Raw genomic sequence first — 56,354 nt, 5'->3', positions numbered from 1 at the left:
CGAGGGGTTCACGGTCGGCGTGCTTGCGTTGCGGACGGATCTGGAGAGAGTTCTTCCGGATGCTGATAACGTGGGCGGGTCGTCGAGTTCTCGGCGGCTGGTAGGGCGTCTGGTGATTGTGCGTCGAAATCGCCTGTCCTACAGGGACTGTGGGGTGACCGCAGTCGGCTGTGGTTGCCTCGCCATGGTTCGAGTTCTCGACGCGGACCTCATGGCCGGGGTCACATACGGTCGGCGTCGCGAGGAGGGCTGAACTGAGTGCTGTGGCCGCTGGCTGTGTTATCGCCGCGGTGCTTCCATTGATCCTGGCCACCTTGCTGATCCAACGTCTGGAGTCACGCCTTTGACCACGTCATCGTCCACCCACGCCACCGCGACCGGAGTCTGCCCCGCCCTGCACGGCTCACCCCTCGATGCCGCCGAACCCCGAGTGCTGTTGCATACTCCGGAGTTCGCGGCCGATCCGCATCGGGCCTATCGGGAGGCTCGCAGCCAGTACGGATCGCTGGTGCCGATGGAGTTGGCGCCGGGCGTGCCCGCCACCCTGGTGGTCGGGTATCAGACCGCGGTGCGAATCCTCAATGATCCGGAACACTTTCCGGCGGATCCGCGGCATTGGGAGCAGACGGTTCCCGACGACTCACCCGTCAAGCCGATGATGATGTGGTACCCGAACGCCCTACGCAATGCCGGTGCGGCCCATGCCCGCTACCGGCAGGCGTATACCGGCAGCATCGACGGAATCGACCTGCACGAACTGCATTCGACGGTCGAGAAGATCGCCATCCCGGTGATCAACTCCTTCTGCGAGGCGGGCGAGGTCGACCTGGTCACCCAGTACGCGCTGCCGGTCGTCTTCGAGGTCATCAACCAGCTGGTCGGCTGCTCAGCGGAATTGGGGCAGCGGGTCGCGACCGGTATGGCGATGCTCTTCGACACCGTCGAGGCCGCCGCCGGTATGGCGATGCTCAGCGAGGCGTTGCTGGAGTTGGTGCAGCTACGCAGGGCCGAGCCCGGTGACGATGTCACCTCGCGCATGGCCCACCACCCCTCCAAGCTCGACGATACCGAAATGCTGTGTCAGCTCATCAGTTTCTACGGCGCGGGCATCGAGCCGATGCAGAATCTGATCACGAACACGCTGCTGTTGATGCTCACCGACGACCGGTTCGGTGGCGAAATGCTCGGCGGTAGCCTCTCCACCCGCGACGCGCTCGACGAGGTGTTGTTCAACGACCCGCCGATGGCCAACTTCAGCATCACCTACCCGCGCCAGCCGATCCTGATCGACAACACCTGGTTGCCCGCCCATCAGCCGGTCGTGGTCAGCCTTTCGGGCTGCAATAACGATCCGGCGATCCGCGGCGGCGATCGCACCGGCAACCGCTCGCATCTGGCCTGGGGTGCCGGGCCGCACGCCTGCCCCGCGAAATCCGTTGCCTACCTGGTTGTTCAGGACGCCATCGATCAGCTGCTCGACGCACTGCCCGAGATGGAACTCGCCGTGCCCGCGGACGAATTGACTTGGCGGCCCGGCCCGTTCCACCGGGCACTGGCGGCACTGCCGGTCGTCTTCCCCAAGTCCCCTCCACTGCCCGTCTTCTGAAGGAGATAACGATGGAGCATGAACCGCTGGTCCTGGATCTGACCGGCGCCGATATCCAAGGCGAGAACGAGCGGATCCGGGAGCGCGGGCCGGTCGCGCTGGTCGCCCTGCCCGGTGGCGTGCCCGCATGGTCGGTGACCGATGCCGCCGTGCTCAAGAGTCTGCTCGCCGATCCGCGGGTATCGAAAGACGCACGGCAGCACTGGACTTCGTTCATCAACGGCGAGATCACCGAGGAGTGGCCGCTGCTTCCTTGGGTCGCGGTCGACAACATGTTCACCGCGTACGGCACCGACCACCGCCGCCTGCGCAAGCTGGTCTCGCCCGCATTCACCCACCGTCGCACCACGGCGCTGCGTCCGCGCATCGAGGCGATCACCGAGGGGCTGCTGAACGCGCTCGCGGCCACCCCGAAGGGCGAGGTGGCCGATTTGCGCGAGGGTTACGCCTATCCGGTGCCGATCGAGATCATCACCGAAATGATGGGTGTGCCCGAACATCTCGGACCCGGTCTGCGCACATGCGTCGACGGCTTCTTCGACACCTCGTTCGGCCCGGAGGAAGCACAGGCCAACTACCTCGAGATGTACCGCCTGGTCAGCGAACTCGTCGCCTACCGGCGCGAGACCCCTGGCGACGATGTCACCAGTGTCCTCATCGCCACCCGCGACGAGGACGACGGCTCGCAGCTGAGCGAGAAGGAACTCGTCGACACCCTGATGCTGGTCATCAATGCCGGTCACGAGACCACGGTCAACCTGCTCGACCAGGCGATCTTCATTCTGCTCACCCATCAGGAACAGCGCGCGGATCTGGTCGAGGGCCGGGTGCCGTGGTCGGATCTTGTGGAGGAGACGCTGCGCTACGAGGCACCGGTCGCGCACCTGCCGCTGCGCTACGCGGTCGAGGATATCGAGCTCGGTGAGATCCGAATTCCCAAGGGGGAGGCCATTCTCGCGTCCTACGCCGCCGCGGGCCGCGATCCGAATCTGCACGGCGCCACCGCAGCGACGTTCGACCTGCACCGGGTCAATAAGGAACATCTGTCCTTCGGGCACGGCGCGCACCACTGCATCGGCGCCCCGCTCGCCCGGCTGGAGGCGACCATCGCTCTCCCGGCCATCTTCGAGCGGTTCCCGAATATGCGGTTGGCCGTGGATCCGGCGGAATTGGCGCCGGTCGGCAGTTTCATTTCGAACGGACACCGCACACTGCCGGTTTTCCTGGACTAGATCGTTGTCGGGGTGCCGCACAGCGGCACCCCGCCCGCAACGTGCGTTTATGGGGTTGTCAGTTGTTCCTGTGGCGGTATCGGGGAGACGGCGCCGTCGATCGCGCCGACCGCTGCACCAACTGCCGCGCCAGCCGCGGCGAACGGTGCGGCGATCACCGCGTAGCCGATGGCCGCGCCGATGACGGGTACGACCACCAGCCCCGCGGGGGCGAAGACGAGTCCGGCGACGAGACCCGAGACCGCGCCGACGACCGCACTGGTGGCCGCGAGCGGAGTCGACACGGTGGCGCCCACCGCCGCGCCGACGATCGCGTCACCGACCACGGCATCGGCGATATGGTCGGAACGAGCGCGTTCGACGCCGACCGACTGAAGGCCTTGGGACAGTGCGGCTTCGGTACCGGCGGACGCGTCGTTGATCTGGGTGGCCTGTTCGGGCGAGATCCAGTCCGGGCGATCGATCTGGATATTGCCGACGCTGATCCGGTTGGTAGGGGCGGCGGATGGCTGTGGGACCAGATCCGGCTGCGCCGCGTTATCGGCGGGCGCTGCGGGGTCCGGGTCGGCCACGAATGCGGTGGCGCTCCACAGTGGTAAGGGTGCGTCGATCGGAGCCGATGGCTCGGCAACGAATCCGTATGGAGTCGGATTGCCGTGTGTTTGTGGTTCAGCGGTCGCGGGTGCGGTGCCGATGAGGATGACGGACAATGGAACCGCACTGGCCAAGGCGAGTGCGGCGGTACGTTGACAGATGGGGCGAAGCCGAGCGGCGGGCTTAGGTGTGCCCATGAATAACCTCATTCCGAACGTCGATGTCTACTTACCTACATTCGGAACAATCGACCTTTCGGATGAAAACGCGCGATGGCAATTTGCCGAGCCCGCTGCCGGGTATACGGCGAGCATGACCGGACGAAAGATCGATCCGCGGACAACCGAGAACGCCGAGGGTGACTTCGCGGACGAGCACAGCAAACCGACGCATGCCGACGAACATCCGCAGGATGAGCAGTTGGAGACCGACGAATCGACGCCCGAGTCCTACGGCGGCTCCGACATCTGACGCCGGACGGCGCGCGGTACGAATCCGTACCGCGCGCCGGGGGAGTCAGGTGACGGCGACCAACCGCGCTGCGTTGGCCGACTCGTCGTCGGCGGCCTGGTTGGCGGCCAACTCCGCCTGCACCCGCTCGCGGTAGCGGGTGATTTCGCGATCGGTGGTCGCGGCATCCCAGCCGAGTCGGGCGCCCATGAGGTAGGCCACCGCGGGGGCGGCGGTCAAGCCGCGGTCGGCGGTCTCGATCGAGATGCGGGTGCGGCGGGTCAGGACATCGTCGAGATGCAGTGCGCCCTCATGGGTCACCGCGTAGACGACCTCGGCGCCGAGGTACGCACCGGCACCGGGCAGCGGCTCGGCCAATTCCGGTTCGGCGGCGACCACCTCGAACACCTCGGATACGCCCGACCCATAGCGACCGAGCAGGTGCTCGACGGTCGCGACGGACAGACCGGCCCGCTGCGCGACGCTGTCCACATCGGCCGCCAGCTCCTGGTATCCGACGGCGCCGAGCAGCGGCAGATGTTCGGTCACCGACGGTGCGGCCGCGCGACCGAGCCCCTTGACGGCCGCGTCCACCACATCGGCGGCCATCACACGGTAGGTGGTGTACTTGCCGCCCGCGATCACGAACAGGCCCGGAACCGGTTCCGCCACCGCATGTTCGCGCGAGAGCGTCGCGGTATCGGCGGACGCGCCCGACAGCAGCGGACGCAGACCGGCATAGGTGCCGACAATATCGTTGCGGGACAAAGGCTCTCGCAGCACGGCGTTCATATGATCGAGGATGTACTGCACATCGGCATCGCTGGCCACCGGATGGCTCTTGTCCAGCGCCCAATCGGTATCGGTGGTGCCGATGATCCAGTGCCGTGCCCACGGGATCACGAACAGCACACTCTTCTCGGTGCGCATGATCAGACCGGTATCCAGGTCGAGCCGCTCGCGCGGGACCAGAATGTGCACGCCCTTCGACATGCGTACGTGGAACGGGAAATCCACGCCGGTCATCTTGTTCATCTCGTCGGTCCAGACGCCGGTCGCGCTGATCACCCGGCGGGCGCGCACGGTGTATTCGCGACCGCTTTCCATATCGGTGACTTGTGCGCCGATCACCCGCTCGCCGTCGCGCAGCAGTCCGGTGACCTTGGTGCGGGTGAGTACGGTCGCGCCGTGCTGGGCGGCGGTGCGGGCGATGGTCATGGTGTGCCGGGCATCGTCGACCTGTGCGTCGAAGTAGCGGATCGCGCCGATCATCACGTCATCGCGCAGTGCGGGCGCCAATTCCATTGCGCGCGTGTGCGAAAGGTGTCGGTGCATGGGCAGCGCCCTGGCCCCGCCGATGGTGTCGTACAGTGCGACACCCGCGCCGATGTAGGCGCGCTCCCAGACCCGGTGCTGCAGTGGCAGCAGGAACGAGACCGGGCGCACCAGATGTGGGGCGAGCCGGTGCAGCAGCAGGCCGCGCTCCTTCAAAGCCTCACGCACCAGCCAGAAGTCGAGTTGTTCCAGATAGCGCAGGCCGCCGTGGATGAGCTTGCTGGATCGGCTCGAGGTGCCCGCCGCGAAATCCCGTGCCTCGACCAGGGTGACGGTAAGGCCACGGGCGGCGGCATCGAGGGCGGCACCTGCTCCGACCACACCGCCGCCGATAACAAGTACGTCGATTTCGTTGTCGCCCAATGTGTTCAAGGCATTGATGCGGTAATTCGAGTCCAAACGCGCGGACACGGTATGTCTCCTTGTTTCAGCACTACTAGGTCTTCGAGATTCGGGCCGAGGGGTTAGTCGTCCACGTCGATCCAGTCGAGGGTGCGCGAGACCGCCTTCTTCCAACGGGCATAGCCGCGTTCGCGCTGCTCCTGGGTCGAGGTGGGGGTCCAGCGCTTGTCCTCGTGCCAGTTCTGTACGAGTTCGTCGGTGTCGCTCCAGAATCCGACGGCCAATCCGGCGGCATAGGCCGCGCCGAGTGCGGTGGTCTCGGCGACCACCGGCCGCGAGACCGGCACATCGAGGAAGTCGGCCTGCAACTGCATGCACAATTCGTTCGCGGTGACGCCGCCGTCCACGCGCAAAGTGTCCAGGCGAACACCGGAATCGGCCTCCATGGCCTCGACGACATCGCGGGTTTGATAGCAGATCGACTCCAGCGTGGCCCGCGCGAGATGGGCATTGGTGCTGTAGCGGGACAGGCCGACGATGACGCCGCGCGCGTCCGAACGCCAATACGGTGCGAACAGTCCGGAGAACGCGGGTACGAAATACACCCCACCGTTGTCCTCGGCCTGCCTGGCCAGCGATTCGCTTTGTGCCGCACCGGAAATGACGCCGAGCTGATCGCGCAGCCATTGCACGGCCGAACCGGTGACCGCGATCGAACCCTCCAGCGCATACACCGGCTTGTTGTCCCCGAGCTGGTAGGCGACGGTGGTGAGCAGACCGTGCTGTGAGCGCACGATCTCGGTTCCGGTATTGAGCAGCAGAAAGTTTCCGGTGCCGTAGGTGTTCTTGGCCTCGCCCGGACGGAAACACACCTGACCGACGGTGGCGGCCTGCTGATCGCCGAGCACACCGGCCAGCGGCACCTCGCCCCCGAACGGGCCGTCGGACCTGGTCTTGCCGAACAGTTCCGGATTGGACGAGGGGGCGATGGTCGGCAGCATCGCGCGCGGGATCCCGAACAGGGATAGCAGTTCGTCGTCCCAGTCGCAGGTTTCCAGATCCATCAGCATGGTGCGACTGGCGTTGGTCGGATCGGTGACATGCGCGCCGCCGTCGATACCGCCGGTCAGGTTCCACAGCAGCCAGGTGTCGGTGGTGCCGAAGATCGCCTCGCCCTGCTCGGCATCGGCGGCGACGCCGGGAACGTTGTCCAGGATCCAGCGCAACTTGCCGCCGGAGAAATAGGTGGCGGGCGGCAATCCGGCTTTGCGGCGGATGATGTCGCCGTGACCCGCGCGTTCGAGTTCGGCGGCGATCTTGTCGGTGCGGGTGTCCTGCCAGACGATGGCATTGCAATACGGCCGCCCGGTCCGGCGATTCCACACCACGGTGGTTTCGCGCTGATTGGTCACACCGACCGCGGCCAGATCGCTCGCGACGAGATTCGCCTTGTTCAGGGTGGACACGATGACCGAACGGGTGCGCTCCCAGATCTCGGTCGGATTGTGCTCCACCCACCCCGCGCGCGGCAGGATCTGCTCGTGCTCGAGCTGGTGCCGGGCGATCTCATTGCCGCCGTGGTCGAACACCATGAAGCGCGTGCTCGTGGTGCCCTGATCGATGGCGCCGACATACTGGCTCATCGCTATCCTTTCGAAAACGCATGGGGGAAGAAGATTCAGAACAGGAATTGCGAGGCGATTCCGGCGAGCACACCACCAGCCAGCGGGCCGAGTACGGGAACCCAGGCATAGGACCAGTCGGAGTTCTTGCGACGGGGTTCGATGGGGCGTTCGGGCAGATCTTCGGCATATCCCGCACCCGCCGCGACCGGGACTCGTGCGGGCTGCACCGGCGCGGGCTTGCCGATCGGCAGCAGCGCGTGCGCAATGCGTGGCCCGAGGTCACGGGCCGGATTGATGGCGTAACCGGTCGGGCCACCGAGCGAGGCGCCGATGCCGACGACCAGCAGTGCCGCGGCGACCGGCCCCAATCCGGTCGGGGTGTGGCCGAACGCGATGATCACCAGAACGAGGACGAATGTGCCGATCACCTCGGTGGCGAGGTTCCACCGCAGGGCACGGATGGCGGGCCCGGTGGCGAAGACCGCCAGCTTCTTGTCCTCATCGGTCTCGGCGTCGAAGTGCCGTTTATAGGCCAGATAGGCCAGATTCGCGCCGAGGAAGGCGCCGGCCATCTGCCCGCCCAGATAGGCGATCGTGCTGATGACCGAGATACCGATACCGGGCGCGTACTCGTCCGCGCCGCTGAAGAGAATGCCGATGGTGACCGCGGGATTGAGGTGGGCGCCCGATTTGTAGGCGACATACACCCCGGCCATGACGCCGAGACCCCATCCCATATTGATCAGCAGCCAGCCGCCGTCGTACCCCTTTGATTTGGTCAGCAACACATTCGCGACCACGCCGACACCGAGCAGCACCAGGGTCCCTGTGCCGAGTGCCTCGCTTACGAATACCGAGCCGAAGTTCACCGTTGAGCCTCCGTCTGAAATACCAGCCGCGGTTGCGGCAACTGGCGCAGACGCTACGACGGGTTTGCCGAACCGGACATAGCTCGCGTTCGACAATGCCGAATGGCTGTGGTGGCCGTCGCCCTGCGCCACCACTACTGTCCAGCGACCATGGAGGTCACCATGACGCAGGTCACACCGCGTAGCGCGAGTGTTGCTCGCGGGTTCCTGCGTATTCGACATTGTCGAACTGGCAGGTTCCGGATATGTTTCGGCGTATGCCGGGCCCGATCCAATCGATCGAACGAGCGGCGGCTGTCCTACAGCTGCTCGCTCGGGGTTCCGGCCGCCTCGGGGTCGGTGAGATCGCGGGTGCGCTCAATCTGGCCAAGCCGACCGCGCACGGTATCCTGCGCACGCTGCAGAGCGTCGGATTCGTCGAACAGGATCAGGCCAGCGGCAAATACCAGCTCGGTGCGGCCGTTCTGCATCTCGGGACCAGCTATCTCGATAACAACGAGCTACGCTCGCGGGCGATCAACTGGGCCGATGCCTTGGCCGCGCGCACGGGTGAGTCGGTGCGAATCGCAGCGGCGGCGGAAGGAGACGTGGCGATCGTGCACCATGTCTTCCGCCCGGACAATACCGAACAGACGCTCGAGGTCGGGGAACTGCTGCCGTCGCACGCGACCGCGCTGGGTAAGGTGCTGCTCGCATATGACGCCGAGTTGGCCGCCGTGGTCCGTGCCGGTGAGTTGGCACGGCTGACCCGGCGCACGATCGTCGACCGGGCGGCGCTCACCCGGGCGCTCGCGGCGGTTCGGCAGTCCGGTTGGTCGGGGGAGATCGAGGAGTTCCGATCCGGCGTGGCCGGTATCGCGGCGCCGATCCGCACGCACGGCGGGCTGGTGGTCGGCGCGGTCGGGATCAGCGGGCGGGTCGACCGGCTCTGTGATCCGCAGCTGCGGCATCGGCCGAGACTGGTCGATCAGGTGCGCGACGCCGCGCACGCGATATCCCGCGATCTCGTTGCCGGGCACTGAGTTCGCCGAACTCGGCCCGAATCACCCTTCACCGAACCGAATTTCCATCCGATAGAAGGCAGGCGATGTCGCAACGCTATGTGCTGGCGATCGACCAGGGCACCACCTCGACCAGGTGCATCCTGTTCGATCAGCGTGCGCGCCTGGCCGGTGTCGCCCAGCGCGAACATCAGCAGCACTATCCGCGCCCGGGCTGGGTCGAACAGGATGCGATGGAGATCTGGCGCAATGTCGAGCGGATCGTCCCGCAGGCATTGCGGGATTCCGGTATCGCGGCCGAACAGGTTGTGGCCATCGGCATCGCCAACCAACGCGAGACCACGGTGGTATGGGATCGCCGGACCGGTGTGCCGATCCGGCGGGCGATCGTCTGGCAGGACGTGCGCACCGATGACATCGTGCGCGAATTCGACAGCAAGCCGGGTGCGGAACGAATCCGTGAATTGTGCGGCCTGCCACTGGCGGGTTATTTCGCCGCGCCGCGGCTGCGTTGGCTGCTGGACAGCATTCCGGGACTGCGGGATCGGGCCGAGCGCGGCGAGGTGCTGTTCGGCACCATGGAGACCTGGCTGATCTGGAATCTGACCGGCGGTGCGGACGGCGGTGTGCATCGCACTGATGTCACCAATGCCAGCCGTACGCTGCTGATGAATCTCACCACCCTCGCTTGGGATCGGGAATTGCTCGACTTCTTCGGAATTCCCGCCGCGATGTTGCCGAGCATTCAGCCATCGACCGCGTCCTACGGGACGACCAGCCGTGTTGTGCCCGGCATCAGGATCGCCGCCGCACTCGGCGACCAGCACGCCGCGCTATTCGGCCAAACCTGTTTCGCCCGTGGGGAAACCAAATGCACGTACGGCACCGGCGGTTTTCTGATGATGAACACCGGGCGTGAACTGGTGCAGTCTTCACACGGTCTGCTCACCACGATCGGCTATCAGATCGAGGCCGAACCCGTGTACGCGCTGGAGGGCCCGATCGCGGTCGCCGGATCGCTGGTGCAGTGGGTACGCGACAATATCGGCTTGGTGTCGAGTGCGCCTGAAATCGAAACCCTCGCTCGCACAGTCGAAGACAACGGCGGCTGCTATATCGTGCCAGCCTTCTCCGGTCTCTACGCACCGCATTGGCGCAGTGACGCACGGGGGCTCGTCATCGGCCTGACCTCCTACATCAACAAGGGCCACCTCGCCCGCGCCGTCCTCGAGGCGACCGCCTGGCAGACCCGCGAAGTCGTCGACGCCATGAACGCCGACTCCGGCCTGCACGCCCGCACCTTGCGCGTCGACGGAGGCATGACATCCGACAACCTGCTCATGCAGATAGTCGCCGACGTCCTCGATGTCCCCGTCATGCGCCCCTTCGTAGCCGAAACCGTCTCCCTCGGAGCCGCTTACGCCGCCGGACTTGCCGTCGGATACTGGCCCGACCTCGAAGGCCTGCGGAGCAATTGGCGCCTCGCCGGACAATGGATCCCCCAAATGGACCCCACCCACCGCGAAGACGAATACGACAACTGGAAGCGCGCCGTAGCCTTGACCTTCGGCTGGTCGCGCTCGAAGCCCGCGCCGGGTGTCGCCCATTGAATTGTGGGTCTCATAGCGCACCGCCGTCATACGAAATGAACGGCATGGAGGGGAATTCGAAACAGGCAGCGCCCAAGATGCTGGGTGGCAAGCGGCAGCAGGCGACCCATGAGTGTACGCGCGAATTCCATTTCGCCTGTGTCGATGCCGCCGATCTGCGCCGCATCGAGCGCGCTTAGACTTCGGCGGTGCGAGCTTCCTTGCGAACGGCCGTCCTCGGGTTGATCACCACGATAGCCGCGATGTCGGCCGGATTGACGCCGATGGCCGTCGCGCAGCCGGTTGATCCGGGGTTCTGCGGCACCCCGCTATCGGCGGATGAACTCGACACCATCGCGCAACTCTCCGATACCAGCACATTGACCGGAGATGCGTTGCAGCGCTTGGAGACCGCGGTCGCGCGCCATCATGAGATAACCGAGATCCTGGTCGCGCACCGGGATCGGCGCGGGCTGTTTCCGCTCGGTCTCGACGGTGTCGAGCAGGTGGCGGTAATGCCATTGCAGCGTGATCCCGGCGCGTTCCAGGATCCGGAGTACGCGCATGCGATCAGCCTGGAATTGCTGCGGCGGTTCCTGGTCAATGTGCACGCGGCCTTCACCGGCGCGCCGGTCGAGCCGCAGTGGGCGCGGTATTTCGAGCTCGCTCGCCGGTGCGAGGTATCGCCCGCCCGCATCGCCATGGCGGGCTACAACGCGCATTTGAACGTGGATCTCGCGTATTCCGTCGCGACGGTTGCGAGTAGGCCGGAGAACGCGCCCGACTACTTCGAGATCGTCGACGCGATCGCCGCCTCCGGTCAGGTGATCATCGATCGGACCAAGGAGATCTACAACGGCGATCTCGGTCCGCTGTGGCGGTTCTATTTCGTCGGCGAGGGTCTGGATCTGCTGCTCGGCGCGGGCGTGGCGACCGGTCCACTGCTGCGGGCCGCTGATCTCGGATACAACGTGGTGATCTACGGCAATGGTCTGGCCCTGGAGGATCCCGGACTGCACGACCCGACCGCCGCGGAGATCCGACTGCTCAGCGATTCCGTCGAAACGGCATTGGATGTGTTGACACTGCTCAGGGGTCTGTGAGACGCGTACTCTGTACGGTTCGATCAGGGTACGGCAAGGAGTCGCGGTGGGCATCTCACTCGTCAAGGGCCAAAATGGTGCGCTCGCGGCATCGAATGTCGTTGTCTCGGTGCGGTCTATCGCCCCCGCCGATGTTTCGGCACTATTGGTGACCGAAGCGGGCCGCGTTCGCACCGACGCCGATTTCGTCTTCTTCAATCAGCCGCAGGCCCCCGGCGTCGCGCTGCGGTCGGGAACGCCTGCGGCGCTGGCCGTTGCCCCGGCTCATGTCCCGGCCGACATTGCCCAAATCCGGGTGGTGATCACATTGGGCGAATCCGGGGCAACCTTCGGACAATTCGCGGCACCGGTTGCCACCGTCGCCGACGCGTCCGGGAATGCGCTCTACGAGTACGTGATCGACGGACTCGACAGCGAATCCGTCGTTATCGCACTGGAACTGTATCGGCGCAATTCCGAGTGGAAGGTCCGCGCGGTCGGGCAGGGCTATGCGGGGGGATTCGCCGCGCTTGTCACCGACCATGGGGTCAGCGTGGACGACGAGCCCGCGCCCACCGCCACGCCGGAGGTCCGCACCGTACCCGGCGAAGCCAAACTTTCCTTCGAGAAGCGCGCCAAGCTCGACCTGCGCAAACGCGAAGTAGCCAAGGTGCTGATCAACAAGAACGCCTTCGGAATTCGCGCACGCGTCATCCTGGTCATCGACAAAACCCTCAGCATGAGCAGGCAATACAGCAAACAGGTCGTGCATCGCGTTGTGCAGCGGATGATCCCGGTGGCCACCCAGCTCGACGAGGACGGCACGCTGGAGGCCTACCTCTACGCGCTGTCCTTCGCGAAACTGCCCGATATCACCGTCGAGCACGGCGAGGCGTGGGCCCAGACCTTCCTGCACCTCACCGGCACTCACCAGGGCATCGACTACGCCAGGATCGGTGGCCGCAATGACGAACTGCCGATCATGCGCGACATCATCGCCTCGCTGCGCCCCGGCGATGCGCCGACCCTGGTGCTGTTCTTCACCGACGGCGGCTTCGCGAAGAAGCGTGAAATCGCCGCACTCATGCGCGAAGCGTCCCGGCTGCCCGCCTTCTGGCAGTTCGTCGGGCTCGGCAGGGCCAACTACGGTCTGCTGCGCACCCTCGACGAGATGTCGGATCGGGTCGTGGATAACGCGGGCTTCTTCGCCCTCGACGACATAGACCAGGTGGACGACGCGCAGTTGTATGCCCGACTGCTCGGCGAATTCCCGGACTGGCTACGGGCGGCCGGGCAGGCGGGCATCCTGCGCTGAATCGTGCCGGTACGCAGTCGAAGTCGCGGATTCAGCCGATGACGGCGTTCATGATGGTGCCCGCACTGGTGGCCACCACGCCGCCGATCATGGCTCCCGCCACCATCTTCGGCGATTCCAGACCGCCGCCGGTCCACTTCTCCCAGGCGAAGCGGCCACCCGCGTAGATGATCGCGACTATGCCCGCGAGCAGCACGAACCAGGTGAAGTAGCGGACCAGTTGAAGAATCTTGTCCGACACCGGAGGGGCTTCAGGGGTGGGATTACCGATCTGCGCCCAAGTGTCGTAAACGGTGGCCAGGATCATCTCGTGTTGCTCATTCTGGATGCGGGACAAGGGGGTTAACTCGCTCTCCGAGATGGTATCGGTTTCTCGGCGACCATGCAGTCACGATCTCCGCGACCTTGCGAGACCACTCGTTGTGCGGATCATGGAGAGGGCGTGATAGTCGAGGAGTAGACGATGAACATCTATCTGATGTCGATCGGCGATGCCTATGCGACGTTGGCGCAGATCCAGAATCCGACGCCGCAAGCTCCGCCGCTATCGGACAAGCTGCTGCAGATGGTGCGCTATCTGACCTGGTTTGCCCTGCTGTCCGGGATAATCAGCATCATTTATGCGGGCGGCCGGTTCGCCTGGGAGAAATGGAGCGGCGGCGCGATGCAGTCGCCGAAGATGGTGGCCGGAGCCATGATCGGCGGTGTCGTCGCCACCAGTGCGGGCACGATTATGAATTCGATTCTCGGCACCGGCTGATCGGCGAAAACCCGGCCGCATCGCCGCTTGCCCGGTTTATGGCAAATATGTGGCTATACTCCGGCTGATCTCTCTCGAAGTTGTCCGACCTGATCGGGAAAGTAGGGAGAAGGCATGAGTATGTCGCGGCGATCAGTGCTGCTGGCCGGTGCCGTTACGGGCGCGGGCCTGGTCGCGTGCGGCAAATCGACGGATTCCGGTAGCGCGGAGAGTTCCGGCAGCGTGCCCCCGAGTGATCCGCGTTCGGTCGCGACCGACGCCTATATCTATGGATTTCCGCTGGTGTTGATGGATGTCACGCTGCGGACGAATACCACCGCCGTACCCGCCAATCGGATGGCGGCCATCGGTGCGGTAAATCCGAGGATGACCGCCGTTGTCATGCCGAATATCGACACCCTTTATGCCACAGCCTGGCTCGACCTCGGTGCCGAACCGGTGGTGCTGCAGGTTCCGGCAATGGACGGTGACCGGTACTGGATCATGCAGATCCTGGACGCCTGGACCAACACCACGCACAGTCCGAGCAGTGTCGCACCGCAGTTGCCCCCCGGTCAGGACCCGCCGTACGGGTACGTGATCACGGGCCCCAATTGGTCTGGCGCGCTGCCGGATAACCTGACCAGACTCGCGATGCCCACCGACACCGCATGGCTGATCGGTCGCATCGAACTGCGCAATCAGACCGATCTCGCCGCCGCCCAGAGTGTGCAGCAGCAGGTGCGGCTCGCACCGCTGAGCGCCTGGCTACGCGGTGAGCGACCGACCCCGGTGATCGATCCCGATATGTCCACGCCGATCTCGCCTCCGCAGCAGGTGGCCCGGATGGATGGGCGCACCTTCTTCGAGCGGCTGTGCGCCCTCATGCTCACCAACCCGCCTGCCCCCGACGATGCCCCAGCGCTGCAGCGGTTTTCGAAGATCGGCATCCGGCCGGGCGGCACGATCGACGGTACGCCGGTCGCCGATCTCGACGCGGCGGTGGCGGCGGGTCAGATGCGCATACCGGACTACGCCAATCCGAAGGCCAGACGTGAGAACGGCTGGGGTTTCGCGACGAATCTCGGCGCCTATGGCACCGACTACTCATTGCGTGCCTCGACCGCGTGGACCGCGCTCGGCGCGAATCTTCCCAAAGACGCCGTCTATCCGGAGATCAGCGCGAATGCGGGGGAGCAGGGTGCGCCGCGCAACTACCGGCTGCATTTTCCCCCGGGCGAGACTCCGCCCGCGCGGGCGTTCTGGTCGCTGACCGCGTATACCGCCGAACGCTATCTGGTGCCGAACCCGGCGGGCATCTACTCGGTCGGTCATCAGCGTCCGGTCGTACCGCTGCCGGACGGCTCGGTGGAACTCGCCATCCAGGCCGCTGACCCGGGAAGTGATGTGCCAGACGGCAATTGGCTGCCCATCCCGGAAACCGGCACCTTCCGGCTTGCGCTTCGCCTGTACGTGCCCGAGGAACGCGCGCTCGATGGGCGCTGGCGACCCCCGAGTCTGAACCGAGTCGGGTGAAGGTGATTCGACGGGATCGGCATCCGCCCGTCCTGACCGCAGTGCCGTAGGAGGGCGAGAAACTATGGGCCGCTTGACTTTCCCGATCGCGGTCGCTGCGACGGCGGTGCTGGTATTCGCCGCGCCGGTTGCCGCGGCCGAGGTGGGTGGTGAGGACGCCGTGCCGTCGCGAACCGCGTTCTCCTTCCGTTCGGTGCTGCCCGGCGTCCAGTGGGGCACCAGCAACGAATACGAGATGCGCACCGGGTTGTCGCTGGTCAAGCTCTATATGGTCGACTACGCGCTGCATCGGGGCGACGGGTCGGCGACGGATCTGGCCTTGGCGGAGCGGATGATTCGCTATTCCGACGACTCCGCCGCCGACGCACTCGGTGCGAAGTATCCGGAGGCGATCGACGCCATCGCGGCGGAGTACCGCCTGACCGCTACCAAATCGGGCCCGGCCTGGGGCATGTCGTACACCAGCACCGCGGATGTGGCCACTTTCCTGGCCACCAAGAAGCGCACCGAACCTGGTTCGCCGATCTTCGGCTGGATGGCAGCGGCGGGTGAGCAGGCGGCCGACGGCACCGCACAGGATTGGGGGACCGCACGGCTGCCGGGCGTAAAGGGCAGCAAATGGGGCTGGTCCGACAGTGGACCGCTGGAGGTGGCCTCGGCGTCGTTCGGCGACAGTTTCGCGGTCGCGGCGCATACCCGCGGCACACCCGAGGATCAGACGGCCGATGTCTCGGCCACCGTGCCGTTTCTGATATTGGCTCTGGTGGCGCGCGTGACGGGATAGGCGGCGATCAGTCGTCGCCGTCCCAGGTCCAGTGCGGCACCGCGCGGATCGGGTGCAGTTCGTCGTCGGACTTGGCATGCGAATTCTGCTGTGCCACTTGGGCGCCGAATTCGGCATGCTCGCGCACCGCGTCCCGGAAGGCGGGATCGTCGAATAGCCCAGCCTCCTCGAACGCCGCCAGATACAGCTCGGCGAAGCGCTCGCGCTGCTCGTCGGTGATTTCGAGGCCGCGGTGCACGGCGATGATGTAGTCGAAGCCGAGGTTGCGGGTGAAATGATCTGGGCCGCCGAAGGATTCGGCGGTGAACCAGGTGAGATGGTCGACATGCGTCGGGCGGCGTTCGGTGAACTGGGTTTTCAGCACCGGATCGGCGAGCACCTTGTCGTAGAAGGCTTCTTCGACACGATGCAATGCCTCGTCGCCACCGGCGTGCTCGTACAGGCTGGGCATGGGGACCTCCGAACTGTTGCGTCCCCATTACAGGCCGGTCCGCTCGGTCGCGTCCACAGTTTCGCGATAAGCGATCAATAAAGGCACTCATAGCTAATAGCTATTTCTCGCGAGCGGCCGCACCGCTGTCGAAAACTTGAGTTAACGGGGTTTACTAAACACTATTCACAAACTGCCGAATGTGTGGTTTTATCTGCTTCGGAACGTGTCCACACAACGTCGTGAGGTCTGCCCGCCCGAGTCAGACCGGTAGGAGATAGCCGTGACCGTGACCACGCCATCGATTCCCGCGGGATTCGACTTCACCGACCCAGATCTGCTGTCCACCCGCCTGCCCATCCAGGAATTCGCCGAGCTGCGCCGGACCGCCCCGGTCTGGTGGTGCGCGCAGTCCGGGCGGGCCAGCGGCTTCGATGACGGCGGCTACTGGGTCATCTCCAAGCTCGACCACATCAAGGAGATCTCGAAGAATCCGGAGGTGTTCTCCTCGCACGAGAACACCGCGATCATCCGGTTCAACGAGGAAACCACCCGCGAGCAGATCGACATGCTCGGCAATATGCTGATGCTGAACCAGGATCCGCCGCAGCACACCAAGACCCGCCGCATCATCTCCAAGGGCTTCACACCGCGCGCGGTGGAGAGCCTGCGCGCGGCGCTCACCGAGCGTGCGGCCCGAATCGTGCACGAGGCCAAGCGGACCGGTCGTGGCGACTTCGTCGAACAGGTCGCCTGCGAACTGCCGCTGCAGGCCATCGCCGAACTGATCGGGGTGCCGCAGGACGACCGCAAGAAGCTGTTCGACTGGACCAACCAGATGATCTCCTACGACGATCCGGAGTTCGACGGCAATCACCACGCTGCCACCGCCGAGGTCATGGGCTACGCCTGGAATATGGCCGAACAGCGGCGCAAATGCCCGGCCGACGACATCGTCACCCAGCTGATCAATGCCGATATCAACGGTGAGAACCTGGGCTCGGACGAGTTCGCGTTCTTCGTGATCCTGCTGTCGGTCGCGGGCAATGAGACCACCCGCAATTCGATCACCCACGGCATGAAGGCCTTCGTCGACAACCCGGACCAGTGGGAGCTCTACAAGCAGCAACGGCCACGCACCGCGCCCGATGAGATCGTGCGCTGGGCCACCCCGGTGACCGCATTCCAGCGCACCGCCACCCAGGACACCGAGGTCGGCGGCCAGGAGATCAAGAAGGGACAGCGCCTCGGGCTGTTCTACAGTTCGGCCAATTTCGACGAAGACGGATTCGAGGATCCGTTCACCTTCAATGTGCTGCGCAACCCCAACCCGCACGTCGGCTTCGGCGGCACCGGCACGCACTACTGCGTCGGCGCCAACCTGGCCCGGCTGCAGATCGATCTGATGTTCAACGCCATCGCCGATGTGATGCCGAACCTGCGCCAGGTCTCCGATCCGGTGCGGCTGCGCTCGGGTTGGTTGAACGGCATCAAGCGCTGGGAAGTCGAATACGCTTGAATTCCTTCATGAACAGGTCCAAGCCGCGCGGGCGGGCACCGGTGGTTTCGGATGCGGATATCCGCCGGGTGGCGCGCGCACTGCTGGTCGAGCACGGTCCCGACGCGGTCACGCTGCGGGCGATCGCGCGTGAACTCGGCATCACCGCGCCCGCCCTGTATCGGTATTACAACTCGCGCGAGGACCTGTTGGAGAGTCTGCGCCTGGAGTTCTGCGAGGACCTCGCCGCCGAGCTGTCCACGCAGATCGCCACGCTGCCCGATGACGGCGCGGTGCAGTTCTTCGCCATCTGCAAGGGATTTCGGCGCTGGGCGCTGGCGCACACCAGGGAATTCACCCTGGTGTTCGCCTCGCCGGGCGCGGGCCGCGCACGCATGCTGCGCCGATTCGACGAACCGTTCGGACGGATCTTCCTCGCGGCCGCCGGTCGGCTGCTGGCCACCTACGATGTCGTTACCCCGCCGACCGATGTGATTCCGGCGGAGTTGCGCGATGACCTCGTACTGTTCCAAACCGAGCTGCTGGCAGCGCTTTCGGACTCCGGGCAGAAATTTCCGGCCGAAAAGCTCGACCTCGGCGTGACGTATCTGATGATCCAGATCTGGGCCAGGCTCTACGGGCACGTCACGCTCGAGGTGTTCGGGAATTATCCGATCCCGCTGTCGAATCCGGAGATTCTGTTCGATGCGATGCTGGCCGATCTGGGTCGCACGGCCGGGTTGGTCAGCGAGTGAGTCGGTGGGACAGCCATTCGGCGTAACCGGCGCCGATCGCGTCGCCGTTTCCGTCCACGCAGAGCGCACCCGATCGTAGGGCGCGTCCGGCGCGACCCGGAATGGGTACTGGCAGCGGCAGCAGTTTGCGGCCGGTGTGCGCGCGGTAGATATCGGCGAGTTCGGTGAGGGTGTGTACGGTCGGTCCGGCGATATCCGGGATGCGTCCAGCCGGGCCGTTGTCCACCGCGTCGGCGAGTCTTGTCGCGACGGCGTCGACATCGATCGGCTGTAGCTTCGCCGACGAGCGCGGTGCGAGCCGCCAGCGTGCCGATGCGGCGAGGATTTCGGTCACGAGTTCGTGGAATTGACTGGCGCGCAAGAGCGTCCACGGGATCTCGCCGGTGGTGACCACCTGTTCCTGTTCCACCTTCGCGCGGTAATAGCCGAAGGGAACGAGATCGCAACCGACGATGGAGATTTCGACGTGATGGCCGACACCCGCCTGCTTTTCGGCCGCCAGTAGTCGGCGCACGCCGTCCACCATGACCGACCGGGTCCGGCTGCGGGCACTGACCGCGTCGACGACGGTGTCGCAGCCGTCGAGTGCGGATTCCAGCCCCGCGCCGGTCGCGAGGTCCGCGGACCGGTGCTCCAGAGTCCGATCCGCCGGAGCCGTTCGGCTCACCACGCGGACCTGATGTCCGCGTGCGTTCAGCTCCCGTACCACCGAGGCCCCCAGAACCCCGGTTCCGCCGATTACCGCTACCTGCATTGATCCTCCCAAACGGCGCTGTTCGGTATTGGACGCTACGGTGACATGCCGGACCGCTCAACGTGCTTCATCGCATATGCAGTGTTCGCCACATCGGTGTTCCGGTGCGCGATCGTATGCGGTATCCGCCTCAGATCCGCGCGCCCTTGGCGCGGTTGCAGGCGCGGCAGAGGATCTGCAGATTGGTCGCACTCGTCGCACCACCTCGGCTCAGCGGAATGATGTGGTCGAATTCGAGATAGTGGCCGTCGCCGCATTCGACACACTTGCCACCGTCACGTTGCCACACCTCGGCCTTGACCTCCTGCGGGATGCTGCGCGTGTCGCGCTGGCCGGGCGTGAGGACCAGGCGTTTGGCGACCCGCAGCGCACCTTCCAGCGCGGCGGCGACATAATCCGGATCCTCGACATCGAAGGTGGCCCCACCACGGGACGAGGTCGCCGCGACGACCACCGAACGCTGCTCGGCATGCACCGAAACCACTCTGTTCCAAGGCAATTCGGTGCCGATATCGGTACCGACGAACCGCAGCTTCTTATTGCTGGCGATGAGCCTGCCGTCGGTGAGCTTAGGCCCCCTGGCGAGCTGGCGGACGTGCACGGCGGGCAGATCGACGTGCACCTTCTCCTCCGGATCCAGGTGCAGGCCGGGCGTTCGCACCACCGGCAGATCCCCGCCGCGCAACCGCGACAGGGTGCGGCCGCGATACATCCGCCTGCGCAGATCCTCGACCAGCGGTCCGCTGAGCGCCAATTCTTCGATCGCGTACTCGAACGCCTCGAACTCGGTCTGCTCGATTTCGCCATCGGCGAATGCGAAGGCCACCAGCCGTTCCACATAGGTGAGCGCCACATCCCGCAGCGCTGCCCGGCCCAGACCCTCATCGATCCGCTGATACCGCAGCGACGCCCACAGCGCATCCCACTCCGCACCACGCGGCCCGGCGGCGGTCAGCACGCGCCAGGCCTGGGTATGCCAGTGCGTCAGGAATTCCTCGATCTCGTGCGCGCAGCTCTGGCACGGCGCGAGACCACCGAACAGCTTGCGGCGCCGGGGATTTCCGCACCGTTCACAGCTGCGTGGGCCGGGCGGTCGCTGTTCGTACGTGGCACTGGTCCATTCGGCCCCATCCCACCACCGCATCCGTGCGGTGTTCTCGGGATCCGAATGCCAGTCCGCGCGTTCGGGATTCGGCGGTGCCGGTATCACCGGTTCGACATCGTGCCGCTGGCGCTGAAGGTCCACCGGCCTGCCGGGCCGCGGCCGAGCAGGTCGTTCGTCGGCCGAGTCCGGGCGATGGGCGGCTCGGTCACGGGGGCCTGTCGCGGCGGTGTGGTGCCAAGCCTGATCCGCGCGGTTCGTGCCGAGGGTCCGTGGTCGGCCCGGTGCATCGAGCCGGTCGTGCTGTTCGGTCGGGTCTGTGCGGGTGCCGTCCTGGCTCCGGGACGCATTGTCGAGCTGCCTGGGACCGGCCAGCGCCGTGCCGGTCGAGACACGTTGCTGCACTGGGTAAATGGTTGTCCGCTCCACGTGCGAGCGATCGGGCGTCGGTTCGGCGTGATCCTCGATGGCGACACCGAATTCGGTGACGAGGCCGGGGAGCCCACTGGCCCAACCCTGGCCGATCGCGCGGAAGCGCCACTGGCCGTCACGGCGATAGAACTCGCCGAACATCATTGCCGACACCGCATCGGGATCGGTGATCTCGAACTGGGCGATCGGCCCGTGCGCGGCCTCGATGGTGAGGGTCAGATCCGCGATATCGCCGAAGGTGCCGTCGTCGACCGATCCGGCCACCACGATCCGCGCCACATCAGGTTCGGTGCGCGGTAGCGACACGCTCAGTCGCGCCGTGCCGGGCGCCGGTTCTTGATCGAGCGTCACCGCCTGCGACATGTGGCGGGGTGCATTGAAGAACACCAGATCCCGATCGGTGCGCACCGTCCCGGCCTGCGCCAGCAATAACGCATGCGCATCCACCGCATGCCCCGACCGCCATGAAACAACCACGGCAAGAAGGGAAGTCGGCACCGCCGCATTGGCCCCTTTACTGAGTTTCATCGTGCTCGAACTATGCCACGAACCACCGACACGCCGACTGCCGCGGTCCATACCTTCGGCGGTGTGAGCGAGTGGTCGCGGACGCGACACAAACCGATCGGTCGGGGATATCCGGCCTCGCGGGCTATGGGTGCGGCAGAGTGAAGGGATGACTACCCCGAAGGGAGGGGGCCGGAAGGCCTCGACTCCGAAGGTGCCGGGTGGGCGAGTGCCGAGTCCCGGCGATGTTCTGGCGGCTGCGCAATCGGCGGTCGAGGCGGCACAGTCGGCGGCTAGTCAAGTATTGGATGCCGCACAGCTTACCGCTGGTCAGGCCTTCGATGCGGCGGTGCGGCTGCCACCGGCCTCGGCGCAGCTGGCGGCCCAGCTCCCGGATCTGATCGAGAGCCTCGCGATCGCCATCGACCGGCTCAACTCCACCATCGATCGCTTGGACCGCACCCTCGCGCTGGCGGATCCGGCTTTCGCCGCCTACGACCGATTACTGCCCCGCCTGGAGGCGATGATCGGCTTGGGTGAAGACCTCTTCAACGCCCTCGCCAAACTCCCTGGCGTCTCTCTCCTCGGCCGATTTACCGGCAAACCCGCCGAACCTCCGCCGCCACCACCCGAGCCCCCGAAGCGCACCCGCCGACGCAAATAGCGGCACCTTGTGCGGGGCTCCCGACGGGTGCGAATTCGAGCGGTTGGGCGGCCGCTCAGTGTGGTGCGGCGCGGAGGGTGGCGGCGGCCTTGAGCAGGGTTTCGTGGTACTCGTCCTCGGGGTCGGAGTCGAGCACGATGGCACCGCCCGCGCCGATGCGCCAGCGTCCGTCGTGGCGGACCGCGGTGCGGATGACGATATTGAGGTCCGCGGTGCCCGCCAGCCCCAGGAAGCCGATGGTGCCCGAATAGATGCCGCGCGCTTGGGTTTCCAGTTCGTCGATGATCTCCATGGTCCGCAACTTGGGTGCTCCGGTCATCGAGCCGCCCGGGAAACACGCACGCACACAATCGATCACATCGAAATTCGGCCGCAGCGTTCCGCGCACCGTGGAAACCAATTGGTGCATGGTCGAATACGTCTCGGTGGCCATCAACTTCGGCACGTGCACGCTGCCGACCTGACAGACTCGGCCCAGGTCATTGCGCAACAGGTCGACGATCATCAGATTCTCGGCCCTGGTCTTGGGACTGTCGGCCAGTTCGCGCCGCAGCCGTTCGTCCTCGGCGGCGGTGGACCCGCGCGGCGCGGTGCCCTTGATCGGCTTGCTCTCCACGGTGCGTGCACGGTCCACCTTGAGGAAGCGTTCCGGTGACGAGCAGGCGATTTCGAGATCGTCGAAGCGCAGATACGCCGCGTACGGTGCGGGATTGCAGCGGCGCAATGTGCGGTAGAAATCGAGCCCGTCCGATTCGGCGGCCTGCATGGACGCGGTGTCGGTAATGCAGATTTCGTAGGACTCGCCCGCATGCAGGCGCTCCTGGCAGACGGCGATATCGGCGAGATACCGCTCCCGACCGCGGGTGAACAGCGGTGCGACCGCAGCGGTATCGGAGCACACCTCGAGTGTCGGCGGATTCGCCCATGTCGGTAGGGATTCCAGGATCTCGCGGGTGTCGCGCAACCAATCCGCGCCCGCCCGAAGGGCTTCCGGCGTTGGATCGGTGAGTGCGAGCAGATGGGTGCGTCCGCCGACATGGTCCACGACCACGATCCGATCGGCGAAGATCCATTGCGCATCCGGTGTCGAGGCGCGATGCGCGGCATTCCCGCCGCAATCGGCCTTCACCTCATAGCCCAGGTAGCCGACGTAACCACACGCGAAATCGAAAGGCAGGTCGGGTAGTTCGGTATGTCTCAGGTGTAGCTGTCCGGCGAGATAGTCGAGAATTCCGCCGGGCACGGTCCGTCGGTTACCGTCCGAGGATTCGACCGTCACCGTGTTCTCCCCGACCCGGTAGCGGATCACCTCGGCCAGCGGCCCACTGGCATCGCCGAGGAAGGAGAACCGATCCAGTCCCGGTTCGACATGTTCGCTGTCGAGCCAGAACGCGGTGGGGGAGTTGCCATATAGGCGCAGGAACGCGGCCTCGGTATCGATCGCCCGCTCGATCACCGAATGCCGCAGCTGCCAGGAGCGCCGGGATTCGCGGAACTCGTGTCTACCCGTCAGCGGCTCGGCATTCTCGAAAGGTGCGATAATGCTCGATCGAATTCGCTGGCCCGCAGTAAGTTTCGCGAAATTGCCGAGCAGTGCCGCACCGTATTCGCTGGCAATCGATTCGGGATGGAACTGCACCCCCCACTGCGGTCTGCTTCGGTGCCGAACCCCCATGATCACCCCATCGGCCGTGACGGCGGTGATGTCGAGACCGTCCGGCAACGGCCGCTGCGCGCACAGCGAGTGGTATCGCACCGCGGTGAAACCCTCGGGCAGCCCGGCGAACAGTTCGTTGCCGTCGTGCTCGATGCGATCGAGATAGCCGTGCCGCGCGACGGGCGCGGTCGCCACGATGCCGCCCGCCGCGACGACGATGGCCTGATGGCCGAGACAGACGCCGAGTAGCGGCAGTTCGGTCTCGCCGATTACCGCGGCCGAGATGCCGATATCCCGGCCGACATCCGGGCGACCCGGCCCGGGTGAGATGACCACATTGTCGAAGCGCTCCAGCCGCAGCCCCGCGATATCGTCGACCTCGTCATTGCGCACGACCGTGGGTTCTTCCCCGTTCACCTCGCTGATCAGCTGATACAGGTTGTAGGTGAACGAGTCGTAATTGTCGATCAAGAGCGTGCGCATCGTGCCCCGAACCCTACGCCGCGTCGGTCGGCGCAAACTGTGGTCATGCGCCTTCAGTTGGGTTCATCGCGTGGTGCACAATGTGGGACATGTCAGAGGTGGATCGTGAGCTAGTCGACTTCGCCGTCGTCGGCACATGGATGGACGAGCAGGGGCTGCCTGCCGGTGAGTTCGAGAATGTGACCGCGCTCGGCGGCGGCACCCAGAACATCATGCTGCGCTTCACGCGCGGCGGTCAGGACTATGTGCTGCGCCGCGGTCCGAAACATCTGCGCGCCAAAAGCAATGACGTCATCCGTCGCGAGGCACGACTGCTCGGCGCGCTCGACGGAACCGGCGTACGCGCACCGAAGGTGATCGCAGCCTGCCCGGACGAATCCGTCCTCGGCGCGGTGTTCTATCTGATGGAGCCCATTATCGGATTCAACCCGCAGAACGAATTGCCGCAGTTGCACGCGGGCGATCCGGAGATCCGGCGGCAGATGGGTCTATCCGCGGTGGAGGCCATCGCCCGCCTCGGCTCGCTCGACTATCAGGCGCTCGGCCTCCAGGACTACGGCAAACCGGACGGCTTCCTGGAGCGTCAGGTGCCGCGCTGGCTCGGCGAACTCGAGTCCTATTCGGCCAATGCGGGGTATCCGGGCCCGGAGATTCCCGGTGTGCGACAGGTCGGGGAGTGGCTGGATCGGAATCGGCCCGCGCAGTGGAGGCCCGGCATCCTGCACGGCGACTGTCACCTGGCCAACATGATGTTCTCCTTCGACGGTCCGGAAGTGGCCGCGATGGTGGATTGGGAGATGTCGACCATCGGCGACCCGCTGCTGGATCTCGGCTGGCAGATCGCGACGCGTCCGGAGCCGGGTACGACGGGCGCGGCGTTGATCGGCAAGCTCGGTGCGGTCGGCGGTCTGCCGACGCCGCAGGACATGATCGAGCACTACGGCAAGTTCTCCGATCGCGACCTGAGCAATGTCACCTGGTACACGGTGCTCGCCTGCTTCAAGCTGGGAATTGTGCTGGAGGGCACGCATGCTCGCGCATTCGCGGGGAAAGCGCCGAAGCAGGTCGGTGACTTCCTGCATGCCATCACACTCGAACTCTTCGAGCGGGCACATCGTCTGATGGATTGAAGCGCCTGTCGGGATCTTGCCGATAGCTGGCTGAATATCTATCGCTGAAGATATTCAGCCAATCTAAGGTAGCCGCATGCCAATCGTTCCCGACGTCAAGAACTGGACCTGGGTCCTCGAACGACCGTGTCCCGAATGCGGATTCGATCCGGAGTCGATCACCTATGCTGCGGTGCCCGCTCTGGCCCGCGAATACGCGGGCCGCCTGGCGGCAACGCTCGACCGTCCCGACGCCGCCGTCCGCCCGGACGACTCCACCTGGTCGGCGCTCGAATACGCCGCCCACGTTCGCGACGTCTGCCGAATCTTCACCTACCGCGCGGCCGTCGCGGCCCGCACCGATGCGGTGGATCCGAAGGTTCCGGGGTTCGACGCGCAAGGCCACGAGTCCGCCGACGGGGTCCCGGTGTTCTCGAACTGGGATCAGGACGTCACCGCCATCGCCGATCAATACGACAAGCAGGATCCGCGAAAAGTCGCCGCGGAGCTGATCGACGCGGCCGATTCCGTCGCGAACGCCTTCGCGTCGGTCCCTGAAGCCGCCCTCGGTAACCACGCGCGGCGCAGCGACGGCTCGGTCTTCACGCTCGAATCCCTGGCCGCCTACTTCCTGCACGACGTAATCCACCATGTGCACGACGTGCGCGGCTGAAGTCGGGCAATATCGGATCGGGACGGGTTCGCGGTGGGGGTCGAACTGGAACTCGTTCGGGGGTTCCGTCAATCCGTGTCGACGAATTTTCGACCCGGTACTAGAACGCGTTCCAGTTTTCTCGTAGTGTGGGTGCAGTCACATAGAAGCCCGTGCATGCGAGAGGTCGACACGAATGAAGACGAAAGGCGCGATCCTGTGGGGGACCGACCAGCCCTGGTCGGTCGAGGAGATCGAGGTCGGCGAGCCGGTATCCGGTGAGGTCCAGATCCGGATGGAAACTGCCGGTATGTGCCACTCGGACCACCACATCGTCACCGGTGCGACACCGATGCCCGCATTCCCGGTGATGGGCGGGCACGAGGGTGCGGGCGTGATCACCAAGCTCGGGCCGAACTGCCCCGCCGATCTGCAGGTCGGCGACCACGTGATCCTGTCGTTCATCCCGGCCTGTGGTCGCTGTCCGGCGTGTGTGAGCGGCAATATGGCGCTGTGCGATCTGGGCGCGGGCCTGCTGATGGGTCAGGCCATCAGCGACGGCACCTACCGCATCCAGGCGCGTGGTGAGAACGTCATCCCGATGTGCCTGCTCGGCACCTTCGCGCCGTATATGACGGTGCACCACACTTCGGTGGTCAAGATCGACCAGAGCATTCCGTTCGAGGTCGCCTGCCTGGTCGGCTGCGGCGTCCCCACCGGCTTCGGCTCCTCCACCCACGTCGCCGAGGTGGCGCCCGGCGAGACGGTGGTGATCGCGGGCATCGGCGGTGTCGGCATGAGCGCGCTGCAGGGCGCGGTGCTCTCCGGTGCGTCCAAAGTCGTTGCCATCGACCCGAATCCGTGGAAGCGCGAGCAGGCGCAGAAGTTCGGTGCGACGCACACCTACGAGAGCATGGCCGCCGCCATCATGCCGCTGATGGAGGCTACCGAGGGCCGGATGGCGCAGAAGGTCATCCTGACCATGGGTGAGATGCACGGCGAATACATCGAAGAGGGCCTCATCCTCACCGCCAAGGCGGGCACGCTGGTCGTCACCTCCATGGGCCGGATGGACGAGAACGACGTCAAGCTGAACAGCTTCCTGCTGTCCATGCTGCAGAAGACCGTGAAGGGCTGCATCTTCGGCGGTGGCAACGCCCGCCAGGACGCGCCGCACCTGCTGTCGCTGTACAAGTCGGGCCAGCTGAACCTCGACGATATGGTGACCCGTCAGTACTCCCTGGAGCAGATCAACGAGGGCTACCGGGACATGTTGGACGGCAAGAACATTCGCGGCATCATCAAGTACACCGAGGCCGACTGGTAACTCCGCGTTGGTCACCGCTCGGCGAGCCTGGTCGCGATCCGCCTGATCAGCTCGTGCGGAACCGGCTTGCCGAGCGGAACTTTCAACAATCCCCTGTCTACCCGGAACGGCTCGATGCCGTGCAGCGACGCGGTGCGCCCATGTCGGCGGCCGTACAGCGCACAAAGACCGACCGGGCGGTATTCTCGGCTGTGAGAAGGGCTGAAACTGGAACTCGTGGGTTTCGGCTGGCCGTAGAGGCGTCAGATGCGGCCGGTCGGAGTGGGAGGGATGAACACGATGCTCCGGTTCGTCCCGCTGCTTGTCCGGCTATAGGTCCTCGCTGTGTTCGCGGGACTGGCACGGGTCATCGGTCGCCTCGACCACGCCGTCGGGAATGTCGCCAAAGCCACTTCGAGCCATCTCGCAGGGACCGGTCATCGCATTCGCGGCACGGTCTCCCGCCTCGAACACGCCGATGCCGAGGGCGCACGCCACATCGGTCGACTCGATTCCGAAACCGGCGCGCGCCGGTTCGTCAGCACGGACGGCTCGGGCCGGTTTCATCGGTTCAACGCCGAAGATGTGGTGAGCGTGCCGCTGAAGGACCGCAACGGCAAGGTCATCGGCGTCTCGTTTCCGTCTCGCCGTGGCGATGTCGGTAGCAAGGAGCGATGGGCACGTGCCGATTTCCGATCTTCGGACTTCGTGCACTACGCCTTCTGGAGGAAGAACCCCGGATCGAAGAAACCGGAGTGGACTTTCGGGCGTCGTCGCCAAGCGCCGTGGGCCGACGATGTCAGCCGCAAGAACCCGGTATATGTGCATGCGCACGCCGATAGCCGAACCTTCTACATCAAGGTCAAGACGGGTCGCTGGACGACCAAGACGGTGCAGGTCGACGGAAGAACCTACGGCGAGCTGCTGGCGGACAACCAACATTTGGAACGAGCGTTCGTTGGCAATCCGGACAGCTCGATCGTGCTCCTCTCGTGCAGCCCGGCCAGGCCAGGGGGTTCGGCTGCCGCGAACCTGGCCGAGCATCTGCACACGCAAGGCGGTCTGCCCAACACCGACATCTACGCCGCCAAAGGCGATGTGATGACCCAGACATCACTGTCACGCGGTGAGAAGTCCTCCCTCGTCGGTGTCGAAGTCGACCCAGCCGTCGGCGATTCGGCGGATTCGTTGTGGGAGGTCTACCGGGCTCCCGGAGCCAGCCGCGCTCCGGGCTCCGCGGACGGCGGCACCTGAGATGGGAGTGGTGCTTCCGGAGCAGGTCGCGATCTTCCTCAATTTCCTCGGCATTCCGTGGGTCAATGTCGATGAGGATCATGTCCGCGAGGCCGCACGGCACGTCCGGACATTCGTGTCCGATCTGGAGAACACGCTGGACTCGGCGAACCATCACATGTCCGCGCTGCAAGAAGACTATTCAGGAGCCGGATATCGCCAGCTCCTGGCTGACTGGACTGCCGTGGACAGGACACATATGTCCGCGTTCCGCATCGGCAGTGGTGCTGTAGCCGGGGCCATGGACGCGGCGGCTACCGCGATCTCGGTGATGAAAGCGGCAGCGATCGCGGAGATCGCGGCACTCGCGGCGGCGGCTGGAGCTCTGCTGCTATCGGGGGGTGCTGCGTTGGAACCCTTGGTCGCAGCCGCCATGCGACGGGTCGTCACCGCATTGCAGCACACGATCGAGGAGTACATCTTCGGCAAGCTACTCGAGTCGGCGCTCGAACGGTTCGAAGACGTGGTCCAGGGATTTGTCGAGGGCTTGGCCGGATTCGCTTATCGCACAACCGCCGCCCTCCTCGATGTCGGGGATAGCGCTGCGGAGCCGTTGCACCTGAACCCGGCCGAGGTACGGCGTCATGCCGACGCGCTGACCGGTCTCGGCGACGAAGTCGCCGAACACTACTCTCGTTTCACCGACAACCTGGCCAGGATCGGAAGTGGCCCAGCTGAACCGGTGGCCCCTGCCGAAGATCGGACGAAGCCGCCGACGATGCCGAACAGGCCCACTGAAACGACCGGCCCGTACCAGGGACACGCCGACAACGGCCGACACGTCACTCCGCCCGTCCTCGACAGCCCTCGGCCATGGGAAATGGCAGGCTCGGTTCCCGAGAAGTCCGGCGAGTCGAATCCCGCGAACGATGTCGAGCCAACCTCGTCCGGCGACCGCCGACCGCAGCAGACGGTCGCGGATTCGAGCCGCTCGGCAGCACCCGATGCGGCGGAGGTCGCCCTGGTCGACCGAACCGGTGCGTCGGGAACGACCAATCCGTCGAATACGGATCGGATATCCGAACATTCCATGGCAACTCCGATGGCGCACCGACCCGGATTGTCGCTACCCGTGGAAATCGAACCGATGGACCGGCGACCTGCTGACCGTACGTTCGAGTCCGACAGCTCCGCGAGCGTCAGCGATACGGCCAAAACCAGTTCGTCGGCTCTCGGCCAATCATCAACGGCCCCAGTTATTTCGGAGTCGCTCGATGCGATTGTCGCCACCGACGCCGATAATCGCGACGATGCCGCGGAGGTGGGGCCGATCCCGCCGTCCGCCATCTCGAGAGCGACCAGATCTGCCTCGACCAGCCCGTGGTCGCGACGAAACCGCCGCCCCGAGCAGAATAAAGATGACAGTACGAATGCTGGTTCCAATGGCGAAGTGCCGCAAGCAGATCGACGACCCGCTACCAGTGAAGAACTTCGTACGCCGTGGACGAAACCCAAGCAGCGCAGCGCCCCAGCGGCGCCTGCGGTCGCACCACCTCCTGCTGCGGTTTCAGCGCCCCCTGCCTCGCGAATCGGCGCCCCCCGGGATCCTGAGGCATCCCGATCGGACACCGCGAACGCCGATGCCGAGCCGATACCGGCACCGCCGGTGGATGTCCCGGTCCCGAAGCCCGCGCGCTGACCCGTCAGTCGGCATCTCGCAAAGCGTCGGTGGCGAGGCGAAAGGGAGCCATACCATTGGGGTTCAGCAGGATATCGGTATCCGGCGGGAGGATGTTCGGCAGTTCGCTGCCAAGCACCGGCCACCAGCGGTCTACGTCGACGTCCTGCTTCTGCGTCGCCGCGGTCGCTATGACGGCACAGACGACACCGTCGGGTCCCGTGCCCACCAGCGGCTGGTCTTGCTCGTCGCAGCCAATTTCGACAACAGCATTCCGGATCGATCCCAGCAGATCGTCGGCGAGTTGTTCCCCGCCCGCAATCCGGCGCAATATCGCATCGATCGGATCAGTCGGCGTCGACGCGTCGCCTGGTACATACCTTGGATTCGGCTGGAACGGCCCAACGGTTCCGTCATCCTCGACCAGCCAGCCACCCACGATGGCGTCCGGCGGCAACTCGGATGAACCGGTTTTTCGCTCCGGGTCCAGCAAGACGAACCAATCGTCCTGCCTGATCGCGCCAGGCATCGGCTCTTCCATGACCATCTCCTCTTCGAGGTAATCCACGCCTCAGCCGGTGCAGCGGAGTAGGGCGGTGCGGAGGTTGCGGCTGCGAACGTCGTCGAGGACGGCGAGGCCGAGGCGGTTCATCGAGTAGCCGAAGCCGAAACCGGTTGCCGGATCGGCGAATCCGAATGAGCCGCCGAGACCCGTTGTGCCGTAGGCGCGTTTATCCGAGCCGAAGCGGAACGAGCCGCGGGATTTGCGGAAGCCCAGGTGATAGCGAGACTTGGTGTGCAGCACCAGATCATCGGCGGGCACATCGTCGGCGGCGGTGGCGGCGAGCCGATCGAGCACCATGGCGTCGATCGGCAGCGCACCGGTGCGACCCGCCGCCGCGCCGTACGTCTTGGCCAGCGATCTGGCATTGCCGACGCCATTGGAGCCAGGCATCTCCAGCTCGAGCAGTTCGCGTCGGCTCGCCCGCACCGGTGCGCCGATGCGCGGATTGGTCAGTGCCGCATGGGAAAGTCCGCGCTTGGCGAAGATCTGCGCGCCGATGCGCACCGGAATATCGCGCTCGTAGCGCAGGATGTCCGCGCCCTCGGTGGCGGCCAGGGTGGCGATCCGGTGCATGCTCTGCTCCGCGGGCAGACCGATGAAGAAGTCCAGTTCCAGTGGTTTCGCGATCTCCTCGGCGAAGATCCGGCCGAGCGTGCGGTGTTGCGGATCGGCGCGGCGCACGAGTTCGCCTTGATACAGGCCGAGGGTGATGGCGTGATAGCCGTGCCGGGTGCCCGGCCGCCAGGCGGGCCGCTGCGCCGCGAGAATCGTTGCGAGACCGTCGAGATCGGCGATCTGCGGCAGGCGCACCACGGTATCGAGTCCGGACAGTCCGGCCTGATGATCGATCAGCTGACGCACCGTGACCGCGCCCTTGCCTTGCGCGGCGAACTCCGGCCAGTACTTCGCGACCGGCTCCTCATAGTCCAGCAGCCCCTTCGACACCATCGTGGCGACCACGAATGCGGCCATGCCCTTGGTCGAGGAGAAGACCGGCACGATCGTGTCGCGTTCCCACGACAGAGTCCGGCGGCGGTCGCGATGGCCCGCCCACAGGTCGACCACCGGGCGATCGCCCGCGTATACGGCCACGGCAGCGCCGATTTCGCCGTGCTGGGCGAAATTGCGGCGGAAGGCGTCGGCAACGGGGCCGAAACCGGCCGCCACATCGCCGTGGATGGTGGGCTGTGCGCTCATGATTAGTTGATGGTACCGACGGTACCGACTTTCCCGCGAGGACGGTGCGGGCATGCCGGGAACGGGCGTCTCGTACGCTCATTTCGTGCGTGCATTCGAGCAGATCAAGGACTGGCCGGTTCGGCATGCGGCGGCGGGTGTCGTCACCCGGGACGGGACGCGGACGGCGGGTGATACCGAGCGCGTATTCCCGCTCGCTTCGGTGACCAAGCCCTTGGTCGCCTATGCGGTGCTCGTCGCGGTGGAGGAGGGCGCGATCGAACTCGATCAGCCCGCCGGGCCACCGGGAGCTACCGTCCGGCATCTGCTCGCGCACACTTCCGGCATCGCCTTCGATACCACCGAGGTGATTGCCGCCCCTGGCACCCGACGCATCTACTCCAGCGCCGGATTCGAAATTCTCGCGGCCTTCGTCGCGGAACAGACCGGGATCGCCTTCCCGGAGTACTTGCGCGAGGCGGTATTCGAGCCGCTCGGCATGACGGCCTCGGTGCTGGCCGGTCCGGCCGGACATGCGGGCCGGTCCACCGCGGCCGATCTGGTGCGCTTCGGTGCGGAACTGCTGGATCCCCAACTGATTTCGCCACAAAGCCACGCCGAGGCGACCACGGTCGAGTTTCCCGGACTCAACGGTGTGCTGCCGGGTTACGGATCGCAGCGTCCCAACGACTGGGGACTCGGATTCGAGATTCGCGACGAGAAATCACCGCACTGGACCGGCGGATCGAATTCCGCAGGTACCTATGGCCATTTCGGGCAATCCGGCACATTTCTGTGGGTCGATCCCGAATTGGGGGTGGCGAGCATCGCTTTGAGCGACGAGAATTTCGGCGACTGGGCACGGGAGGCATGGCCCGTCTTTTCCGATGCGGTGATCGCCGAGGTGATTCTCGCGCGGAACTCGGTGGCGAAGTAACAGCTCGGACACGCCTCCGAAGTAACATGTGTAACTCGGGGCACTCCAGTACACTCGGGCAACGCCAGTACGACGGATCGTTGGGGAAGACGTTTCTCGTCGAAGCTGGAGGTGTCAGTGGTGCGCGCATCGAGTCAGTTCGCCGACGCGACGGCGGGTGTGGTCTACATCCACTCATCGCCGGCTGCGCTGTGCCCACATATCGAATGGGCACTTACTTCGGCCCTCGGCTCGCCCGCGAAATTGCGGTGGACCGCCCAACCCGCCGACGGACAGTTGCGGGCGACCACCGACTGGATCGGTCCGGTCGGCACCGCATCGCGAATTGCCCAATCCTTGCGGTCCTGGCCGGTGCTGCGCTTCGAGGTCACCGAGGACCCCAGCGACGGCGTCGACGGCGAGCGCTACAGCTTCGTCCCGACCCTCGGCCTCTGGCACGGCTCCACCTCCGCCAACGGTGATGTCACCATCGGCGAAATGCGCCTGCGCGCCATGCTGCAGGCCAACCGTGAACTCGGCAACTACACCGGCTACGACCTGGCGACCGAGCTCGACCGCGCCCTCGGCACCCCCTGGGACGAAGATTTGGAGATCTACCGCCACGGCACCGAATCCGGCGCCGAGGTCACCTGGCTGCGCCGAGACGTCGGCTGATCGCCTCGCCGTCGGAAAGCTCGCACGAGAATGTTCTGGTGCAGCAGTGCTCTCGGCGTTTACCGCCGCAGACGCATTCTCGGCCGTTGTCGAGGCTTGTCGGTTCTGGATGCGAGGATCGCGGCATGGTGATGTGTGACTACTTCTCGGCCGCCGATGACGACACGGCGGTGCGCGTGCTTGATCGGCCCGGCGGGCCGGATGCCTCCATGTTTGATGTGGTGTCGCTGAAGGGGATCGATCCCGTGGTCACGATGGCTCAGCTCGAAGCGATCATGACCGGCTGCACCTATGAAGAGGCCTCGGCCCGGCCGCGTTCGGGGCAGTTGCTTTCGTCTCCGGAGGATGAGAGCGCCTTCATCGTCAGCGTATCGGACACCCTGCAGGAGGCGTTGGCATCGGCCGGACATTCTTCCCTGGTGGAAGCCGCCGCGGAGTGGGCGGATACCGAGGAGCTGCAAGGGTACGGCATAACGGCCGACACTGCGCTCGAGGTGTTGGTTCTGCTGTCGGGGTTGGCCAGTCGCGCACGATCCACGGGGCTGCGACTGTTCTGCTGGTGGGCGCTGTGAATCCCTGAGCCTACCCATCGCCCCTCGCCGTTCGGCCGATGCCCAGATCTCGGCGTGGGGCACTGGTGGTTTCACTCTCGGTATTCCAGGGGAACCCGCTGGGAGCTTGGGTGGTTGGTCCGCCGCGCGGACCAGACGTCGATGTTTGACCAGCCACCCGAAGCCGCGTTCGACGACCCAGCGGCGGGGCAATACTTCGAATCCGGTAGCGGTATCGCTGCGTTTGACGATCTGAATCCTCAGCGCCAGAACGGTTTTCGCTCATTGTCGGATCCGGACTATCGGCGCAAGATCGCACGCCAGTTGAACCGGGGGCGAGTCGGTCCACGCGCTCAAACGTGACCTGCTCTACGCCCACGAGGGTAGGATCCGGTACCGGCATCTCGAGGACCAGTCCTAACAAATGTGGTGCCTGACCCTCGCGACGAACGCTGTGATCGCCTGGACAATAGAGTATTTCGGTCTCGCGGTGGAGCAGATGCGACGCAAAGGGGGTGACATCCGGTTGACTTGCCATACGGCTACATCTCCCGCCCCCTTGGTGGTCGGTTGATTTCAGGACTTCACGATCTCGACCAACTGCTTACCGAGATTGCCGCCCTCGAAGACAGCGCGCAGTGCACTCGGTGCGGATTCCAAGCCGCTGCTTACGGTTTCGGCGATGGTGAGTTTGCCCCGGTCGTGCCAGTCGCGTAACGCCGCGAACGCCTCTGGGAAGCGGTCGAGGTAGTCGAGGAAGATGAACCCCTCCATGCGGGCCCGGCGCATAGCCAGCTGCATGTAGTTCCGCGGCCCGCACTGTGGGTCCGCACCGTAATACCCGGAAGAGATCGCACCGGCCAGAACAACACGAGCGCCGGGCGCCAGGTGCGCCAGACCATGCTCGAGAACGCGGCCGCCGACCCCATCGAAGAAGACGTCGACACCGTCCGGGGCCAAGCGGGTCAAAAAGGCGTCGATGTCATCATTCTTGTAATCGATGGCGGCATCTAGGCCCGCACGATCAGTGATCCAGGTGCACTTGTCCGGACCGCCTGCGGTGCCGATGACAGTGCAGCCCAAGGTTTTCGCTATCTGTCCCGCGATCGATCCGGTCACACCGGCCGCAGCTGACACCAGCACCGTCTGGCCGGGCTCGGGCCGGCCGATATCGGTCATGCCGAAGTACGCGGTCAAGCCGGGCGCTCCGAACAAGCTCAACATCATCGTGGGGGGTACACCGTCGGGCACCACGTTCAGCCCGAACAATCCACCTTCGGACGCGAGGGCATATTCCTGCCAGCCGACCATACCGGCGACCCAGCTACCCACCGGATAGCTCGCGGCGTTCGAACGCACCACCTGCCCCACCCCGCTTCCCCGCATCACCGTGCCGACGGGGACCGCATCGATGTAATTGTCCGCATCGTTGAGCCAACCACGTTGCGTGGGATCAATGCCCAGCCGATGCACCCTGACCAAGGCTTCCCCCGGCCCCGGAACCGGAACAGGAGCGCTCCTGAGTTCGAAATCCCCATCTCGCAGCGCCCCCTCGGGGCGCCTCCGCACAATCCACTGCCGGTTGACCGTGTCCGCCACCAGGTGATGCTAAGTCACACACATCGCAGTCTTCGAACCGTTTTCCACCGTGACCAATACCCACGGAATTCGGCATTGAGTACATTCGCCGGCGCACCCGGCGCGCCGGACCCGCTCGCCGATGGCGTCAGACTTCACCGATGGCCGACGGTCAGGATCCAACCAGCCGTAGCCACGGTGGCGACACGTATTCTCACAAACGGAACGGATGCGAGAGTTCTGCGACAGTGTCGTTCCGGCACCGACGGCCGAACGGCCGGTGCGGATCGGGTGCGCCAAGACATCGACCGCTCGCCAAGAGCTTCCCAGCCAACTCGAAGCCCTCCGGAGAGCGCAGTGCCACAAGATCTTTCATGAGCAGATCAGCACCCGAGTCAAGGTCCGGCCCGAACTGGAGAAGGCACTCGCGCTGGCCCACCAGTTCGAAGATGCCGCACCCGGCACATCGGTCCTGTTCACCGTCCACGAACTCGAGCGCCTGGCCCGCAACGCAGCCGAGCTGATGGCGCTGTCTGCCGGCCGACTAGCTCCCGAGTTCTCGGATGCCCCCTTAGGTGAGGAGGTGTTCGAGGGCTAGTTGTTGGAGTCGGACGAAGCCGAAGTCTCGGTCGGCGGCCTTGTCGGGGTCGAAGTTGTCGTCACGGAGGAATGCTTCGATCGACTCGTCCTTGTCGAGGGTGGGTTGTGCCAGGTCGAGGACGCCGGAGTAGGTCATTGCCTCCTGGACGCGGGGATCGGCGCGGAAGGCCCGTGCTTTGTCCGCGAGCATCAGGTAGGTCGCCATGCAGGCCTTGGCCGATTCCCATACGCCGGTGAGGTGTTCGGTGCGCGATGGCTTGTAGTCGAAGTGCCGTGGTCCGGTGTAGCGCGGGCCGTCCGGGTAGCCCGGGAAACCGTTTTCCAGCAGGTCGACGGTGAAGAAGGCGGAGATCAGGTCGCCGTGTCCGAAGACCAGGTCCTGGTCGTATTTGAGGCCGCGTTGGCCGTTGAGGTCGATGTGGAACAGCTTGCCGCTCCACAGTGCCTGGCCGAGGGCGTGCGTGTAGTTGAGGTTGGCCATCTGTTCGTGACCGGTTTCCGGATTGAGGCCGACGATATCGCCGTGTTCCAATTCGGCGATGAGGGCGAGTGCGTGGCCGACGGTGGGCAGGAAGATATCGCCGCGCGGCTCATTGGGCTTGGGCTCCAACGCGATTCGCAGGTCGTAACCCTGTGACTTGATGTATGCGGCGACCGTATCCAAACCCTCCTTATAGCGCTCGAAGGCGGCGAAGACGTCCTTGGACCCGTCGTACTCGCTGCCCTCGCGGCCGCCCCACATCACGAAGGTGGTGGCGCCGACCTGTGCGGCCAGATCCACCGCGCGCAGGATTTTGCGCAGACCGAAGCGGCGGATCGAGCGGTCGTTGGCGGTCAGCCCGCCGTCTTTGAAGACCGGATGGGTGAAGGTGTTGGTGGTGACCATCTCGATGGTGAGACCACTGCGATCGGTCGCGTCTTTGAGCCGTGCGAGGTTGCGCTCTTTGGTGGCGTCGTCGGCATCGAACGGGAATACATCGTTGTCGTGGAAGGTGATTCCCCAGACGCCGAGTTCGGCCAGGCGTTCGGCGTACTCCCACGGTGCGAGTGTCGGTCGGGTCGGCAGGCCGAAGGGATCGGCACCCGTCCAGCCGACCGTCCACAGGCCGAAGGAGAATTTGTCGTCGGTGGTGGGTTGACGGGTCACGCGATGCCTCCCAGATGTGTCTACGCCGGGGCCCGAGATCCGGTGTACCCCTCGGCGAAGTATGCCGCGCCGCGCCGTGATCCGGTGAGCATTGCGAGTTCCCCGTGTTGGCGCTCGATGTCGAAGGGGGAGGCGCCGTCGATCGAGTGCAGCAGGGTCGTCGCCCAGTAGGAGAAGTGCTGGGCCTGCCACACTCGGTCGAGGGCGCGATCGGTGTACTGCCGCAACGATTCCTCGCCACCTCCGGCGAAGTAGTCGACGAGGACCTCGTGCAGTACCCGCACGTCCGCGAGTGCGAGATTCAGTCCCTTCGCACCGGTCGGTGGGACGGTGTGGGCGGCATCGCCTGCCAGCAGGAGTCTGTCGTGGCGCATCGGCGCGGTCACGAACGAGCGGAACGGCAGCACCATCTTCGCGCTGATCGGTCCCTCTTGCAGCGCGAAGCCGTTGCCGTTGACGCGGCGGCGCATTTCGTCCCAGATCCGCTCGTCATCCCAGTCTTCGGGGCGCTCGGTGGGCGCGCATTGGAAATACATGCGCTGCATCGTCGAGGTGCGCTGGCTGACCAGGGCGAAGCCGTGCTCGGAGCGCGCGTAGATCAGCTCCGGATGTGACTGCGGCGCCTCGGTGAGGAAGCCGAACCAGGCGAAGGGATATTCGCGAAACCATTCGGTGCGCAGGCCGGCTGGAAAGGCGTGACGACAGATCGAACGTGAACCGTCGGCTCCGACGATCAGATCGGCCGTCAGCCGGGCCGGACGGCCGTCCGCCTCGATGAATGTCACCATCGGCGGATCGATGGAAACCGCGGTATCCCGGACGCCATAGCGGACGTCACCGCCATCGGACTTACGGCGGTCGGCGAGGTCGATGAACACCTCGGTCTGCGGGTACAGCCACACCGATTCACCGACCAGTTCCCGGAAATCGATGCGATGGTTGTCGCCCTTGAAGCGCACCACCACACCGTCGTGCCGGTCGCCTTCGGTGAGTACACGATCGGAGACGCCGGACTCCACCAGCATGCGGACCGAACCCGCCTCGAGGATGCCCGCCCGAATGGTGGTCGCGATCTCCTCGTGCGTGCGGATATCGATGACCACCGAGTCGATTCCGCTGCGGTGCAACAGATGTGACAGCAACAGCCCCGCCGGACCGGCGCCGACAATGGCGACCTGTGTGCGCGTATTCCTCATAGCGCGAACCTCTTCGAAGTGTCGAGGGTGGCGGGTGCTATCGATCGAACGCTCAGCCGGGTTACCGTCGCCATCGCGAGCATGCCGACCCCCGCCACCGCGGCGAAAAAGTAGAAGCCCCACGGGTATGCGGATCCGGCGACGACGAGCCAGCCGGTGATGGTCGGACCGAAGATCGCACCGAGACGACCCACACCAGAGGTGAGGCCCAGCGCGGTGGCTCGCACCTCGGCCGGATATACCTGCGTGACATAGGCATAGATGAGCACCTGGGCCGAGAATACGAAGATGCCGGTGACCAGTACCAGCGCATCGAGCAGCACGGTGCTGGAAACCCTGATGCTCAGCAGCGCCAGCAACACCGCGGCCGCCGAGAACCACACGAGGACAATCGGTTTCGTGCCGCGGCGGTCCGCGAGCGTCCCGGCGACGAGCAGTCCGATGACCGCGCCGACATTCAGCACCAGCAACAGCGTCAGCGAGGTCGACATGTTGTATCCGGCGTCGCGCATCAGCTTCGGCAGCCAGGTGTTGAGTCCGTAGACCAGCAGCAGGCCCATGAACGAACCGACCCACACCCCGAGCGTCGTGCGCAGATAGCGCGGTGCCAGCAGGACAGTCGGCCGGATCCGTTCGGAGGCGACCTGGGCGGCCAGATACGCCTCGGATTCGGGCAGTTTCGCCCAGATCAGCGGCAGCAGCAGGAATCCGGCGAGGCCGCCGAGGTAGAACAGCGGCTGCCAGTGCGGAACGAGTTGCAGTGCGATGAGCGAGCTGATCACTGCGCCGGTGTGATAGCCGGTCATGGTGATGGTGCTGACGAACGCGCGGCGGGCGGCGGGGACCTGCTCGGCCATGAAGGTCAGCGCGGTCGGCAGACACGCACCGAGCCCGATCCCGGCCAACAGGCGGAACAGTCCGAAAACCGTGACGGATCCGGCCGCCGGGACGGCCGCGGTGAACGCCGAGAACAAGGCGATCGAGGCGAGCAGGACCTTGCGGCGTCCATACCGGTCGGCCAGCGGCCCGCCCGCGGCCCCGATGGCGACGCCCACCAGTGAGATCGTCGCGACGAAAGTCGCACCGGCCGCGGTGAATCCGATGTGGTGCTGCTCGATCAGAGTGGGAATGACGGCGCCGAGCACGACCAGGTCGTAGCCCTCGAGCAGGACGATGAGCCAGCACAGCGCGGCTGGCCACGACGACAGCTTGTTCATGATCATTCGTTTCTGCAGATTGGGGCCGGTCATAGCGGGCCCTGATTGTGATGACTCTCACGCTAGAATGACCGACAATCAGAAATCCAATTGATAATTTTCGTGATTCACATAGAGGAGATCTATGGCCGCCGAGTTCGATCTGAACCTGGTGCGCACATTCGTGCTGCTGTACGAGACCAGGAGCGTCACGGCCGCCGCCGACCTGCTCGGTGTCACCCAGCCAACGGTCAGCTACGGGCTCGGCAAGTTGCGGCGGCGGCTGCGCGATGAGCTGTTCGTACGCGGTCCGGGTGGTCTGGTGCCGACCGCGGAGGCCGAGCGGCTGTATCCGCCGCTCCGTGCGGCCATCGCGGGTGTAGATGAAACACTGAGTGCCGCAACCGAATTCGATCCGACCCGACCGGCCCGCTTCGCGCTCGGCCTCTCCGATCTCGGCGAGGTGACGGTGCTGCCGCTGGTGCTCGCGGAATTGGCGGTACGGGCACCGCAGGTGACATTGCAGGTCGAGGCCTTCGATGTCGATACCGCGACCGATCGGCTGGCCCGCGGCGAGGTCGACGTGGTGGTGGCCAGTCCGTTACTCGACGCGACTCGGCTGGCTCGGACGCCACTGTTCACCGAGGGCTATGCCGGGTTGGTCGCGGCGCATCACCCTCGGCTGCGCGGTGCGGCCGCCACCCAAGCCGAACTGGATCGTGAGCGGCATATCGTCGTCGAGGGCGTGACGGGTCACCCCGGTCCACGCAAGGCGTTGCGCGAGCACCATCTCGAAGATCGCGTCGCCGTGCGTGTCACTCGATTCGCCACTCTGCCCTATGTGGTGCAGGACAGTGAGCTGGTCGCCATCGTGCCCGAACGGGTGGCGCACGCGTTGGCACGCACCCATCCGGTGCGGGTATTCACCCTCCCATGGCCCATCGAGCCGGTGGAGGTGGCGGCCTATACCCGGCGCGCACCCGGTCGGGCGGCGGCTCAGGATTGGTTTCTGGAGGTGGTTCGGGCGGCGCTGGCCAATCTGGCCTCGGTCAGCCCAGCCGCGTAATCGGTTTCGCGGCGGTGAGATCCGCCTCGATCCGGTGGGCCGCCGTCTGCAGGCGCGGAATCAGTTCGGCCCGAATGGATTCGATGCTGCGGCGGGACGCGTGCGTGGAAATATTGATCGCGGCGATCACGCCCGACCGGTCCCGGATGGGGACAGCGACCGACCGCAGACCTTCCTCCAATTCCTGGTCGACAATGGAAAAGCCCTGTGCGCGAACCGTTTCCAATGCGGCGCGCAAGCCGTCCTGATCGGTGATGGTGTTGGCGGTCAGCCGGGCCAGTGGCGTGCGTGCCAGATAGGCGTCGAGTTCGTTCGCCGCGAGACCGGCCAGCAGGACATGGCCCATGGAGGTGGCGTAGGCGGGAAAGCGGGTGCCGATATTGATGCTGACGGTCATGATCCGGGATGCGGCGACCCTGGCGACGTACACGACATCCGGACCGTCGAGCACCGATACCGAGCTGGATTCGTGCACGTCGGCGGAGAGCTGTTCGAGGTGCGGCTGGGCGACCTCGGACAGGCTCATGCTGGACAGATACGAATAGCCCAATTCGAGCACCTTGGCGGTGAGCGAGAAGCGTTTGCCGTCGGTGCGGACATAGCCGAGATCGGCAAGGGTCAACAAGAACCGGCGTGCCGCCGCGCGGGTGAGTCCCGTCAGGCGCGCGACATCGGAGAGCGTCAGCTGCGGGTTCTCGGCGTCGAATGCCTTGATGACCGCGAGGCCGCGTTCCAGCGATTGCACATAGTGCGTGCCGCGCTGGCCGTCGTCGTCGTTACCGCCGGTCGTCATCGTCGTCCTCCTCGACAGGGTCTACAGGGCGGTATCGTCCCCGAGTTCGGCCAATACCTGCTGCCCGATCGCGAAGGCGGCGTTGGCGGCGGGCACGCCCGCGTAGGCGCCGGTGTGCAGCAGTACTTCGGCGATCTCGGCTGCGGTGAGACCGTTGGTGATCGCGGCGCGGACATGCATCGCGATCTCCTCGTGCCGCCCCAGGGCGGTGAGCACCGCAAGGGTAACGCAGCTGCGGGTGCGCCGGTCCAGGCCCTCGCGGGTCCAGATCGAGCCCCACACCGACTCGGTGATGTATTCCTGGAACGGCCTGGTGAATTCGGTGGTCCTGGCGACGGCGCGATCGACATGATCATCGCCGAGCACTTCCCGCCGCACCGCCATGCCGCTATCGGCTCGTTCGTTCATGCGTTCTCCTTCAGGTGAGCGAGAATCAGATCGTTGATCGCGTCCGGCGCCTCGGCGTTGGCCAAATGTGCGCCCGGACTGACGATTTCGAGGCGGGCGTGCGGCACCGTGTGTGCGATGCGCTGTCCGTGTTCCGGTGGGGTGGCCGGGTCCTGGGCACCGGCGATCACGAGGGTGGGTGCGGTGATCGATGGCAGCCGGTCGGCGATATTCATCGTTTCGATTGCCGCGCAACAGGATGCGTAACCGTCGGGGTCGGTGGCGGCGACCATGCTCGCGTAATAGTGGATGCGTTCCGGATGGTCCGCGCGCCATTGCGGAGTGAACCAGCGTTGCACGACCGCTTGTGAAATCGCCTGTGTCCCTTTGGCTCTGACCAGCGCGGACCGCTCGGACCAACCGCTGGGCGGGCCCAGTTCGGCGGAGGTGCAGCACAGGGTGAGCGTGCGCAACCGGTCCGGGGCATGCTCGCCGAGCCACATGCCGACCATGCCGCCGAGCGAGAGTCCGACGAAATGGGCTCGTCCGATTCCGAGTCGGTCCAGCAGCGCGATCACATCGGAGCCCAGGTCCGTCAGGGTGTACGGGCCGGGCGGTACCGGGGATGCGCCATGTCCGCGGTGGTCGTAGCGCACTACCCGGTATTGGGCGGCGGTCAGCGCGCTCACCTGCGGATCCCACATCCGTAGGTCGCTGCCGAGTGATCCGCTCAGTATGACGGGTTCGCCGTCGTCCGGACCGTCCACCAGGCAGTGCACCTCGATGGCGCTCACGATCGTGCCTGCCGAGTCAGCTGGCGGCTCCCCGGAGATCCGCTCAGCACGACCGGTTCACGGTCCTCGGGGCCGTCCACCAGGCAGTGCACCTCGATGGCGCTCACGATCGCGCCTGCCGAGTCAGCTCGCCGCCACCCAGTGGTTCGGCAACCGTTCGCAGGTCGGGACCGTCTGTTGGACAGGGCATCTCGGCTACGGTCATACCTCCGCCTCACTGGCGCTCCGGTCCTGCATGGCCCAGTTGATGATCGGTCGTTCGTTCATGACCGTGCCCGCCAATCGGCCAGCGCGCGATCGATGAACTCGCGCGTCGATCCCAGGTACTGAGCTGGACCGAGCAGCCGCTCGATTCGCTCTCGGTGAAGATATTTCCCCACCACCGGATCGGCGGCGAGCAGATCGGCGAGCGGGCTCGCACCGGCGAGGGCGGCCTGGCAGCACTGCTCGACGACATCGCCAGCCGTCTGGCGGCCGACCTCGCCGTTGGATGCCGAAACCAATTCGGTCACAACATTTTCCGCGAGAGCGAGGCCGCCGGTGAGCTCGAGGTTGGCACGCATGCGCTCTGGGTCGACTCGAAGCCGTTCCAGGCTGACACGCAGCCAATGCACCGCGGAACCGGTGGTGCGCAGCAGTTCGATATACGGCCGCCATTCGGCATGCCACGACCCCGCCGCGCGCTGATGTTCGTGCCCGGCCGTGCCGAGTAGTGCGGCGACCAATCCCGGTGCCTGCCCGGCGGATCCGGCGGCCAGGACAGCCGCGACCGGGTTACGTTTGTGCGGCATGGTCGAGGATCCGCCCGTTCCCGCCTGGCCCTCCTCGTAGACCTCCGCGACCTCGGTCTGCGCCAGCAGTGTGATATCCCGGGCGATCTTGGCCACCGCCCCGCAGGCCTGACCGAGCGCCCCCGCGATCTCCGCGATGCGGCCGCGCTCGGTGTGCCACGGCAGGGCCGGTTCGGCCAATCCGAGCGTCCGGGATAGTCCGCTCAGGACGGCAATCCCGTTGTCGCCCAGGGACGCCAGCGTGCCGACCGCCCCGCCGAACTGCACCGCTAAGCGGTGCCGCCGGATATCGTCGAGCCGATCCCGCGCCGCGGCGATTCCGCTGAGCCAGCCCGCCGCGGTCAGCCCGAAGGTGACCGGCGGTCCCTGCTGGAGCAGGCTGCGCCCGGCCAGCACGGTGTCGGCGTGGAATTCGGCGAGATGCGCCAGCTGTGCCGCGCACGCGCGCAAGTCGTCATCGAGCACGGTCAGTGCCCGGCGCGTCACCAGCATGGCGGCGGTATCGCCGACGTCCTGGCTGGTCGCGCCGAGGTGCACATATCCGGCCGCCTCGCCCGCGACGCGTGCGGTGAGTGCCCGCACCAGCGGCCCGGCCGGATTGCCGATGCCGACCGCCCGCGCGCCGAGCTCGACGATATCGTAATCCTGTGCGTCGCAACAGCTTTGGATGGCGGCGGCGGCCTCGGGCGGAACGACTCCGGCGGCGGCCGAGGCGGCCGCCAGTGCGCCTTCGAAATCGAGCATGGCCTGCACCCACGCCCGGTCGCCGACCTGCGCCGCGACCGGACCGCCCGCGAGCACAGCGTCGAACAACCCGTCAGACATCGAAGAACACCGTCTCGCGCGCACCCTGGAGATACACATCGAAAACATAGCCATCGGGCCCGTCCGCGGCGATCAGGGTGCCGCGACGCTCCGGTGGCACCGAGGCCAACACCGGATCGGTCGCGTGCTGATCGGCGTGCTCGGGGAAGTAGATGCGGGTGACCACGCGATGCAGCAGACCACGGGCGAACACCGACACATCGATATGGGGGGCCTGTCCATCGCCGAGCGCGCCGGGAACGACGGTGTAGACCGCGAATTCACCCGCTCGGGTGTCGCTGCGTGCGAATCCGCGGAAGTATTCGCGGACCCCGCGACCGTCATCCGGATGCGCGATATGCCCGTCCGGGTCGGCCTGCCAGATCTCGACCATGGCGTCATCGATCGGTGCGCCGACACCGTCGAGCACCCGGCCCCGAATCCACCCGGCCCCTGGTGTTCCCAGCGGCACGGCGTATGGGCCGTCGTCCCAGGTCAGTCCGATGTGCAGGTAAGGGCCGACGGTTTGCGAAGGCGTGGTGGGCAGATCAGTCATCGTCCTCGTCGTCCTCGAAAGGCGTGGCATCGCGGCCACGCAATACGATGTCGAACTCGAAGGCCAGCGCCCGCTCGGGTTCGCTGCGCTCGAGATCGAAGCGGCTGATCAGCAGTGGGCGAGCGGCCTCGGGCACCGAGTTGAAGATGGGGTCCTGGGCGAACAGCGGATCGTCCGGAAAATACATCTGGGTGACCAGTCGCTGGGTGAAGGCGCGCCCGAAAAGCGAGAAGTGGATGTGTGCGGGCCGCCAGGCATTGTGGTGATTGCGCCACGGATAGGCCCCTGGCTTGATGGTGGTGAACTCGTATCGGCCCGCGGCATCGGTGACAGTGCGCCCGACACCGTCGAAGTTCGGATCCAGCGGACAGTCCCACGTGTCCCGGTCGTGCCGGTACCGGCCACCGGCATTGGCCTGCCAGATCTCGACCAGGGAATTCGGGATCGGCTTGCCGTCTCCGTCGAGCAATCGGCCGTGCACGATGATGCGCTGTCCGAGCGGTTCCGCCCGGTGCTGCGCGGTCAGGTCGTTATCCGTCTCGGCGAGCCGGTCCGCGCCGAGTACCGGACCGGTGAGTTCGGTCAGCCGTTGCGGCAGCAGCACCAGCGGCTCTTTCGGATGACGCAGGGCGGTGGACTTGTAGTCCGGGGAGTCCAACGGCGGGTGTGTGCCCGCCGGATCCTTTCGATAGCCTTGCAGCGCATGGGTTTTCATGGTGTCGCCTCCAGAACAACGGCCAGCCCCTGGCCGACGCCGATACACAATGCGGCCAGTCCCCACCGGCTGCCGCTACGCCGCATCTCGCGGGCGAGTTGGTTGATGACGCGTCCCCCGGACGCGCCGAGCGGGTGGCCGATCGCGATCGCGCCACCGTTGACATTGACGATGCCGGGATCCAATTCCGGCCAATCGGCAAGGCAGGCAAGCGATTGCGCGGCGAAGGCCTCGTTCAATTCGACCACGCCGAGATCGCCCCAACCGATACCCGCGCGCCGCAGGGCGATTCGCGCCGCTTCGACCGGACCGATGCCGAAGACATCCGGGTCGACTCCGGCCGCACCGCGTCCCGCGATCCGTGCAAGGGGTGCCCGGCCGAGTCGATCGGCCAGGGCTTCGTCACCGAGCAGCAGGGCGGAGGCGCCGTCGTTCAGCGGTGAGGCATTCCCGGCGGTGACGGTGCCATCTGGCCGGAACGACGGTTTCAATCCCGCCAACCGGTCGACGGTCGTGTCCGCCCGCAGCGACTCGTCGCGGGCCAGTTCGGTGCCGGGGACGGCGACCACATGGTCCTCGTAGAAGCCGTTTGCCCAGGCCTTCTCGGCGAGCTGATGGCTGCGCGCGGCGAATTCGTCCTGCGCCGTCCGCTCGATTCCGTAACGGCCCGCGAGGATTTCGGTGCTTTCGCCCAACGACACCGTCCACTGCGCGGGCATCGTCGGATTCACCAGCCGCCAGCCCAAGGTGGTGGAGTGCAGTGTTTCGTTGCCAGCGGGAAAGGCCTTGCCGGGCTTGGGCATAACCATCGGCGCACGGCTCATCGACTCGACTCCGCCGACGACAACCGTTGCCGCATCACCGGTTTCGATCATCCGTGCGGCCTGCATCGTGGCATCCATACTCGACCCGCACAGCCGGTTCACCGTCGTGCCGGGTACCGAGGTGGGCCAATTCGCCAGCAGCGCAGCCATGCGTGCCACATTGCGATTATCCTCGCCCGCCTGGTTGGCCGCCCCGAAGACGATCTCGTCCACCGTCGCCGGGTCGAGATCGTTGCGATCGGCGAGCGACCGCAGGACGGTGGCCGCGAGGTCATCGGGTCGGATGCCGCTCAGCGCCCCGCCGTACCTGCCGAACGGGGTGCGGATGCCGTCGTAGAGAAATGCGCCGGTCATGAGGCGGCTTTCAATGCTCGCAGAGTCCTGAGTTCGATATCCGTCGGCGGCACGCTGATCCCGAGATCCGGCGCGACCCGCAACTGCCAGCCGGTGCTATCGCGCACTTGCTCGACGGTCACGCCAGGATGAACCGCGACGAGGATCAATTCGCCGGTGTCGTCGGGCCGCATCACCCCGAGATCGGTGATCACCAGGGTCGGGCCCGCGCCGCGCAGCCCCAGTTTCGCCCGCTCGCCGTTACCGCGACCGTGCCCGAAGGAGGTGATGAAGTCGACCCTGTCGACGAAGGAGCGCTGCGACTGGCGCATGACGACGAATACCTCGCCACAGGATGCGGCGATCTCGGGTGCGCCACCGGCTCCCGGCAGCCGGACCTTGGGATGGGTGTAGTCACCGCCGATGACGGTGGTGTTGATATTGCCGTACTTGTCGAGCTGCGCGGCACCGAGGAACCCGATATCGATGCGACCCGGCTGCAACCAGTAATTGAATATCTCCGGCACGCTGATCACCGCGTCGGCGGTCTCGGCGAGCACACCGTCGCCGATGGAAGCGGGCAGCCGATCCGGCTTGGAGCCCAAAGTGCCGGATTCGTAGATGAGGACCAGATCGGGCGCGTGGGTATTGCGGGCGAGATTGGCGGCCGTCGACGGCAGCCCGATCCCGACGAAGCACCGCTTGCCCGCATCGAGTGCCCTGGCGGCGGCGATCGTCATCATCTCGTCGGCGGTATATGCCATTTCCATTGTGGCGGTGCGCGTTTCGGCGATGGTCATACTGTCTCCGTGATGGCGGTGTACACGTTTTCGTCGAGCCAGCGGGTGAAGCTGTCACGGTCTCGGCTGATCGTGTCCCAGGCCGCGTAGTAGTCGTTGTCGCGCTCGGAATAGCCCTGCGCATAGGACGGATGCGCACCGCCGGGCACCTCGGCGACCGTGGTCACCGCCCACGCGGGCAGCACGATGGCACCGGGCACCGGGGTCAGCTCCTCAACGATTTCCTCGACCGTGACCAGGCTGCGGCGCGCGGCGAGCACCGCTTCCTTCTGCACCCCGAGCAGCCCCCACAGCTGCACATTTCCGGCGCGGTCGGCGCGCTGGGCATGGATGACCGTGACATCGGGATTGAGCGCAGGAACCGCGGTCAGCTGTTCACCGGTGAACGGGCAGATGATCGGCTTGATGGTGTCGGTGACCGTCGGCAAATCGGTGCCGACGTATCCGCGCAATACGGCGAATGGCAATCCGGACGCCCCCGCGACATAGCGATTGGCCATACCGGCGTGGCTGTGCTCCTCGATCTCCAATGCCGCGGGCCAGGCCTGCTGTACCGCTTCGCGGAATCGGTGCAGCGAGCCGACGCCGGGATTGCCGCCCCAGGAGAAGATCAGCTTGCGCGCGCAACCGGCCCCGATCAGCTGGTCGTAGACGATGTCCGGTGTCATCCGTACCAGCGTCAGATTCCGCTTGCGCTGGCGGATGATCTCCTGTCCGGCGGCCACCGGGATGAGATGGGTGAACCCCTCGAGCGCGAGCGTGTCGCCGTCGCGGACGAGTTCGCCGACCGCAGCCGCCAAGGAGGTAATCCTGGCCATATCACTCCTCATTCGAATTGTGGAAATGCCGCTGCTCACCCGAGCCGAATCCAGCATTTGCCCGGGGTGGATCGCACCGAGGCGAAGGCCCGATCGGCGTCGTCGAGTGCGAACTCGGCCTGCAGCACCCGGCTCGGCGTGATCGCGCCGGAGTCGAGCAGGGCCGTGGTATCGGCGAAATCGTTCGGGTGGTCGTAGATCAGCGAGCCGATCAGCCGCAGCTGCCGATAGACCAGATCGAAGCTCGACAGCGCCAGCGGTTCGGCATTGATCCCGATGAGTAACGCGGTACCGCCTGCGGCGAGCCGAGCCAATGCCGGGGGCAGGGCGGCTGGCACGCCGGATGTCTCGAAGAGATAGTCGAAACCGGATGCCGATTCGTCGGCCGTTACCGCGCCGAGCGATTCGGCGAGCGCGCGTCGGCCCTCGTGCGGTTCGATGACCGCGGGTTTGATTCCGGCGGCGACCAGCAGCTCACACAGGAACAGCCCCTGTGAACCCGTACCGACCACCAGGCAGCTGTCGCCCGCCGTGATTCCCGAGCGGCGAATGGCCGCGCGCGCGACGGTCAGCGGCTCGGCGCACACCAAATCCGCCAGCGGCACGGCGGCCGCGACCGGAAAGGCGAATTCGGATGGGACGGCGACCAGTTCGGCAATGACGCCGGGTGTGTTGATGCCGAGGATGATCCGGTTCGGGCAGGCCGAGGTGAAGCCGGTACGACAGGCGGCGCACGTCATGCAGCAGTAATTCGGCTCGATCGCGACCCGCTGGCCGATCCGTCCCGCGTCGACATCGGCGCCGACAGCAACGATCTCGCCGACACCTTCGTGGCCGACGATCCACGGCAGCTCGGGAACCTGGCGATGGCCGTGATAGACGGACAAATCCGAACCGCACAGGCCGACGCCGAGCATGCGTACCAGGACATCGCCCGGCCCGCAGACCGGTTCCGGGAGCTGCACGACCGCGATCCGCTCGGGCGCAACCAAGGTAGCCGCCTTCATGTTGCCTCCTCTGTGCGCAATACGTACATCTGGTTGATATGCGAACATCGTAGGCCGGATCTCATGGTGACTCAAGTCCCATCTATCGATCGATGGCATGGTAGGAGCCCCGCGCAGAGGCATTTCCCCAGCAAATGCGATTTGTTGACAGTGACTCGGGTCACCTCTACGCTGATTTCACATAACGCACATGTGTTCGGCATACGAACATCTTTCAATTCTAGGAACCACCGTGACCGCATCGCCGCGATATCCGAGGACCACTCGACGATCCATCGCCACCGTGTGCCTGTCCGGAACCCTCGAGGACAAACTCGGCGCTGCTGCCGCCGCGGGCTTCGACGGCATCGAACTGTTCGAAAACGATCTGATCGCCAGCCAGCTCGGCCCGGAGCAGGTGCGGGAGCGCTGTGCCGCGCTCGGTCTGTCGATCGACCTCTATCAGCCGTTCCGCGACTTCGAGGGCGCACCGCCGGAGGTGTTCGAGGCGAATCTGCGGCGCGCGGAACACAAATTCGAGGTGATGGCGGCGCTCGGCGTCGACACCGTCCTGGTGTGTTCCGCTGTCGCGCCGTGCACCATCGATGACGACGAGCTCGCCGCCGATCAGTTGCGCGTGCTCGCCGAGCATGCGAGCGAACGTGGTTTCCGCATCGCCTACGAAGCGCTGGCCTGGGGTACCTACGTCAACACCTGGGACCACTCGTGGCGCATCGTGCAGAAGGCGGGACACCCCGCACTGGGTTTGTGCCTGGACAGCTTCCACATCCTTTCGCGCGCAAGCGATCCCGCGGGCATCGCCGATGTGCCAGGGGAGAAGCTGTTCTTCCTGCAACTCGCCGACGCACCGCACCTGAGCATGGATGTGCTGCAGTGGAGCCGTCACTACCGGCTGTTTCCCGGCCAAGGGGCCTTCGATCTGCCCGTGTTCCTCGGCTATGTCCTCGACGCCGGATACACCGGGTCGCTATCGCTCGAAGTGTTCAATGATGTTTTCCGCCAAGCCGATCCGGCCCGCACCGCGCGCGACGCGATGCGGTCGCTGCTGTGGTTACAGGAGCAATACGCTGGGACCGCGGCCGATATCGCCGCGCCACCGCTGCACGGCCACGCCTTCACCGAGCTCAGCGTCGGCAGCGCGGCCGCGTCGCGAATCGGGGAAACGCTGTCCGCCATGGGTTTCACCCACACCGGAGGGCATCGGAGCAAACCGGTTCAGCTGTGGCAGCAGGGTCGCGCACGAGTCCTGTTGAACAGCACCGTCACCGCACACCATCAGGCGGATCTGGCCGAGATCAGCGCATTCGCCGTGGAGAGCAGCGACCCGGCACGCTCGGCCGAGCGCGCCGAGGCGATGCTGGCCCCGATCCTGCCGCGCGAACACGGTCCGGCCGAGGCCGATCTGGCCGCCGTCGCCGCACCCGACGGCACCTCGATCTTCTTCTGCCGCTCCACATCCGACGGCTGGCTCGGCGACTTCGACCCCATCGCGGCGGAATCGGTTTCCGTGGACGCCGCGGCGACCGCCGTCACCGAGATCGACCACATCGCCCTGGCTCAGCCGTTCGACTACTTCGACGAGGCCTCGCTGTTCTACCGTGCCGCCCTCGGTATGCACGCGCACCACGACACCGAATTCGCCGCGCCCTACGGACTGGTTCGCGACCGCGCCGTCGGCAATGACGACGAGTCGGTGCGCATTGTGCTCAGCACCACCCTGCTGCGCCGCGGGAGCTGGGCGCCGGGCGTCGCGGACCCCCAGCACGTCGCCTTCGGCACCGACGATATCTTCGCCGCCGCCGAAGAACTGCGCCGCCGCGGCGCGCCGGTACTGACCATCCCGGCCAACTACTACGCAGACCTCGACGCCCGAATCGCCATTCCGGCAACCCGACTCGACCGCATGCGGCGGCTCGGCATCATGTACGACCGCGACGAACGCGGTGAGTTCTACCACCTCTACACCGAAATCCTCGGCAGCCGAGTGTTTTTCGAGGTGGTTCAGCGAGTGCGCGGATACACCGGCTTCGGCGCGGTCAACGCACCGGTCCGCATGAGCGCGCATCGGGCGCGCCGCCTGGCACAGCACTGACATTCCCCTGAATACCCAGAAAAGATTGCGGCACCGATGCCGTGGCGAAGGAGAAGTAAGTTGAACACCCCGACAAACGTGCGCAAATCACCGAGAAAGGCCGCCGCAAGCGGCTGGATCGGCGGTGCGCTCGAGTACTACGACTTCTTCATCTACGCGCAGGCCGCCGCGCTGGTCTTCCCGTCGATCTTCTTTCCCAAAGGCAATCCATCGGTCGCCATCCTGGCGTCGCTGGCCACCTTCGGTGTCGGCTATGTCGCCCGGCCGCTCGGCGCATTCGTGCTCGGTCACTGGGGTGACCGGCACGGCCGCAAGAACGTGCTGGTGCTGTGCATGATGGCGATGGGCGTCTCGACCTTCTTGGTGGCGTTGCTGCCGACCTATCACAGCGTCGGCTATCTGGCTCCGGTGCTACTGGTGGGGTTGCGGTTGATCCAGGGGTTCGCCGTCGGCGGCGAAATGTCCGGTGCCAGCGCCATGATCGTCGAGCACGCTCCGTTCGGGCGGCGCGGATTCTTCGCCAGCTTCGCGCTGCAAGGTGTGCAGGCCGGTCAAATCCTCGCCGCCGCAGCGTTTCTGCCGATGTCGGCACTGCTGCCCGATGACGCGTTCCAGTCGTGGGGTTGGCGAATTCCGTTCCTGTTCAGCATCGTTGTGCTGTTCGCCGGTTATCTGATCCGGCGCCGCGCGGACGAGACTCCGGCCTTCCAGGCCGAGCAGGCACAGCAGGAGGTCGTCGCCTCGCCGATCGTGCAGGTCGTGCGGGAGAACGGGTCGAATATGCTGCGCGTGATCTGCATGGCGCTGATGAACGCCATCCCGACGGCCACCACCATCTTCGGCGCCACCTATGCCACCAATCACAGCTACGGGATCGGCATCAGCAAGACCACGTTCCTGTGGATCTCCGTGCTCGGCAATGTCGTCGCGGTCCTGCTGATTCCGTTCGTCGGCAGCCTCAGCGACCGGATCGGCCGCCGACCCTGCATCATCGTCGGTTCACTCGGTTCGGGCGTCCTGTCGTTCGGCTATCTGGCCGCCATTGCGCATGGCAGCGTCGCCATGACATTCGTGCTCGCCATCCTGATGTGGGGCATCGTCTACCAGGGCTACAACGCCGTCTTCCCGGCGTTTTATCAGGAAATGTTCCCCACCCGCACCCGCGTCACCGGCTTCGCGGTCTCGCAGAACATCGGCACGGCCATCACCGCGTTCCTGCCGACCGTCTACGCCGTCGTCGCACCGCCCGAATCGAATGTTCCGCTGATCGTCGGCGCCTTCACCTTCGGCTGCGCCGTGATCGCCGCGGTCGCCGCATTCTCCGCGCGCGAGACATTCCGCATCCCGCTCGAAAACCTCGGCGCACCGGACGCGGCCCCGCTGTCGCGCGAGGACTACTCGCGCCTGCGTGCCGAGGCGATCGCGGCGTAGCAATGCGCGGTGCGGGCGGATCAGGCGGCGAACAGGCCGACCAGGGTGCCGCTGGCGATGACGTGGTCGGTGATGGCGGATCGGACCACGTCGGCCGTGGTGTCCTTGGTGAATCCGGCCGGTTGGTCCAAGGCGTAGAGGCGGAAGAAGTACCGGTGCGGTTTGTCGCCGACCGGTGGTCGCGGACCGCTCCAGCCGATTTCGCCGAAGTCGTTGGGACCCGCCACCGCCCTGGGGGGTGGCGCCTCCGCCCGAATACTGGTCGCGTTCGGCGCGATGCCGGTCAGCAGCCAATGGGTAAACGGCCCGCCCGGTGCGTCCTCGTCCTCGCACAGCAGGACGAGCTCTGCGGCGTCGTCGGGGATACCACTCCATTCGAGCGGCGGAGCGACATTGCCGCCGTCGTAGGAGTAGCGGTCCGGAATTGTCGAGTGGTCGGTGAATGCGGCACTGTGCAGGTCCACCCGCACCGGTGTCCGTCGCACGTTTTGGTGGCTGGTGGGATTCGGCATGTTGTCCTCCGGTCGACGGCCTTCTGGTTCGAAGCTGCCCGGATCCGAGGTCCGCGCTGTGCCTCGTACTCGCCGAGCAGCGTCACTGTGCGGGTTGCCACTGCACCGTCCGCTAAACCGTGGCTACCCGGACTCGTGATCTCGTCTCAGGCCGGTTCGCGCAAATCGCTGATCGCCGTCGCGTAGCGGCTTCGAATTCATCGAAGGTGTCGCCGAGATAGCGGGCGAGTCGATGTTGCTTCGCCGTCCACGTCGAGCGGGGGGCCTGCTGATGATTGCATCATTGCTGACCTGTGCCATCAAATCTGGATGAGCATGAAGCTGATGTTCTCATCATTTTCGCTTGACAGAGCGTGCCATCGTGACTGATGATTTTATCAAGCACACCAACGGCAGTGAACTGTCCTACTACCGCGTGACCCCGTCCGGCTTCGAACACGAGGTCGGCTGGAATCCGATCGTGATCGGTCCGGAACTCGAATGCACCTGGGAACCAACGACTTACCAGGGCATCAGCATCTGGGGCCACGGCACGGTCGGGGAGACGGTGCTGGACAAATTCGCCCAATTCCGCCGGGCACTGCGGACCTCGACCACACCGGAGATCACCGTCCGGCAACTGGCAGGAGGACTTTCACGATGAATACCACCGACTACGACGTGGTGGTCGTCGGTCTCGGCCCAACAGGCCTGACGCTCGCCCACCTCTTGGGACGGCGCGGTGTGCGCGTGCTCGTCCTGGAACGGGAACCGGAGTACTACGGACTCGCACGTGCGGTCTACACCGACGACGAAGGCATGCGCATCTTCCAAACTGCCGGTGTGGCAGACGAACTCGCGGCCGATATGAATATCGACTCGACCGTGCAGTGGGTGCGCGCGGATGGTCGGGTGCTGGTGCAGTTCCATCAGATCGACCGTCCGCTCGGGTGGCCGGTGGTCAATTTTCTGTATCAGCCCTACCTGGAGAACACCCTCGAAAATGCACTCGGGTGCTACCCGCACGTCACCGTCCGGCGCGGCCGCGAGGTCGTCGATTTCGACCAGAACGAATCCGGCGTGAGCATCGAACATGCCGAATGCCGTGGCACCGGGTACGGCAACCGCGCACCCGATACCGACCTGCGGACCGCCGAGCGGGTGTGGGCGAAATTCCTGGTCGGCTGCGACGGCGGGCGCAGTGTGGTGCGCACGAAACTCGGCATCGAGATGAGCGGGACCAGCTTTCCCGAGCGTTGGCTCGTGGTGGACCTGAAGGCCGAGGACGGCGTCGACGCGTTCCGGCATCTGCCGTATTTCAACTTCGTCTGCGATCCGACCATGCCGACCGTGTCCTGTCCGCAACCGGACGGACATCATCGCTTCGAGTTCATGCTGAACGAATCGCAGACCAAAGACGAGATGGAGGATCCGGCGAACGTCCGCCGTCATATCGCGCGCTACGTCGATCCGGACGAGGTCGAAGTGCTGCGCAAGCTGGTCTACACCTTCAATGCGGTGGTCGCCGACCGGTGGCGGGACGGGCGGATCCTCATCGCCGGTGACGCCGCGCATATGACGCCGCAGTTCGTCGGACAGGGCATGAATTCCGGTGTGCGCGATGCGGACAATCTGTCGTGGAAGCTCGCCGCCATCCTCCAACAGGGTGCGGACCTGCGGATTCTGGATAGTTACGAGTCCGAACGGCGACCGCACGCCAAGGCGATGATCGATTTCTCGGTACTGAACAAGAACATCGTCTCCTTCGACAACAAGCTGGTCGCGGCGGCCCGGAATATCGCACTCACCACCGCGCTGCGGGTGCCGGGGCTTGGCGGCTGGATTCGCGCGGCGAAGATGAAACCGGCACCTCGCTTTCGTCGCGGCGCCTACCTGGGTCTGTCTCGGCGTGGGCTGCGCGGCGTGGAAGGCACGCTGGCCCCGCAACCGCAGGTGCGGACCTACGACGGACGGCATCGGCGTTTCGACGACGTGCTCGGACTCGGTTTCTCGGTGATCGGCAATGGGGTCGACCCGCGCGCCGTGCTAGGTGCCGACGACGTGGCCAGATTGCGCGCCCGGGGCGTTCGTTTCGTCACCGTGTATCCGCTCGGAGGACGACCGCAGGGTGAGCCGGGCGATGGCCGCACCACCGGCGACGACTATGCCGATATCGAAGACCACACCGGTGCGTTGACCCGGTGGTTCGCCAAGGCGCGCGTCGGGACCGGTGGCCTGGTGCTGCTGCGTCCGGACAAGTTCGTCTTCGGTACCGCTGTCGCCGGGCGCGGCGGTGCCTTGATCGGCGAACTCTTCCAACAGCTCACCGGGCCGGTTCCGGCGTTGACGCTGGTACCGGACCGCCATCTCGAGGAGGCGCGATGAACACGATAGCGACCGCTGTTCGTGCTGCGGCCGAACGGCTTTCGGGGGTACTGGAGCTTCCTGCGCCACGTCCGAAAAGGCCTCGGTCACATACGGAATCGATGCACGCACGCTGTTGACCGAGGTCGGACGCCGCGGTCTGGTCGGCGGGCAGGAAGACAAGATCGTCGATATCGCAACGGATTTGAGCGCTTAGCAAGAAGGGCATTTGCTGTGAAAGATTCATTCCCGCCGACGGTCAGCCGCCGACGTGCGCTCGCGAGCGCGACGCTGGGCACCTTCGGTGCGGCCGCCGCGGCAGCGCTGCC

The 56,354-nt window shown here is 65.5% G+C and carries 54 protein-coding genes and 3 pseudogenes; 30 read left to right on the top strand and 27 right to left on the bottom strand.

The window, feature by feature from the left end:
• Positions 1 to 343: 343 nt before the first annotated feature.
• Both NA5_RS30865 and NA5_RS30860 read left to right on the top strand, forming a co-directional pair.
• A complete protein-coding gene (locus NA5_RS30865) occupies positions 344 to 1,606 on the top strand; it encodes a cytochrome P450 (RefSeq protein ID WP_062992397.1) in 1,263 nt (420 codons plus the stop codon).
• An 11-nt stretch (positions 1,607 to 1,617) separates the two neighbouring features.
• A complete protein-coding gene (locus tag NA5_RS30860; RefSeq protein ID WP_062992395.1) occupies positions 1,618 to 2,838 on the top strand; it encodes a cytochrome P450 family protein in 1,221 nt (406 codons plus the stop codon).
• A gap of 47 nt (positions 2,839 to 2,885) precedes the next feature.
• Here NA5_RS30860 and NA5_RS30855 read toward each other — a convergent pair whose 3' ends face one another.
• Entirely contained in the window at positions 2,886 to 3,629 is a 744-nt protein-coding gene (locus NA5_RS30855; protein WP_157110726.1) for a hypothetical protein, read from the bottom strand.
• Positions 3,630 to 3,744: 115 nt separating this feature from the next.
• On the opposite strand from NA5_RS30855, the gene NA5_RS40805 reads away from it, so the two are divergent.
• On the top strand, positions 3,745 to 3,903 hold the full coding sequence (locus NA5_RS40805) for a hypothetical protein (RefSeq protein ID WP_157110725.1): 159 nt from the start codon (positions 3,745 to 3,747) through the stop codon (positions 3,901 to 3,903).
• A 45-nt stretch (positions 3,904 to 3,948) separates the two neighbouring features.
• Here the strand turns inward: NA5_RS40805 and glpD are convergent, their stop codons facing one another.
• The 3 genes from glpD to NA5_RS30835 are packed head-to-tail and all read right to left on the bottom strand — an operon-like array spanning position 3,949 to position 8,053.
• Complete coding sequence (gene glpD / locus NA5_RS30845; protein WP_084484550.1) at positions 3,949 to 5,628, bottom strand: glycerol-3-phosphate dehydrogenase; 1,680 nt, start codon at positions 5,626 to 5,628, stop codon at positions 3,949 to 3,951.
• A 53-nt stretch (positions 5,629 to 5,681) separates the two neighbouring features.
• Positions 5,682 to 7,202, bottom strand: a complete 1,521-nt coding sequence (glpK, locus tag NA5_RS30840) for a glycerol kinase GlpK (RefSeq protein ID WP_062992389.1) — start codon at positions 7,200 to 7,202, stop codon at positions 5,682 to 5,684.
• 35 nt (positions 7,203 to 7,237) lie between these two features.
• A complete protein-coding gene (locus NA5_RS30835) occupies positions 7,238 to 8,053 on the bottom strand; it encodes an MIP/aquaporin family protein (RefSeq protein WP_062992387.1) in 816 nt (271 codons plus the stop codon).
• A gap of 257 nt (positions 8,054 to 8,310) precedes the next feature.
• On the opposite strand from NA5_RS30835, the gene NA5_RS30830 reads away from it, so the two are divergent.
• The 5 genes from NA5_RS30830 to NA5_RS30815 all read left to right on the top strand — a co-directional run bounded on the left by NA5_RS30830 (position 8,311) and on the right by NA5_RS30815 (position 13,040).
• Positions 8,311 to 9,075: an IclR family transcriptional regulator gene (locus NA5_RS30830; RefSeq protein ID WP_062992385.1), complete on the top strand. Its 765-nt coding sequence runs from the start codon at positions 8,311 to 8,313 to the stop codon at positions 9,073 to 9,075.
• 65 nt (positions 9,076 to 9,140) lie between these two features.
• The gene (gene glpK / locus NA5_RS30825) at positions 9,141 to 10,664 is read left to right on the top strand and encodes a glycerol kinase GlpK (RefSeq protein WP_062992383.1); all 1,524 of its coding nucleotides are present in this window, start codon (positions 9,141 to 9,143) and stop codon (positions 10,662 to 10,664) included.
• A gap of 35 nt (positions 10,665 to 10,699) precedes the next feature.
• Positions 10,700 to 10,843: a hypothetical protein gene (locus tag NA5_RS40800; RefSeq protein ID WP_157110724.1), complete on the top strand. Its 144-nt coding sequence runs from the start codon at positions 10,700 to 10,702 to the stop codon at positions 10,841 to 10,843.
• 9 nt (positions 10,844 to 10,852) lie between these two features.
• Positions 10,853 to 11,746, top strand: a complete 894-nt coding sequence (locus NA5_RS30820; protein ID WP_245672474.1) for a DUF5995 family protein — start codon at positions 10,853 to 10,855, stop codon at positions 11,744 to 11,746.
• Between the two features lie 46 nt (positions 11,747 to 11,792).
• Entirely contained in the window at positions 11,793 to 13,040 is a 1,248-nt protein-coding gene (locus NA5_RS30815) for a vWA domain-containing protein (protein WP_157110723.1), read from the top strand.
• A 31-nt stretch (positions 13,041 to 13,071) separates the two neighbouring features.
• On the opposite strand, the gene NA5_RS30810 is transcribed toward NA5_RS30815, so the two are convergent.
• Complete coding sequence (locus NA5_RS30810; protein WP_062992471.1) at positions 13,072 to 13,347, bottom strand: hypothetical protein; 276 nt, start codon at positions 13,345 to 13,347, stop codon at positions 13,072 to 13,074.
• A gap of 156 nt (positions 13,348 to 13,503) precedes the next feature.
• On the opposite strand from NA5_RS30810, the gene NA5_RS30805 reads away from it, so the two are divergent.
• The 3 genes from NA5_RS30805 (at position 13,504) to NA5_RS30795 (ending at position 16,099) form a co-directional block, all read left to right on the top strand.
• On the top strand, positions 13,504 to 13,800 hold the full coding sequence (locus NA5_RS30805) for a hypothetical protein (protein WP_062992381.1): 297 nt from the start codon (positions 13,504 to 13,506) through the stop codon (positions 13,798 to 13,800).
• Between the two features lie 114 nt (positions 13,801 to 13,914).
• The gene (locus NA5_RS30800) at positions 13,915 to 15,315 is read left to right on the top strand and encodes a DUF1254 domain-containing protein (protein ID WP_062992379.1); all 1,401 of its coding nucleotides are present in this window, start codon (positions 13,915 to 13,917) and stop codon (positions 15,313 to 15,315) included.
• A gap of 64 nt (positions 15,316 to 15,379) precedes the next feature.
• Complete coding sequence (locus NA5_RS30795; protein WP_062992377.1) at positions 15,380 to 16,099, top strand: hypothetical protein; 720 nt, start codon at positions 15,380 to 15,382, stop codon at positions 16,097 to 16,099.
• Positions 16,100 to 16,106: 7 nt separating this feature from the next.
• Here the strand turns inward: NA5_RS30795 and NA5_RS30790 are convergent, their stop codons facing one another.
• A complete protein-coding gene (locus tag NA5_RS30790; protein ID WP_062992375.1) occupies positions 16,107 to 16,550 on the bottom strand; it encodes a globin domain-containing protein in 444 nt (147 codons plus the stop codon).
• 268 nt (positions 16,551 to 16,818) lie between these two features.
• On the opposite strand from NA5_RS30790, the gene NA5_RS30785 reads away from it, so the two are divergent.
• On the top strand, positions 16,819 to 18,048 hold the full coding sequence (locus NA5_RS30785) for a cytochrome P450 (protein ID WP_062992469.1): 1,230 nt from the start codon (positions 16,819 to 16,821) through the stop codon (positions 18,046 to 18,048).
• Positions 18,049 to 18,056: 8 nt separating this feature from the next.
• Positions 18,057 to 18,782 carry a TetR/AcrR family transcriptional regulator gene (locus tag NA5_RS30780; RefSeq protein ID WP_062992373.1) on the top strand — a complete coding sequence of 242 codons (726 nt, stop codon included), beginning with the start codon at positions 18,057 to 18,059 and terminating at the stop codon, positions 18,780 to 18,782.
• Here NA5_RS30780 and NA5_RS30775 read toward each other — a convergent pair.
• Entirely contained in the window at positions 18,772 to 19,536 is a 765-nt protein-coding gene (locus NA5_RS30775) for an SDR family oxidoreductase (RefSeq protein WP_062992371.1), read from the bottom strand. The two genes, NA5_RS30780 and NA5_RS30775, sit on opposite strands and share 11 nt — an antisense overlap.
• A 130-nt stretch (positions 19,537 to 19,666) precedes the next feature.
• The gene (locus NA5_RS30770; RefSeq protein WP_063813697.1) at positions 19,667 to 21,598 is read right to left on the bottom strand and encodes a TerD family protein; all 1,932 of its coding nucleotides are present in this window, start codon (positions 21,596 to 21,598) and stop codon (positions 19,667 to 19,669) included.
• Between the two features lie 148 nt (positions 21,599 to 21,746).
• Between NA5_RS30770 and NA5_RS30765 the strand changes: the two genes are divergently transcribed.
• Positions 21,747 to 22,241, top strand: a complete 495-nt coding sequence (locus NA5_RS30765) for a hypothetical protein (protein WP_062992369.1) — start codon at positions 21,747 to 21,749, stop codon at positions 22,239 to 22,241.
• A 55-nt stretch (positions 22,242 to 22,296) separates the two neighbouring features.
• Here NA5_RS30765 and pabB read toward each other — a convergent pair whose 3' ends face one another.
• On the bottom strand, positions 22,297 to 24,381 hold the full coding sequence (gene pabB, locus NA5_RS30760) for an aminodeoxychorismate synthase component I (RefSeq protein ID WP_062992368.1): 2,085 nt from the start codon (positions 24,379 to 24,381) through the stop codon (positions 22,297 to 22,299).
• Between the two features lie 80 nt (positions 24,382 to 24,461).
• Between pabB and NA5_RS30755 the strand changes: the two genes are divergently transcribed.
• The 5 genes from NA5_RS30755 to NA5_RS30735 all read left to right on the top strand — a co-directional run bounded on the left by NA5_RS30755 (position 24,462) and on the right by NA5_RS30735 (position 30,380).
• Positions 24,462 to 25,511, top strand: coding sequence for a phosphotransferase family protein (locus tag NA5_RS30755; RefSeq protein WP_062992367.1), 1,050 nt, complete (start codon positions 24,462 to 24,464; stop codon positions 25,509 to 25,511).
• 76 nt (positions 25,512 to 25,587) lie between these two features.
• Positions 25,588 to 26,163, top strand: coding sequence for a DinB family protein (locus NA5_RS30750; RefSeq protein WP_062992365.1), 576 nt, complete (start codon positions 25,588 to 25,590; stop codon positions 26,161 to 26,163).
• A gap of 175 nt (positions 26,164 to 26,338) precedes the next feature.
• Positions 26,339 to 27,469 carry an NDMA-dependent alcohol dehydrogenase gene (locus NA5_RS30745; protein WP_062992364.1) on the top strand — a complete coding sequence of 377 codons (1,131 nt, stop codon included), beginning with the start codon at positions 26,339 to 26,341 and terminating at the stop codon, positions 27,467 to 27,469.
• 324 nt (positions 27,470 to 27,793) lie between these two features.
• On the top strand, positions 27,794 to 28,702 hold the full coding sequence (locus NA5_RS30740) for a hypothetical protein (RefSeq protein ID WP_062992363.1): 909 nt from the start codon (positions 27,794 to 27,796) through the stop codon (positions 28,700 to 28,702).
• 1 nt (position 28,703) lies between these two features.
• Positions 28,704 to 30,380 (top strand): hypothetical protein, encoded by a 1,677-nt coding sequence (locus tag NA5_RS30735; protein ID WP_062992361.1) that lies wholly within the window; start codon positions 28,704 to 28,706, stop codon positions 30,378 to 30,380.
• Positions 30,381 to 30,384: 4 nt separating this feature from the next.
• On the opposite strand, the gene NA5_RS30730 is transcribed toward NA5_RS30735, so the two are convergent.
• Together NA5_RS30730 and NA5_RS30725 are read right to left on the bottom strand one after the other, a co-directional pair.
• The gene (locus NA5_RS30730) at positions 30,385 to 30,900 is read right to left on the bottom strand and encodes a type VII secretion system-associated protein (protein WP_169811388.1); all 516 of its coding nucleotides are present in this window, start codon (positions 30,898 to 30,900) and stop codon (positions 30,385 to 30,387) included.
• Between the two features lie 30 nt (positions 30,901 to 30,930).
• Positions 30,931 to 32,121, bottom strand: coding sequence for a serine hydrolase domain-containing protein (locus tag NA5_RS30725; protein ID WP_062992357.1), 1,191 nt, complete (start codon positions 32,119 to 32,121; stop codon positions 30,931 to 30,933).
• 85 nt (positions 32,122 to 32,206) lie between these two features.
• Here NA5_RS30725 and NA5_RS30720 point away from each other — a divergent pair, with 85 nt between their 5' ends.
• From NA5_RS30720 to NA5_RS30710, 3 genes are all read left to right on the top strand, one after another.
• Entirely contained in the window at positions 32,207 to 33,037 is an 831-nt protein-coding gene (locus tag NA5_RS30720) for a serine hydrolase domain-containing protein (protein WP_062992465.1), read from the top strand.
• Between the two features lie 120 nt (positions 33,038 to 33,157).
• Entirely contained in the window at positions 33,158 to 33,691 is a 534-nt protein-coding gene (locus NA5_RS30715) for a DUF3145 domain-containing protein (RefSeq protein ID WP_062992463.1), read from the top strand.
• 125 nt (positions 33,692 to 33,816) lie between these two features.
• Positions 33,817 to 34,263, top strand: coding sequence for a hypothetical protein (locus NA5_RS30710; protein WP_062992355.1), 447 nt, complete (start codon positions 33,817 to 33,819; stop codon positions 34,261 to 34,263).
• 126 nt (positions 34,264 to 34,389) lie between these two features.
• Here NA5_RS30710 and NA5_RS40795 read toward each other — a convergent pair.
• A pseudogene (locus tag NA5_RS40795) lies at positions 34,390 to 34,500 on the bottom strand (transposase); the annotation flags it as partial.
• 21 nt (positions 34,501 to 34,521) lie between these two features.
• On the opposite strand from NA5_RS40795, the pseudogene NA5_RS43070 reads away from it, so the two are divergent.
• Positions 34,522 to 34,798 (top strand): annotated as a pseudogene (locus tag NA5_RS43070) (Tn3 family transposase); the annotation flags it as partial.
• A gap of 20 nt (positions 34,799 to 34,818) precedes the next feature.
• Here the strand turns inward: NA5_RS43070 and NA5_RS30705 are convergent.
• Positions 34,819 to 35,841, bottom strand: a complete 1,023-nt coding sequence (locus tag NA5_RS30705) for an NADP-dependent oxidoreductase (RefSeq protein WP_062992353.1) — start codon at positions 35,839 to 35,841, stop codon at positions 34,819 to 34,821.
• Positions 35,842 to 36,049: 208 nt separating this feature from the next.
• Between NA5_RS30705 and NA5_RS30700 the strand changes: the two genes are divergently transcribed.
• Entirely contained in the window at positions 36,050 to 36,418 is a 369-nt protein-coding gene (locus NA5_RS30700; RefSeq protein ID WP_062992351.1) for a recombinase family protein, read from the top strand.
• On the opposite strand, the gene xylA is transcribed toward NA5_RS30700, so the two are convergent.
• Genes xylA through NA5_RS30685 form a run of 3 tightly spaced genes read right to left on the bottom strand, consistent with a single transcriptional unit; the run spans position 36,392 to position 39,980 of the window.
• Positions 36,392 to 37,567 carry a xylose isomerase gene (xylA, locus tag NA5_RS30695; RefSeq protein ID WP_062992349.1) on the bottom strand — a complete coding sequence of 392 codons (1,176 nt, stop codon included), beginning with the start codon at positions 37,565 to 37,567 and terminating at the stop codon, positions 36,392 to 36,394. The two genes, NA5_RS30700 and xylA, sit on opposite strands and share 27 nt — an antisense overlap.
• Before the next feature lie 20 nt (positions 37,568 to 37,587).
• The gene (locus NA5_RS30690; RefSeq protein ID WP_062992347.1) at positions 37,588 to 38,763 is read right to left on the bottom strand and encodes a 4-hydroxybenzoate 3-monooxygenase; all 1,176 of its coding nucleotides are present in this window, start codon (positions 38,761 to 38,763) and stop codon (positions 37,588 to 37,590) included.
• A complete protein-coding gene (locus NA5_RS30685) occupies positions 38,760 to 39,980 on the bottom strand; it encodes an MFS transporter (protein WP_062992460.1) in 1,221 nt (406 codons plus the stop codon). The genes NA5_RS30690 and NA5_RS30685 overlap by 4 nt, the downstream gene beginning before the upstream one ends.
• 124 nt (positions 39,981 to 40,104) lie before the next feature.
• Here NA5_RS30685 and NA5_RS30680 point away from each other — a divergent pair, with 124 nt between their 5' ends.
• Entirely contained in the window at positions 40,105 to 41,025 is a 921-nt protein-coding gene (locus tag NA5_RS30680; RefSeq protein ID WP_062992345.1) for a LysR family transcriptional regulator, read from the top strand.
• Here NA5_RS30680 and NA5_RS30675 read toward each other — a convergent pair.
• The 10 genes from NA5_RS30675 to NA5_RS30630 all read right to left on the bottom strand — a co-directional run bounded on the left by NA5_RS30675 (position 41,009) and on the right by NA5_RS30630 (position 49,647).
• Positions 41,009 to 41,818, bottom strand: a complete 810-nt coding sequence (locus tag NA5_RS30675; protein ID WP_062992343.1) for an IclR family transcriptional regulator domain-containing protein — start codon at positions 41,816 to 41,818, stop codon at positions 41,009 to 41,011. The two genes, NA5_RS30680 and NA5_RS30675, sit on opposite strands and share 17 nt — an antisense overlap.
• Before the next feature lie 21 nt (positions 41,819 to 41,839).
• On the bottom strand, positions 41,840 to 42,226 hold the full coding sequence (gene pcaC, locus NA5_RS30670) for a 4-carboxymuconolactone decarboxylase (protein WP_062992341.1): 387 nt from the start codon (positions 42,224 to 42,226) through the stop codon (positions 41,840 to 41,842).
• The gene (gene pcaD / locus NA5_RS30665) at positions 42,223 to 42,999 is read right to left on the bottom strand and encodes a 3-oxoadipate enol-lactonase (protein ID WP_062992339.1); all 777 of its coding nucleotides are present in this window, start codon (positions 42,997 to 42,999) and stop codon (positions 42,223 to 42,225) included. The genes pcaC and pcaD overlap by 4 nt, the downstream gene beginning before the upstream one ends.
• Before the next feature lie 263 nt (positions 43,000 to 43,262).
• Complete coding sequence (pcaB, locus tag NA5_RS30660; RefSeq protein WP_062992337.1) at positions 43,263 to 44,615, bottom strand: 3-carboxy-cis,cis-muconate cycloisomerase; 1,353 nt, start codon at positions 44,613 to 44,615, stop codon at positions 43,263 to 43,265.
• A complete protein-coding gene (pcaG, locus tag NA5_RS30655) occupies positions 44,608 to 45,150 on the bottom strand; it encodes a protocatechuate 3,4-dioxygenase subunit alpha (protein ID WP_062992335.1) in 543 nt (180 codons plus the stop codon). The genes pcaB and pcaG overlap by 8 nt, the downstream gene beginning before the upstream one ends.
• Positions 45,143 to 45,865 carry a protocatechuate 3,4-dioxygenase subunit beta gene (gene pcaH, locus NA5_RS30650; RefSeq protein ID WP_062992333.1) on the bottom strand — a complete coding sequence of 241 codons (723 nt, stop codon included), beginning with the start codon at positions 45,863 to 45,865 and terminating at the stop codon, positions 45,143 to 45,145. The genes pcaG and pcaH overlap by 8 nt, the downstream gene beginning before the upstream one ends.
• Positions 45,862 to 47,043 carry a thiolase family protein gene (locus NA5_RS30645; RefSeq protein WP_062992331.1) on the bottom strand — a complete coding sequence of 394 codons (1,182 nt, stop codon included), beginning with the start codon at positions 47,041 to 47,043 and terminating at the stop codon, positions 45,862 to 45,864. The genes pcaH and NA5_RS30645 overlap by 4 nt, the downstream gene beginning before the upstream one ends.
• On the bottom strand, positions 47,040 to 47,822 hold the full coding sequence (locus NA5_RS30640) for a CoA-transferase subunit beta (protein ID WP_062992329.1): 783 nt from the start codon (positions 47,820 to 47,822) through the stop codon (positions 47,040 to 47,042). Before NA5_RS30640 ends, NA5_RS30645 begins: the two co-directional genes overlap by 4 nt.
• Entirely contained in the window at positions 47,819 to 48,640 is an 822-nt protein-coding gene (locus NA5_RS30635; RefSeq protein ID WP_062992327.1) for a CoA transferase subunit A, read from the bottom strand. Before NA5_RS30635 ends, NA5_RS30640 begins: the two co-directional genes overlap by 4 nt.
• 35 nt (positions 48,641 to 48,675) lie before the next feature.
• Positions 48,676 to 49,647 carry a zinc-dependent alcohol dehydrogenase gene (locus NA5_RS30630; protein WP_062992325.1) on the bottom strand — a complete coding sequence of 324 codons (972 nt, stop codon included), beginning with the start codon at positions 49,645 to 49,647 and terminating at the stop codon, positions 48,676 to 48,678.
• 232 nt (positions 49,648 to 49,879) lie between these two features.
• Here NA5_RS30630 and NA5_RS30625 point away from each other — a divergent pair, with 232 nt between their 5' ends.
• On the top strand, positions 49,880 to 51,739 hold the full coding sequence (locus tag NA5_RS30625) for a bifunctional sugar phosphate isomerase/epimerase/4-hydroxyphenylpyruvate dioxygenase family protein (RefSeq protein ID WP_062992323.1): 1,860 nt from the start codon (positions 49,880 to 49,882) through the stop codon (positions 51,737 to 51,739).
• Positions 51,740 to 51,799: 60 nt separating this feature from the next.
• Entirely contained in the window at positions 51,800 to 53,170 is a 1,371-nt protein-coding gene (locus NA5_RS30620; protein ID WP_245672473.1) for an MFS transporter, read from the top strand.
• Between the two features lie 20 nt (positions 53,171 to 53,190).
• Here the strand turns inward: NA5_RS30620 and NA5_RS30615 are convergent, their stop codons facing one another.
• Positions 53,191 to 53,682 (bottom strand): YbhB/YbcL family Raf kinase inhibitor-like protein, encoded by a 492-nt coding sequence (locus tag NA5_RS30615; RefSeq protein WP_062992319.1) that lies wholly within the window; start codon positions 53,680 to 53,682, stop codon positions 53,191 to 53,193.
• A 361-nt stretch (positions 53,683 to 54,043) separates the two neighbouring features.
• On the opposite strand from NA5_RS30615, the gene NA5_RS30610 reads away from it, so the two are divergent.
• From NA5_RS30610 to NA5_RS39700, 3 genes and pseudogenes are all read left to right on the top strand, one after another.
• The gene (locus NA5_RS30610) at positions 54,044 to 54,325 is read left to right on the top strand and encodes a VOC family protein (protein ID WP_062992317.1); all 282 of its coding nucleotides are present in this window, start codon (positions 54,044 to 54,046) and stop codon (positions 54,323 to 54,325) included.
• Positions 54,322 to 56,046 carry a bifunctional 3-(3-hydroxy-phenyl)propionate/3-hydroxycinnamic acid hydroxylase MhpA gene (gene mhpA / locus NA5_RS30605; protein WP_062992315.1) on the top strand — a complete coding sequence of 575 codons (1,725 nt, stop codon included), beginning with the start codon at positions 54,322 to 54,324 and terminating at the stop codon, positions 56,044 to 56,046. Before NA5_RS30610 ends, mhpA begins: the two co-directional genes overlap by 4 nt.
• 36 nt (positions 56,047 to 56,082) lie before the next feature.
• Positions 56,083 to 56,242, top strand: a pseudogene (locus NA5_RS39700) (4-hydroxy-2-oxovalerate aldolase family protein); the annotation flags it as partial.
• Positions 56,243 to 56,354 lie beyond the last annotated feature (112 nt).

This window comes from Nocardia anaemiae NBRC 100462, from assembly GCF_001612725.1.
In the GTDB taxonomy this organism is placed as follows: Bacteria; Actinomycetota; Actinomycetes; order Mycobacteriales; family Mycobacteriaceae; genus Nocardia; species Nocardia anaemiae.
Note: the sequence above shows the minus strand (reverse complement) of the source record. Positions and strands in the feature narration are given on the sequence as shown.

Excerpts from the sequence above, each read along its gene's own strand:
- NA5_RS30860 (WP_062992395.1), top strand. The coding sequence starts at position 1,618 with ATGGAGCATGAACCGCTGGTCCTGGATCTGACCGGCGCCGATATCCAA.
- NA5_RS30855 (WP_157110726.1), bottom strand. The coding sequence starts at position 3,629 with ATGGGCACACCTAAGCCCGCCGCTCGGCTTCGCCCCATCTGTCAACGT.
- NA5_RS40805 (WP_157110725.1), top strand. The coding sequence starts at position 3,745 with ATGACCGGACGAAAGATCGATCCGCGGACAACCGAGAACGCCGAGGGT.
- glpK (WP_062992389.1), bottom strand. The coding sequence starts at position 7,202 with ATGAGCCAGTATGTCGGCGCCATCGATCAGGGCACCACGAGCACGCGC.
- NA5_RS30830 (WP_062992385.1), top strand. The coding sequence starts at position 8,311 with ATGCCGGGCCCGATCCAATCGATCGAACGAGCGGCGGCTGTCCTACAG.
- glpK (WP_062992383.1), top strand. The coding sequence starts at position 9,141 with ATGTCGCAACGCTATGTGCTGGCGATCGACCAGGGCACCACCTCGACC.
- NA5_RS40800 (WP_157110724.1), top strand. The coding sequence starts at position 10,700 with ATGAACGGCATGGAGGGGAATTCGAAACAGGCAGCGCCCAAGATGCTG.
- NA5_RS30810 (WP_062992471.1), bottom strand. The coding sequence starts at position 13,347 with ATGATCCTGGCCACCGTTTACGACACTTGGGCGCAGATCGGTAATCCC.
- NA5_RS30805 (WP_062992381.1), top strand. The coding sequence starts at position 13,504 with ATGAACATCTATCTGATGTCGATCGGCGATGCCTATGCGACGTTGGCG.
- NA5_RS30800 (WP_062992379.1), top strand. The coding sequence starts at position 13,915 with ATGAGTATGTCGCGGCGATCAGTGCTGCTGGCCGGTGCCGTTACGGGC.
- NA5_RS30795 (WP_062992377.1), top strand. The coding sequence starts at position 15,380 with ATGGGCCGCTTGACTTTCCCGATCGCGGTCGCTGCGACGGCGGTGCTG.
- NA5_RS30790 (WP_062992375.1), bottom strand. The coding sequence starts at position 16,550 with ATGCCCAGCCTGTACGAGCACGCCGGTGGCGACGAGGCATTGCATCGT.
- NA5_RS30780 (WP_062992373.1), top strand. The coding sequence starts at position 18,057 with ATGAACAGGTCCAAGCCGCGCGGGCGGGCACCGGTGGTTTCGGATGCG.
- NA5_RS30775 (WP_062992371.1), bottom strand. The coding sequence starts at position 19,536 with ATGCAGGTAGCGGTAATCGGCGGAACCGGGGTTCTGGGGGCCTCGGTG.
- NA5_RS30770 (WP_063813697.1), bottom strand. The coding sequence starts at position 21,598 with ATGAAACTCAGTAAAGGGGCCAATGCGGCGGTGCCGACTTCCCTTCTT.
- NA5_RS30765 (WP_062992369.1), top strand. The coding sequence starts at position 21,747 with ATGACTACCCCGAAGGGAGGGGGCCGGAAGGCCTCGACTCCGAAGGTG.
- pabB (WP_062992368.1), bottom strand. The coding sequence starts at position 24,381 with ATGCGCACGCTCTTGATCGACAATTACGACTCGTTCACCTACAACCTG.
- NA5_RS30755 (WP_062992367.1), top strand. The coding sequence starts at position 24,462 with ATGTGGGACATGTCAGAGGTGGATCGTGAGCTAGTCGACTTCGCCGTC.
- NA5_RS30750 (WP_062992365.1), top strand. The coding sequence starts at position 25,588 with ATGCCAATCGTTCCCGACGTCAAGAACTGGACCTGGGTCCTCGAACGA.
- NA5_RS30745 (WP_062992364.1), top strand. The coding sequence starts at position 26,339 with ATGAAGACGAAAGGCGCGATCCTGTGGGGGACCGACCAGCCCTGGTCG.
- NA5_RS30735 (WP_062992361.1), top strand. The coding sequence starts at position 28,704 with ATGGGAGTGGTGCTTCCGGAGCAGGTCGCGATCTTCCTCAATTTCCTC.
- NA5_RS30730 (WP_169811388.1), bottom strand. The coding sequence starts at position 30,900 with ATGGAAGAGCCGATGCCTGGCGCGATCAGGCAGGACGATTGGTTCGTC.
- NA5_RS30725 (WP_062992357.1), bottom strand. The coding sequence starts at position 32,121 with ATGAGCGCACAGCCCACCATCCACGGCGATGTGGCGGCCGGTTTCGGC.
- NA5_RS30710 (WP_062992355.1), top strand. The coding sequence starts at position 33,817 with ATGGTGATGTGTGACTACTTCTCGGCCGCCGATGACGACACGGCGGTG.
- NA5_RS30700 (WP_062992351.1), top strand. The coding sequence starts at position 36,050 with ATGCGAGAGTTCTGCGACAGTGTCGTTCCGGCACCGACGGCCGAACGG.
- NA5_RS30690 (WP_062992347.1), bottom strand. The coding sequence starts at position 38,763 with ATGAGGAATACGCGCACACAGGTCGCCATTGTCGGCGCCGGTCCGGCG.
- NA5_RS30685 (WP_062992460.1), bottom strand. The coding sequence starts at position 39,980 with ATGAACAAGCTGTCGTCGTGGCCAGCCGCGCTGTGCTGGCTCATCGTC.
- NA5_RS30680 (WP_062992345.1), top strand. The coding sequence starts at position 40,105 with ATGGCCGCCGAGTTCGATCTGAACCTGGTGCGCACATTCGTGCTGCTG.
- NA5_RS30675 (WP_062992343.1), bottom strand. The coding sequence starts at position 41,818 with ATGACGACCGGCGGTAACGACGACGACGGCCAGCGCGGCACGCACTAT.
- pcaC (WP_062992341.1), bottom strand. The coding sequence starts at position 42,226 with ATGAACGAACGAGCCGATAGCGGCATGGCGGTGCGGCGGGAAGTGCTC.
- pcaB (WP_062992337.1), bottom strand. The coding sequence starts at position 44,615 with ATGTCTGACGGGTTGTTCGACGCTGTGCTCGCGGGCGGTCCGGTCGCG.
- pcaG (WP_062992335.1), bottom strand. The coding sequence starts at position 45,150 with ATGACTGATCTGCCCACCACGCCTTCGCAAACCGTCGGCCCTTACCTG.
- pcaH (WP_062992333.1), bottom strand. The coding sequence starts at position 45,865 with ATGAAAACCCATGCGCTGCAAGGCTATCGAAAGGATCCGGCGGGCACA.
- NA5_RS30645 (WP_062992331.1), bottom strand. The coding sequence starts at position 47,043 with ATGACCGGCGCATTTCTCTACGACGGCATCCGCACCCCGTTCGGCAGG.
- NA5_RS30640 (WP_062992329.1), bottom strand. The coding sequence starts at position 47,822 with ATGACCATCGCCGAAACGCGCACCGCCACAATGGAAATGGCATATACC.
- NA5_RS30635 (WP_062992327.1), bottom strand. The coding sequence starts at position 48,640 with ATGGCCAGGATTACCTCCTTGGCGGCTGCGGTCGGCGAACTCGTCCGC.
- NA5_RS30630 (WP_062992325.1), bottom strand. The coding sequence starts at position 49,647 with ATGAAGGCGGCTACCTTGGTTGCGCCCGAGCGGATCGCGGTCGTGCAG.
- NA5_RS30615 (WP_062992319.1), bottom strand. The coding sequence starts at position 53,682 with ATGCCGAATCCCACCAGCCACCAAAACGTGCGACGGACACCGGTGCGG.
- mhpA (WP_062992315.1), top strand. The coding sequence starts at position 54,322 with ATGAATACCACCGACTACGACGTGGTGGTCGTCGGTCTCGGCCCAACA.